Annotated in this window: 51 protein-coding genes, 1 tRNA gene and 1 riboswitch (1 of these 53 running past the window's edge); of the genes, 40 read left to right on the top strand and 12 right to left on the bottom strand. The window is 43.0% G+C overall.

Features of this window, described 5'->3' with window-relative positions; genetic code table 11:
- Positions 1 to 293: 293 nt before the first annotated feature.
- The 5 genes from DHU66_RS09315 to DHU66_RS09335 all read left to right on the top strand — a co-directional run bounded on the left by DHU66_RS09315 (position 294) and on the right by DHU66_RS09335 (position 5863).
- Positions 294 to 968: a YesL family protein gene (locus tag DHU66_RS09315; RefSeq protein ID WP_108775690.1), complete on the top strand. Its 675-nt coding sequence runs from the start codon at positions 294 to 296 to the stop codon at positions 966 to 968.
- A 41-nt stretch (positions 969 to 1009) separates the two neighbouring features.
- Positions 1010 to 2680 carry a type 2 periplasmic-binding domain-containing protein gene (locus tag DHU66_RS09320; protein WP_167836353.1) on the top strand — a complete coding sequence of 557 codons (1671 nt, stop codon included), beginning with the start codon at positions 1010 to 1012 and terminating at the stop codon, positions 2678 to 2680.
- A gap of 69 nt (positions 2681 to 2749) precedes the next feature.
- Complete coding sequence (locus DHU66_RS09325; protein ID WP_108775692.1) at positions 2750 to 3691, top strand: ABC transporter permease; 942 nt, start codon at positions 2750 to 2752, stop codon at positions 3689 to 3691.
- Positions 3692 to 3702: 11 nt separating this feature from the next.
- Positions 3703 to 4584: a carbohydrate ABC transporter permease gene (locus DHU66_RS09330; RefSeq protein ID WP_108775693.1), complete on the top strand. Its 882-nt coding sequence runs from the start codon at positions 3703 to 3705 to the stop codon at positions 4582 to 4584.
- Between the two features lie 76 nt (positions 4585 to 4660).
- Positions 4661 to 5863 carry an ABC transporter ATP-binding protein gene (locus DHU66_RS09335; protein WP_108775694.1) on the top strand — a complete coding sequence of 401 codons (1203 nt, stop codon included), beginning with the start codon at positions 4661 to 4663 and terminating at the stop codon, positions 5861 to 5863.
- 491 nt (positions 5864 to 6354) lie between these two features.
- On the opposite strand, the gene DHU66_RS09340 is transcribed toward DHU66_RS09335, so the two are convergent.
- Complete coding sequence (locus DHU66_RS09340) at positions 6355 to 7848, bottom strand: ISL3 family transposase (RefSeq protein WP_245309502.1); 1494 nt, start codon at positions 7846 to 7848, stop codon at positions 6355 to 6357.
- Positions 7849 to 8369: 521 nt separating this feature from the next.
- Here DHU66_RS09340 and DHU66_RS09345 point away from each other — a divergent pair.
- Together DHU66_RS09345 and DHU66_RS12705 are read left to right on the top strand one after the other, a co-directional pair.
- A complete protein-coding gene (locus DHU66_RS09345) occupies positions 8370 to 8951 on the top strand; it encodes a recombinase family protein (protein WP_108775695.1) in 582 nt (193 codons plus the stop codon).
- 204 nt (positions 8952 to 9155) lie between these two features.
- Positions 9156 to 9449, top strand: coding sequence for a helix-turn-helix domain-containing protein (locus tag DHU66_RS12705; RefSeq protein ID WP_425349076.1), 294 nt, complete (start codon positions 9156 to 9158; stop codon positions 9447 to 9449).
- 76 nt (positions 9450 to 9525) lie between these two features.
- On the opposite strand, the gene istB is transcribed toward DHU66_RS12705, so the two are convergent.
- Together istB and istA are read right to left on the bottom strand one after the other, a co-directional pair.
- On the bottom strand, positions 9526 to 10257 hold the full coding sequence (gene istB / locus DHU66_RS09355; RefSeq protein WP_108775697.1) for an IS21-like element helper ATPase IstB: 732 nt from the start codon (positions 10255 to 10257) through the stop codon (positions 9526 to 9528).
- On the bottom strand, positions 10257 to 11792 hold the full coding sequence (istA, locus tag DHU66_RS09360) for an IS21 family transposase (protein WP_108775698.1): 1536 nt from the start codon (positions 11790 to 11792) through the stop codon (positions 10257 to 10259). The genes istB and istA overlap by 1 nt, the downstream gene beginning before the upstream one ends.
- 123 nt (positions 11793 to 11915) lie before the next feature.
- Between istA and DHU66_RS09365 the strand changes: the two genes are divergently transcribed.
- The 9 genes from DHU66_RS09365 (at position 11916) to DHU66_RS09405 (ending at position 20346) form a co-directional block, all read left to right on the top strand.
- Positions 11916 to 12191 (top strand): hypothetical protein, encoded by a 276-nt coding sequence (locus DHU66_RS09365; RefSeq protein WP_108775699.1) that lies wholly within the window; start codon positions 11916 to 11918, stop codon positions 12189 to 12191.
- A 473-nt stretch (positions 12192 to 12664) separates the two neighbouring features.
- Entirely contained in the window at positions 12665 to 13753 is a 1089-nt protein-coding gene (locus DHU66_RS09370; protein ID WP_108775700.1) for an acyltransferase family protein, read from the top strand.
- Positions 13743 to 14174 (top strand): helix-turn-helix domain-containing protein, encoded by a 432-nt coding sequence (locus DHU66_RS09375; protein WP_074731462.1) that lies wholly within the window; start codon positions 13743 to 13745, stop codon positions 14172 to 14174. The genes DHU66_RS09370 and DHU66_RS09375 overlap by 11 nt, the downstream gene beginning before the upstream one ends.
- A gap of 54 nt (positions 14175 to 14228) precedes the next feature.
- Positions 14229 to 14486 carry a DNA/RNA nuclease SfsA gene (locus DHU66_RS12710; RefSeq protein ID WP_108775701.1) on the top strand — a complete coding sequence of 86 codons (258 nt, stop codon included), beginning with the start codon at positions 14229 to 14231 and terminating at the stop codon, positions 14484 to 14486.
- 159 nt (positions 14487 to 14645) lie between these two features.
- Positions 14646 to 16046 carry a DUF5677 domain-containing protein gene (locus DHU66_RS09385; RefSeq protein ID WP_209451801.1) on the top strand — a complete coding sequence of 467 codons (1401 nt, stop codon included), beginning with the start codon at positions 14646 to 14648 and terminating at the stop codon, positions 16044 to 16046.
- Positions 16021 to 17148 (top strand): hypothetical protein, encoded by a 1128-nt coding sequence (locus DHU66_RS09390; RefSeq protein WP_108775703.1) that lies wholly within the window; start codon positions 16021 to 16023, stop codon positions 17146 to 17148. Before DHU66_RS09385 ends, DHU66_RS09390 begins: the two co-directional genes overlap by 26 nt.
- 201 nt (positions 17149 to 17349) lie before the next feature.
- The gene (locus tag DHU66_RS09395) at positions 17350 to 18312 is read left to right on the top strand and encodes a recombinase family protein (protein ID WP_108775704.1); all 963 of its coding nucleotides are present in this window, start codon (positions 17350 to 17352) and stop codon (positions 18310 to 18312) included.
- Positions 18313 to 18451: 139 nt separating this feature from the next.
- Positions 18452 to 19591: a hypothetical protein gene (locus DHU66_RS09400; RefSeq protein WP_108775705.1), complete on the top strand. Its 1140-nt coding sequence runs from the start codon at positions 18452 to 18454 to the stop codon at positions 19589 to 19591.
- A gap of 551 nt (positions 19592 to 20142) precedes the next feature.
- On the top strand, positions 20143 to 20346 hold the full coding sequence (locus DHU66_RS09405) for a SymE family type I addiction module toxin (RefSeq protein ID WP_108775706.1): 204 nt from the start codon (positions 20143 to 20145) through the stop codon (positions 20344 to 20346).
- Between the two features lie 59 nt (positions 20347 to 20405).
- Here the strand turns inward: DHU66_RS09405 and DHU66_RS09410 are convergent, their stop codons facing one another.
- Positions 20406 to 21122 (bottom strand): ArsR family transcriptional regulator, encoded by a 717-nt coding sequence (locus tag DHU66_RS09410; protein ID WP_108775707.1) that lies wholly within the window; start codon positions 21120 to 21122, stop codon positions 20406 to 20408.
- A 278-nt stretch (positions 21123 to 21400) separates the two neighbouring features.
- On the bottom strand, positions 21401 to 21592 hold the full coding sequence (locus tag DHU66_RS12070) for a hypothetical protein (protein WP_135358353.1): 192 nt from the start codon (positions 21590 to 21592) through the stop codon (positions 21401 to 21403).
- Between the two features lie 157 nt (positions 21593 to 21749).
- Here DHU66_RS12070 and DHU66_RS09415 point away from each other — a divergent pair, with 157 nt between their 5' ends.
- The 7 genes from DHU66_RS09415 (at position 21750) to DHU66_RS09450 (ending at position 31843) form a co-directional block, all read left to right on the top strand.
- Positions 21750 to 22334 (top strand): hypothetical protein, encoded by a 585-nt coding sequence (locus tag DHU66_RS09415; protein ID WP_108775708.1) that lies wholly within the window; start codon positions 21750 to 21752, stop codon positions 22332 to 22334.
- Positions 22335 to 22351: 17 nt separating this feature from the next.
- Positions 22352 to 25546 carry a type I restriction endonuclease subunit R gene (locus tag DHU66_RS09420; RefSeq protein WP_108775709.1) on the top strand — a complete coding sequence of 1065 codons (3195 nt, stop codon included), beginning with the start codon at positions 22352 to 22354 and terminating at the stop codon, positions 25544 to 25546.
- Between the two features lie 4 nt (positions 25547 to 25550).
- Complete coding sequence (locus DHU66_RS12375; RefSeq protein WP_209451802.1) at positions 25551 to 26738, top strand: restriction endonuclease subunit S; 1188 nt, start codon at positions 25551 to 25553, stop codon at positions 26736 to 26738.
- A gap of 18 nt (positions 26739 to 26756) precedes the next feature.
- Entirely contained in the window at positions 26757 to 27989 is a 1233-nt protein-coding gene (locus tag DHU66_RS12380) for a restriction endonuclease subunit S (RefSeq protein ID WP_209451803.1), read from the top strand.
- Positions 27990 to 28004: 15 nt separating this feature from the next.
- Positions 28005 to 29639, top strand: coding sequence for a type I restriction-modification system subunit M (locus DHU66_RS09440; RefSeq protein ID WP_108775710.1), 1635 nt, complete (start codon positions 28005 to 28007; stop codon positions 29637 to 29639).
- Between the two features lie 65 nt (positions 29640 to 29704).
- Complete coding sequence (locus DHU66_RS09445) at positions 29705 to 31456, top strand: GmrSD restriction endonuclease domain-containing protein (protein ID WP_209451804.1); 1752 nt, start codon at positions 29705 to 29707, stop codon at positions 31454 to 31456.
- A gap of 156 nt (positions 31457 to 31612) precedes the next feature.
- Positions 31613 to 31843, top strand: a complete 231-nt coding sequence (locus tag DHU66_RS09450) for a hypothetical protein (RefSeq protein ID WP_108775712.1) — start codon at positions 31613 to 31615, stop codon at positions 31841 to 31843.
- A gap of 151 nt (positions 31844 to 31994) precedes the next feature.
- Here DHU66_RS09450 and DHU66_RS09455 read toward each other — a convergent pair whose 3' ends face one another.
- Positions 31995 to 32612: a TFIIB-type zinc ribbon-containing protein gene (locus DHU66_RS09455; RefSeq protein WP_135358354.1), complete on the bottom strand. Its 618-nt coding sequence runs from the start codon at positions 32610 to 32612 to the stop codon at positions 31995 to 31997.
- A gap of 8 nt (positions 32613 to 32620) precedes the next feature.
- Positions 32621 to 33127 carry a zinc ribbon domain-containing protein gene (locus DHU66_RS09460; RefSeq protein WP_108775714.1) on the bottom strand — a complete coding sequence of 169 codons (507 nt, stop codon included), beginning with the start codon at positions 33125 to 33127 and terminating at the stop codon, positions 32621 to 32623.
- A 121-nt stretch (positions 33128 to 33248) separates the two neighbouring features.
- On the opposite strand from DHU66_RS09460, the gene DHU66_RS09465 reads away from it, so the two are divergent.
- The 6 genes from DHU66_RS09465 (at position 33249) to DHU66_RS09495 (ending at position 43462) form a co-directional block, all read left to right on the top strand.
- Positions 33249 to 33809, top strand: a complete 561-nt coding sequence (locus DHU66_RS09465; protein WP_108775715.1) for an LURP-one-related/scramblase family protein — start codon at positions 33249 to 33251, stop codon at positions 33807 to 33809.
- A gap of 669 nt (positions 33810 to 34478) precedes the next feature.
- Complete coding sequence (locus tag DHU66_RS09470; protein ID WP_108775716.1) at positions 34479 to 34838, top strand: helix-turn-helix domain-containing protein; 360 nt, start codon at positions 34479 to 34481, stop codon at positions 34836 to 34838.
- Positions 34839 to 35570: 732 nt separating this feature from the next.
- A complete protein-coding gene (locus DHU66_RS09480) occupies positions 35571 to 37322 on the top strand; it encodes a recombinase family protein (RefSeq protein ID WP_108775717.1) in 1752 nt (583 codons plus the stop codon).
- 26 nt (positions 37323 to 37348) lie between these two features.
- Entirely contained in the window at positions 37349 to 39439 is a 2091-nt protein-coding gene (locus tag DHU66_RS09485) for an Ig-like domain-containing protein (protein ID WP_167836354.1), read from the top strand.
- Positions 39436 to 43263, top strand: a complete 3828-nt coding sequence (locus DHU66_RS09490) for a type VII secretion EssC family protein (RefSeq protein ID WP_108775719.1) — start codon at positions 39436 to 39438, stop codon at positions 43261 to 43263. Before DHU66_RS09485 ends, DHU66_RS09490 begins: the two co-directional genes overlap by 4 nt.
- A 19-nt stretch (positions 43264 to 43282) precedes the next feature.
- Positions 43283 to 43462, top strand: coding sequence for a hypothetical protein (locus DHU66_RS09495; RefSeq protein ID WP_135358356.1), 180 nt, complete (start codon positions 43283 to 43285; stop codon positions 43460 to 43462).
- Here the strand turns inward: DHU66_RS09495 and DHU66_RS09500 are convergent.
- Genes DHU66_RS09500 through DHU66_RS09515 form a run of 4 tightly spaced genes read right to left on the bottom strand, consistent with a single transcriptional unit; the run spans position 43459 to position 46731 of the window.
- A complete protein-coding gene (locus tag DHU66_RS09500; RefSeq protein ID WP_167836355.1) occupies positions 43459 to 44289 on the bottom strand; it encodes a radical SAM/SPASM domain-containing protein in 831 nt (276 codons plus the stop codon). The two genes, DHU66_RS09495 and DHU66_RS09500, sit on opposite strands and share 4 nt — an antisense overlap.
- Positions 44290 to 44346: 57 nt before the next feature.
- The gene (locus DHU66_RS09505) at positions 44347 to 45084 is read right to left on the bottom strand and encodes an amino acid ABC transporter ATP-binding protein (RefSeq protein WP_108775722.1); all 738 of its coding nucleotides are present in this window, start codon (positions 45082 to 45084) and stop codon (positions 44347 to 44349) included.
- Positions 45081 to 45860 (bottom strand): amino acid ABC transporter permease, encoded by a 780-nt coding sequence (locus DHU66_RS09510; RefSeq protein WP_108775723.1) that lies wholly within the window; start codon positions 45858 to 45860, stop codon positions 45081 to 45083. Before DHU66_RS09510 ends, DHU66_RS09505 begins: the two co-directional genes overlap by 4 nt.
- Positions 45861 to 45879: 19 nt before the next feature.
- Positions 45880 to 46731: a transporter substrate-binding domain-containing protein gene (locus tag DHU66_RS09515; RefSeq protein ID WP_108775724.1), complete on the bottom strand. Its 852-nt coding sequence runs from the start codon at positions 46729 to 46731 to the stop codon at positions 45880 to 45882.
- 59 nt (positions 46732 to 46790) lie between these two features.
- Positions 46791 to 46955: riboswitch (Lysine riboswitch) on the bottom strand.
- Between the two features lie 75 nt (positions 46956 to 47030).
- On the opposite strand from DHU66_RS09515, the gene truB reads away from it, so the two are divergent.
- The 10 genes from truB (at position 47031) to DHU66_RS09565 (ending at position 55179) form a co-directional block, all read left to right on the top strand.
- Positions 47031 to 47936, top strand: coding sequence for a tRNA pseudouridine(55) synthase TruB (gene truB / locus DHU66_RS09520; protein ID WP_108775725.1), 906 nt, complete (start codon positions 47031 to 47033; stop codon positions 47934 to 47936).
- A gap of 50 nt (positions 47937 to 47986) precedes the next feature.
- Positions 47987 to 48859 carry a bifunctional riboflavin kinase/FAD synthetase gene (locus tag DHU66_RS09525; protein ID WP_167836356.1) on the top strand — a complete coding sequence of 291 codons (873 nt, stop codon included), beginning with the start codon at positions 47987 to 47989 and terminating at the stop codon, positions 48857 to 48859.
- Positions 48852 to 50174 carry an RsmB/NOP family class I SAM-dependent RNA methyltransferase gene (locus tag DHU66_RS09530; RefSeq protein ID WP_108775727.1) on the top strand — a complete coding sequence of 441 codons (1323 nt, stop codon included), beginning with the start codon at positions 48852 to 48854 and terminating at the stop codon, positions 50172 to 50174. The genes DHU66_RS09525 and DHU66_RS09530 overlap by 8 nt, the downstream gene beginning before the upstream one ends.
- Before the next feature lie 7 nt (positions 50175 to 50181).
- Entirely contained in the window at positions 50182 to 51552 is a 1371-nt protein-coding gene (locus tag DHU66_RS09535; RefSeq protein WP_108775728.1) for a nucleotidyltransferase family protein, read from the top strand.
- Positions 51553 to 51602: 50 nt separating this feature from the next.
- On the top strand, positions 51603 to 51929 hold the full coding sequence (locus tag DHU66_RS09540) for an Asp23/Gls24 family envelope stress response protein (RefSeq protein ID WP_108775729.1): 327 nt from the start codon (positions 51603 to 51605) through the stop codon (positions 51927 to 51929).
- 181 nt (positions 51930 to 52110) lie between these two features.
- Positions 52111 to 52659 (top strand): translation initiation factor IF-3, encoded by a 549-nt coding sequence (gene infC / locus DHU66_RS09545; RefSeq protein ID WP_245309505.1) that lies wholly within the window; start codon positions 52111 to 52113, stop codon positions 52657 to 52659.
- Positions 52660 to 52677: 18 nt separating this feature from the next.
- Positions 52678 to 52899 carry a bL35 family ribosomal protein gene (locus DHU66_RS09550; protein WP_108775731.1) on the top strand — a complete coding sequence of 74 codons (222 nt, stop codon included), beginning with the start codon at positions 52678 to 52680 and terminating at the stop codon, positions 52897 to 52899.
- Positions 52900 to 52916: 17 nt separating this feature from the next.
- On the top strand, positions 52917 to 53273 hold the full coding sequence (gene rplT / locus DHU66_RS09555) for a 50S ribosomal protein L20 (RefSeq protein WP_108775732.1): 357 nt from the start codon (positions 52917 to 52919) through the stop codon (positions 53271 to 53273).
- A gap of 63 nt (positions 53274 to 53336) precedes the next feature.
- Positions 53337 to 53411 (top strand) — tRNA-Glu (locus DHU66_RS09560).
- A 280-nt stretch (positions 53412 to 53691) separates the two neighbouring features.
- On the top strand, positions 53692 to 55179 hold the full coding sequence (locus DHU66_RS09565) for an IS1182 family transposase (protein ID WP_108775921.1): 1488 nt from the start codon (positions 53692 to 53694) through the stop codon (positions 55177 to 55179).
- Between the two features lie 140 nt (positions 55180 to 55319).
- On the opposite strand, the gene gltX is transcribed toward DHU66_RS09565, so the two are convergent.
- Complete coding sequence (gene gltX / locus DHU66_RS09570; RefSeq protein WP_108775733.1) at positions 55320 to 56798, bottom strand: glutamate--tRNA ligase; 1479 nt, start codon at positions 56796 to 56798, stop codon at positions 55320 to 55322.
- Positions 56799 to 56988: 190 nt separating this feature from the next.
- Between gltX and DHU66_RS09575 the strand changes: the two genes are divergently transcribed.
- On the top strand, positions 56989 to 57671 hold the 5' portion of the coding sequence (locus DHU66_RS09575; protein ID WP_135358357.1) for a tetratricopeptide repeat protein. Its footprint extends 271 nt past the window's final position; 683 of the gene's 954 nt are visible here — the first part of the coding sequence; its start codon is at positions 56989 to 56991; its stop codon lies off the right edge, out of view.

Below are 57671 nucleotides of genomic sequence, written 5' to 3' on the forward strand. Positions count from 1 at the left end.
AGAAGCTTGTGGCACTTCCAATTGAAAATCTCAGTATGAATCGTGAAATAGATATTGTTTATCCAAATGGTTTTGAACATATGGATATTCTAAAAAAAATTTCTGCAATTTATCATGAACAATGAAATGGCTTAATTTACAGCAATTATGAACTTGTTATTTGAACAGTGTCAAAAATAGCAGTTGCATTTCCATAATGAAAGCGCTTAAATAGGCCTAGTAGGATTAGACATTGAGTTATCTCTCTCAGAAATATAAAGAAACTTAGACATAAATACACGGGGGGGAAGAAAATGAGCAAAATGAATCAGAAAGATGACAGTCCTGTTTTCAGCAAGCTGCAGTTAATCGCAAATCTGATGATTTTAAATGTGCTGTGGCTGCTCTGCTCACTTCCGATTGTGACAATAGGCGCCAGTACGGCAGCATTGAATTATACATGCATTAAAATGCGTAGAGACGAAGGGGAGAGCATTGTCAGAATGTTCTTTCACAGCTTCAAGACAAATATTCGTCCTGCTCTGATTCTGGGGACCGGCTTTCTGGCCGTATTGATTATTCTGACTGCCGGTTTCATCCAGACCCTTGGTGCCATCAATGCCGGAAAAACAGTATCTGTCGTATTTGCAGTATTAATTGTTGTGCTGTTATTCTGCTGGCTGGTCTACTTCACATATGTATTCATGACCTTAAGCAGATTTGACAACACGATCTTCCGTACATTAACCAACAGCATGTACTTTGCTCTACATAACTTCATCTCAACATTGAAAATACTCGGCATAGAATCATTCGGATTAATCATTATTCCTCTGTTTCTGTGGCGCTTCATACCAGCATTATTTGTCATCGTTCTGATGATAGGCGTACCAGTTACAGCCTACATCATTTCCAAAGAATTCAATGACGTGATATTTGCTGAATATATCCCGGAGCCTTTCGATCAGGCAGTACCATCACAAATGTGATGATCCATATGCAATGCTTTAATCATTTAGGAGGAAAGTTTATGAAAGGCATTATCAAAAAGACGCTGGCAGTTGCTCTGCCGGCCGCCATGCTCATGTGCGGCTGCAGCAGCGGCAGCACATCCGCTTCATCCGGATCCTCATCAACGGAAACGACAAAAGTTGAAATCCCGAAATCCGATGTCGTAAAAGGTGAAACCGATCAGGAGACCTATCCGATCAGCGATGAAAAGATCACGCTGACAATGTGGTATCCGATGGCCGGATCCATGGGCAACCTCGCCGACTTCAACGATGGTGAATTCTGGCAGTGGCTGGAAGACAAGACCAACATTCACATTGAATTCATTGTTCCGCCGGCTGGATCCGAAGCTGAATCATTCAATCTCCTGTTCACATCTGACAATCTGCCTGACATTATTTACAACCAGGTAGACCAGCAGTCCTACCGTGACGGTATGGATGCCTGCATTGATGACGGCTACGTTGTCGATATGTCACAGTACCTTGATATCGCACCTAACTACGTCAGCTGGCTCAACAGTATTGACGGCGTCGATAAGAACGTATTCACCGACTCCGGCAAGATGTATGGCATGTGGGGATTCTGGGACAATATGGAAAACGGCTATGCTGACCAGGGCCTCTCCATCCGCAAGGACTTCCTTGATAAAGTAGGCATGGATGTTCCTAAAACATATGATGATTGGGAAAAGGTTCTGACCGCATTCAAAGATCAGCTTGGCATTGAAGCACCGCTCTATACTTCCAAGTATGGTATCGATAATGGTGAATTCATGGCCGGCTATGGCGTAGCTCCATACTTCTACCAGCATGATGGCCAAATCAAGTACGGACCAATGGAAGACGGCTATAAAGATTATCTGACCATGATGCATGACTGGTATGAAAAGGGACTGCTTGATCCTGACTTCTCTACCAGACAGTCCAGTGGCATTACAGCTGATAGCGATATGATTTTGAACGACAAGGTCGGCGCACTGGTAGACTATGGCACACGTATGACGGATGCCTATATTTCCAGAGGTGCAACAAATCCTGATTTCTGGGCAGTCGCAGCTCCACAGCCGAAGAAGAGTGCTGATTCTGCAGATCCTGCATGGCGCATGGTTTCCGGCAACTACATGAATATGCTGAATGTCTGCACATTGGTCAATGCCAAGAGCGAACATATCAAGGAAGCCATCAAGTGGCTGGATACATTCTATGCAAAGGATGTTTATCTGAATGCAAACTATGGTATCGACAGTGAAGAGGGTGTTGTCTGGAATGCTGATCCTAAAGATGGTCACCGCATCGGCAACTATGACTTCCGTTACCACAACCCGGATGGACTTGATTCTGCAACAGTTGCTGTGAAGTACTGGGCAAAGAATCCTAACATCCGTGTAGAAGCAGCTCAGATTGAGCAGATGCCTAAGGAAAGATCTGCTGCATATCCGATCTGGTCCAAGTATGAACCAACCGATTTCATTCCGACAACCTGCACAATGACGGCTGATGAGAATACAGAATATTCCAATCTGTATGTTGAAATTGAATCGTATGTTCAGGAAAACAATGTCAAGTTCATCAATGGTGAGCGATCCCTCGATGAATATGATGATTACAGAAATACTCTGAAAGACATGGGTATTGACCGCTGCATTGAGCTCCGTCAGGCAGCATTAGACCGTTATAACGCTAGATAAATTCGCTTCATCCTAGGAGCAGTGAGGTGATCTCTCTGCTCCTTCCATTTTTATATAAGGGTTTCCATTATGACAAAAGATATAACTAAAACAAAAAAGAAAAGTTTTGGCCAGAGACTGAAGAAAGATTTCAAGGATCACTGGGAACTGTATCTGATGGCTCTGCCAGTCGTTATTTATTTCCTTTTATTCAACTATCTGCCAATGGCCGGAATTGTCATGGCCTTTCAGAAGTACAGCATGCGCAAGGGCATTTTTGGAAGTGGGTGGGTCGGCCTGCAGAACTTCCAGCGCTTCTTCTCTTCTCCTAACTTCTGGAGATTACTGAGAAACACTCTTCTGATCAGCTTCTACGGCCTTCTGTTCTCATTCCCGCTGCCGATTGTATTTGCATTATGCCTGAATGAAGTCAGAAATGCCAAGTTCAAGAAGTTTGTCCAGACAGTATCCTATCTTCCATACTTCATTTCTGTCGTCGTTGTCGTTTCCATTCTCTTTGATTTTGGTAAATCAAATGGCTTGTTTACAATCATTGCTGAAAAATTCGGATGGACTGGCGACGCAGTCATTTCTTCACCAAAGTGGTTCCGTACATTGTATATCGGATCAAACCTCTGGCAGCATCTTGGCTATAATTCCATTATTTTCATTTCAGCTCTTGCGGCCATTGATCCTACCTTATACGAAGCAGCCCGCATTGACGGTGCCAACCGCTGGCAGCAGACGCTTCATGTGACCCTGCCGGGCATTTCTTCAACAATTGTCGTATTACTGATACTGCGTCTTGGTCAGATCATGGGAGTGGGCTATGAAAAGATCATCCTGATGTATGGTCCATCCACCTATGAAACAGGTGATGTTATTGCAAGTTACGTTTATCGTATGGGTCTTCTGAATTCAGACTATTCATACTCCACGGCAGTCAACCTGTTCAATTCTGTCATCAATCTGATCGTGCTTACAGTTGCCAACTTGATCAGCCGCAAGGTCAATGAGACCAGCATCTGGTAAAGGAGGCTGTTATGAATAAGCGCACTAAAGGTGAAAAAATATTTTCCATATTCAATACCATTATTCTGTCATTACTATGTGTGATATTCCTGCTGCCGATCTGGCATGTTGCCATGGGATCCATCAGCGATCCGCTTCAGGTTGCTGCTCACAGCGGACTGTTTCTGAAACCATTGGGAACACCAACTCTTGGCGGATACAAGCTGGTCATGCAGAATTCAAACATTCTGCGCTCCTATGGAAATACCATCCTCTATGTTGTTGTTTCGACATTTATCGGATTGGTTCTGAATATTCTGGCTGCCTATATTATGTCCAGAAAGAATCTGATGTTCGGCAAGGCATTCTCCAAGATGGTTGTATTCACCATGATCTTCAACGGAGGACTTGTTCCAACCTTCATCGTCATGAATAAGCTCGGCCTTTACAATACACGCTGGGCAGTCATTCTTCCTGGTGCCTTAACGGCATTCAATATCATTATCATGCGTACATCCTTTATGGATATACCAGAAGAAATGATTGAGTCAGCCCGCATTGACGGGGCAGATGATGCCAAGATTCTGACCAGAATTATTCTGCCGGTCAGTAAGGAAATCGTTGCAGTTATCGTATTGTTCTATGCTGTTCAGCATTGGAATGAATGGTTCAACGCATCGATTTACCTGCAGGACAGAAGCTTATGGCCGCTGCAGCTTGTACTTCGTGAAATCGTTCTTCAGTCAACTGAAAACAGTATTGTTGCTGATGCAAGTGGTGAAGATGTCATGATCTACCGACCGCTCATCAAATATGCAACAATTATGATTTCCATCATTCCTATGATGATTCTGTATCCATTTGTACAGAAATACTTCGTAACCGGTGTCATGGTCGGCTCTGTAAAAGGTTAATTTAGTTAAATAAAGCCAGTAGACCATTTCATGGTCTCATAATCCGCAGACATGCGGGGCAAAAGGAGAAAATAATATGGCTTCAGTAGAATTAAAACATATCACCAAGGTTTATCCAAATACGGAAAAGACCAGTAAGAGAAAACGCAGAAAAGAAGAAAAAGAAGAGAAAAAGCATAATCTGAAAGTCACCGAAGAAGGTGTGCTTGCTGTTGATGACTTCAATCTTTCCATTCAGGATAAGGAATTCATTGTTCTGGTAGGACCTTCCGGATGTGGCAAATCCACAACCCTGCGCATGGTCGCAGGACTTGAGGAAATCACAAGAGGTGATCTCTATATCGATAAAAAACGCATGAATGATGTTGCGCCGAAGGACAGAGATATTGCGATGGTATTCCAGTCCTATGCCCTCTATCCGCATATGACGGTCAGAGGAAACATGGAATTCCCGCTGAAATTAAGAAAGGTACCGAAAGATGAAATCAACCGCAAGGTAAATGAAGCAGCGGAAATACTGGGCATCACAGAATACCTTGACCGCAAGCCGAAGGCACTGTCAGGCGGGCAGAGACAGAGAGTTGCCATCGGACGGGCAATTGTCAGAAATCCGAAAGTTCTCTTGATGGATGAGCCATTATCCAATCTTGACGCGAAGCTGAGAAACCAGATGCGTGCAGAGATCATCAAATTAAGACAGAAGATCAATACGACCTTCATTTATGTTACGCATGACCAGACGGAAGCAATGACACTGGGTGACCGTATTGTTGTCATGAAAGACGGCGTCATCCAGCAGGTAGGAACACCACAAGAAGTTTACAGCCATCCGTTAAATATTTTCGTGGCCGGCTTTATTGGTGTACCACAGATGAACTTCTATGATGCAAGGCTTATCAAAGACGGAGACAAATACTCCGTACAGGTTGAAAATGCCATGATTGAACTTTCCAAAGACAAAGAGGAAAGATTAGCAAGCGAGCATGTTGAATCACAGAATGTTACCGTTGGTGTGCGTCCGGAACATATTGAACTCAAAGGCGATCCGGATAAGATGATCAAGGCAACCGTTGATGTCAGTGAGATGATGGGATCTCAGATTCATCTTCATGTCAATGCCATGGGCAAGGATGGCATCATCATCGTAGATACGATGGGCCTGAATGAAAGACAATTCTCCATCGGTGAGGAAATTGATTTCACTTTCCCGGGCGAAGTAGCTCATGTATTTGGAAAAGACGGAAGAAACCTCGAGTTTCCTGCCGCAACAAATAACTGAAGGCTGAGGAATACTTATGATGGTTCTTCTGACCATACTGCTTGCCGCTTTGATCGCAGCTAAAATCATTTGTGCAGTCTGGTATCAGAAGAATGAAAAGGAAGTGAATCATTCTGAATGAGGCAGACGCAGGATGCTGTATATCAACAGCATCTTTTTCTTTTGTATTATAAGAATTTCAATTCGGGTTTTTGAATATGTGAAATCAACAGAAAAGATCACAAGCATATCAAGGCATAATAAAAGAGTCATAAATATAGTGATGGAATGAATATTATTGTTTTTTGAAATGATAGGAATCTTTGCGATACATATTGCTTAGGCAGAAAGGGCAGAGATGATGATCTTCATAATGATCTGGATCGTCATCCAAATAACGATATAAGTCCAAATCTTCTTGAGTGACTTCCTTTCTAAAGAAAAGCGCCCATCTCTGGACGCTTGATTATTTTGGTTCAGTCCTAATTCCTGTTGATAGATGTACCCAGAGGTCATGAGAATTTCCTGCTGGCATCAATGATCTTCAGGAAGAAATATTCATCATCTGGATAGCCGTATCCTTTGCGTCTCAATGTTTTTATCATCTGGTTGGTTCCTTCAACTTTGCCGGATGAGATATGGACTCTTGCATGAGAGATAATTCCTTTCATGTGTTCCTCAAGCAGCTTGGCAAACCATATGAAATGCTTGTTCTCTGTTGCTTTGCAGGTGCGTATGATCCGGTTAATATGAATCTTCATGCCTCTTTCGCTATTTGCTCTGTATGCTTTATCAAGCTGTTCCTTTACCAGATCCATGGTGAAGAACAGCTTGTTTTCATCCAATAGCTTCTTGTATTCTTCTTCAATGCCTGCTTTCTGCTTCACCTCCGGCTTCTTGAACAGATCGCTTCCACGGGCAATGGTTTTGCCCGCTTTGGCATCTTTTTCCTTCTGCTTTCTTGTTTCAGCACTTGTCATCAGAACATACTTAGAGCCTTTGAGAGCTTTGGCAGCTTCTGTATTGCCTTCTTCTATCAGGCGCTTCTGTTCCTCTTTACGGACTTCTGATACCACCTTGTCATTGAAGTTTTTGATCAGATGGAAATGGTCATAGACAATATCCAGCCATTCACAGCGATCTTTAAAGGCTTCTTCAAAGTCACTGTTCATATCACAGGCCACTGCCTTCACGTTCTTCATCCAGTCGATGCCGACCCAGTCAATAAAGTCATATACAGTCTGTTTCTTCTTGCCATAGGCAAGGTACAGCACATGTCCGCTCTTCAGGTCCATGATCAGCGTAGCGTATTTATGGCCTTTATGAAGAAGAAATTCATCAATGCCAAGATACTCCAGGCATTCTGCAGGCTTCTTCAGTTCCTTGCCTTCACCATTAACGGTATACAGTTCCTGAAGGCGCTTCTTATCGATCTCCTTGACTGTATTCTTGCTTAAACCGGTAATGATGGATATTTCCTTCATTGTCAGTCCAAAGCGAAGCAGATCGCGTGTATAGTTCTCAAGAGCAGCTGTAATCAGATGTCCCTGAGCCTTGAAATCTAATGGTTCTGTATAAGTACTGACCGGACAGTTCTTATTCTGGCAGAGTGCTCTCTGCTTGGATACAACAATATGAGTATAGATACCTCCCATAGGAATGTGTTTCAAGTCAACCTCAGTTGTGCCGTTATACACCGTTTCCTGGCCACAGCAACTGCAGTAGATCGGCTGTCCGTTCAGACGATTCAGCTTTCCCTTAAAGAAGTATTCAGTGACACTGCGCCTGGCAGTTCTGGATGATGTGCCCACAGAGATCTCTTTAACGGCCGTTTCCGGCATACCAACCTGGGTAAAGGATGGCAGACCTGATGAGAATGTTAAAATGCCACTCTGGAGTTGCACATCAGAAATTGAATCAATCAGATCATGTGCATCAGAGCGCAGATCGTCTGATCTTGTATCAATTAATTCTCCCTGAATAAGCGGCTGTGTGTTAACATTCATATGGATCTCCTATCTTGTATGTTTGGGTACACACAATTATACGAGATCCATTTTTATATTCGTACTATATCTCCATCCCACATGGCGTCATATCAACAGGTTTTGGGATTGAGCCAAAAAAATTCGCAGTTATCGGGCGTGGTTGGGGTAGGGTGCGGATATAGGGGACATGCCCCCCATATAGGAGACAAAGAAAAAGAACAGCTGCCAACCACATGGGAACTTAATCCAAGCATGGGACAGTTGTTCTTTCTAACTTTCTAACTTAGATATAGCAGAATCATGGTGAAAGCCAAGCACTCATAAGATTGCTTTTCTTGTGGTCAGGTGATCAGACCTTAAACAGTGATGAGCATTGCAGCCGTTTCACATGAGCATGTCGTCTTAATGTGTATCACTAGGGTATACTCAATTGATTCATACAAAGTTGTGTTTCACAATATGGTTTAATATAATTCATATGATACATATATGTTTCATGTAATATTTATACTCTATTGAAATATACGGGGGTCTCTGAAATGAAGATAGGATATTGCCGATGCAGTACCATTGATCAAAACACGGCAAGACAAGAGAAGATATTGAAGGATTTAGGCTGCGAAAAGATCTATACAGATATGGTTTCTGGCAAAAGCAGAGATCGGCCAGGCTTACAGGAAATGTTAAGCTTCATTCGTGAAGGTGACATCCTTTATGTTGAATCAATTTCACGTCTTGCAAGATCGACGCATGACCTTCTGGATATCATTGATGAGTTGCAACAGAAAAAGGTATCTTTTGTGTCAGAGAAGGAAAGGATTGATACTAATACTCCACAGGGGCAGTTTATGCTAACTGTTTTTGCTGCAATGGCAGAACTGGAGCGGTCTCAAATCCGACAGCGCCAAGCTGAGGGAATTGCGATTGCCAAAAAGGAAGGAAAATATAAAGGTAGGCAACCAAAAGCTATCGATTATATTCTTTTAGAAGAATTGTATGAGAAATGGAAGAGAGGCGAAATCACTCAGAAATATATGTGTTCAAAGCTAAATGTAAGCAGAGCAACATTGTTCAGAATCATTAAGAAAAGGTATCGCTCTTCTATCAGCTCTTTCAAGTGATGTGTTCCTAAGTTGAACATATGCTCTTAAAGCTCTATGAGCTGATTTTTAAAAGCCCTCCATTAACTTGTGTGTTCGAGGATCATCCCGCATACTTGTTATTGGCCTTGAATTTACAATCTAAACGCAACAGATAAGAAAGGCAGCTCAGAGTGTCTTGATACAATGAAGTTTGTAAAGATGACATTGAGAAAAGAGACTATTATGTACTGCCATCATCATCTTACACTGGAAGAACGTGAACAGATCATGAAATATTTAGTTCTCAGGAAAACTGTCACAGAAATAGCGACAGAGCTTCACCGGTCCAAATCAACGATCTCACGGGAAATAAAGCGAAACAGCAGTGATTCGGAATACCGCCCATCAGTGGCTGAATATTCCGGTCATCCTAGGGCCAGTGTTCCGGATCTTCAAGGCCGTTTGTCCGGAGTGTCAAGGCCGGGCAAAAATTACCAGTCAATTTCGGCACCGAAGTCCTGCGTTCCGGAGTTGTAAGGCCACCCTCATGCATGTGAAACCCGGCTTGTTTTATTCCAAGTCGGGTTTCGCCGTCTATCCGGGTTGGTGAATGTCAGTCATTTCTGGTTCGCATTGACTTGTCTCCAAGGATCATGATCCGCTCTGCGCATGCTGTGAGTCGGTCCATGATTGCTTCGGCAACTGCGCCACTTCCGAGACGTTCTCTCCAGCCGTCCTCTGTGTACTGAGAGCCGACAATCGTTGCACTATGCCGGTATCTTCCTTCAAGGACTTCAAGGATCTGTTCACATTGTCCTTCTTTGACAGGATAGAGGAGCCAGTCGTCAATGATTAGAAGGTCTCTGGAGTGGTATTTCTTCAGTAGCTTTTCATATTCTCCTTCCATCTTTGCACGCTCAATTTCATTGAACAGTTCCGGCATTCGAATATACAGAACTTTATAGTTCTGCTGACAGGCTCTGTTTCCTAACGCTGCCAAAATATAAGTCTTGCCTGCGCCGGTGGCACCAGTTACCAGAATGTTTTTGGGTTTATGAATATACTGGTTCGTTGCCAGAGCCGTGATTTGATTGCGGTTAAGATTACGGTCCTGGTAATATTTAATACCTTCGATTACCGCATTTGAATCAGGAAAATGTGCTTCCTTTATCCTTCTGCTCAGTCGCCGGTTATCTCTGGAATCCATCTCTGCATCCACAAGGAAAGATAAGCGTTCATCGAACGTCATATCCATGATACCGGGCACTGAATCCTGTGTTTCATAGGCAGCAGCCATAGTCTTCAGATGAAGCTTTCTGAGTTTATCAAGAGTTGACTGGTCCATTAGTGTTTGCCTCCGTAGTACTCGTTTCCACGGACAATGGCATGAGATTCCGGATGCACAGCTTCCTGGTCAGGCTCGCCTTGATAGTGCTCAAGGATTAACTTAATATCCTTGTAGCGGGGAACAGTGATAACAGATAAGGCCTTGGCACAGGTCTTTTCTAACCGCTCAGGGGTGTATTTGTCTGCGAATTTCAGGATGGACATGCAGGCGTTATATCCCTGTTCTTCAACTTTGTAGGATTTCAGAAGCTGATCGATTACCTCGTATACAGATGGGCCGATAGATTCTGCCCACTTGCGGAAGCGGTCTCCGCTCCAGTCCAGAGCCTTTTTGTGGTTTGCGGGCATGTGCTCCGGATTTGTTGAATACTGGCCAGGATGACCGTATAAACGTGGATGAGAAGCGATTCTGGAATCGTCCAAATAGATATCGACCTTATATTTCGAAATGCGTGCGCGTACCTTCTGATGAATATAACGGAACGGAACGCTGTAGTACATACGATCAACGGCGATGTGATAATTCAGCTGAACAGTGGCAGTTTTCCATATCCCATACTCATACGGCTCACGTGGCAGGCTGTGAAGAAGGGGCTTCTCAATTGTCATGAATTCTTCAAGCCGAGAACCTTCCCGTTTTTCGAACTTATCCGCATTGAATTGGTTCAGATATTCCCGGCATAATTTGCCTGCTTCGGAGAAGCTTCCGGGTTTCTGCTTATATAATCGTGCAATGATCTTTGAAGTGAGTTTACCTACCGTTCCTTCCACGGATGCCTTGGCTTTCGGAGTCCTCACCGGCGCAGCCAGGATGGCGGTGTCATAGTAATCTGCCATTTCCCGGTAGCTGGGGTTTTCAACCCAGTCGCCCATTTCCGGGTGAGAAAGAATACCAGTCTTGAGATTGTCACAAAAGAGGATAGGAGTAACACCGCGGAAGAACTCATACATATTCACATGAGCCCCGATCCAGTTCTCCAACTTCATATCCGGAAGGATCTCCGCATAAGCGTACTGACTATAAGGAAGAACCGCAACGAACATATACCCGTAAGTAACTTCCCCGGTATCCGGATCTGTGATAGGTACTTTCGTCCCCGCCCAGTCAACTTCGATCCGCTCTCCTGGCTTATGCTGTTTATGCATAGTGGCATTATTGACCGTGGCTTCCCGCGCAAACAATTCACAGAACTGAGAGTACTGATAGGGAATTCCTCCTGTCGCCTGCACCTCTTTGACGTAGTCTTCCCAGAGGACCTTCTTAGTCATGCCGGGAATACGATCATAGTCCTTGAGCATTTCGTTAAAGTCCGGCTTTACCTGAATAGACTCCTGTTTCTTCCTTGGAAAAAGCGTTTGGTGAATCTCGTCTTCACTCTTGTCTTTCACCTCCTCCCATTGCAATTTCAGTGAAGACGACGCTTGTCGGACAGCAGCCACAGAATCCCTGCCAACGTGAAGCTGGCTGGCGATCTGTCTGCCCGATAGTCCTGTGGTTGATAGAAGCCGCAGGATCTCCTTGTACTTTGACATAAAAAACCTCCTTTCGTACAAGTGAGGCAATCAGCCTCATCGTCATTATAGAAAGAAGGTTTCTTAAGGAATCCTGACAAATCTGCGTGGCCTTAGAGGTCCGGAATCACATCAAATCAGTCTTTGAAAAAGTGGCCTTGGTTTCACCGGAAACCCGGCTTCGCCACATCGGTATATTCAAGTGGCACAGGTAAATTATGTGCAAAGGCTAAAGAGAAGGCACTCAACGTTGCTCTCAACAAGATCACAGGCCGCTGGGATGATACAAAGCTTGCTGATCTGTTTGATCAGAGGGATCCGGATGACCTGAAGCTCACCGGTTTCGATGATGATGAGCTGTCTGATCTGTTTGACAGCAGCAAGCACATCGAGACCGTCTGTCTACTAACACATTCTTGAAGAAAAAGGGCTGAAAAAGCCTGATTTACTGGGGTTTCTGTCACCGGGAGCAGAGCGTGCTCGGTGTGATGGAAGCCCTCTTTTTATGTCTGAGGGAACTGGTCAGGAGCAGTGGCGTGGCTACGATTTTACTATTTCAGAAAACGAGTAAACGATTTTACTATTTGGGGTTGGTCGAGACTATGAGTTTATTGATGAAAAGAAAGAAAGCGGCGGCAGCGGAGTGATGCGTTCAATGCCATGTTGAACGGCATCAAGAATATCTGCGGAAATATATTGACGGATATCAAGTGAAGCTGGTCAGTGCTACAAGCTAAGGGAGGTTGTGGGAGGTGAGCTTTGTGCTGAAGAAATTTTAGATTTCGCAACCAGCTTTAACATTTCAGAGGTATAAATGTTCGGTTTGATTGGTAGACATGGGTATACCTTGCAATTAAAATAATGTTAAAATAAATTGCAAAAGTGAGAAATACATGAGGAAATACTACTTAGACAATATCAGATGGGTAACTGTAGTTTTGGTTGTCATTTATCATGTGATTTACATGTATAATGGCGAAGGCATTCTCGGAGGAGCTGGAAAGATTACTTCTCTTGATATGCAGTATTATGACATTTTCCTATATGCGGTCTATCCATGGTTTATGCTTCTGTTATTCCTTGTATCGGGAATATGCTCCAGATATTATCTGGACAGTCACACCGCAAAGGAATTTGCGAAAAACAGGACAAGGAAGCTGCTTATTCCCTCTACCGTAGGACTATTTGCGTTTCAGTTCATCCAGGGATATGTCAGCATGTCAATAAGCAACGCTTTTGATTCCATGCACGAAGTGCCTGCCGTGATCAAGTATTTCATTATGGTGTTAAGCGGAACGGGAGTTCTGTGGTACATACAGCTGCTTTGGCTATTTTCGATGGTTCTTCTTCTCGTCATAAAAATAGATAAGGACAGGCTGTGGAAATTGGGTGGAAAGGCTAACTTCATAGCGATACTTTTGATGGCTCTTGTAATATGGGGAGCAGCGCAGATTCTTAACACGCCGATTGTTGTGGTTTATCGGTTTGGATATTACGGAGCTGCTTTCTTGCTTGGCTACTTTGTGTTTTCACATGATGAGGTAATTGCGACACTGAAAAAATATTTTGTATTGCTGCTTGTTCTTGGTGTAGGTGTTGGAACAGCCTTCTGCATCATGTACTTTGGTGACAACTATGCGGAAGCCCCTATCAACAGATCGATCCTGTTTACAGTTTTCGGATGGTTTGCAAGCATGGCGATTCTTAGCGGTGCAGCAAAGTATGCTGATAAGCAAAACGCTTTTACGATATGGATGAGTAAAAACAATTTTGGGTTATATGTATTTCATTACCTTGGGATATCAACAGCAGCCCTGCTTCTTGGAAAACCAGGTAATCTTCCGACAACTATGATTTATATTATCAGCTTGATTGCAGGCTTTGTGGTGGCATATGCCTTGAATGCCGTAATCTCCAGAATACCATTCTTCAGATGGGCGGTGCTCGGAATAAAGAAAGAGAGAAAAAACGATGTTTCATGACAATCTGATAACACTTAGAAAAATGAAAAATATGACGCAGGAAGATATAGCTGATATAGTTGGCGTTTCCCGGCAGTCTGTAGCAAAGTGGGAAACCGGAGAAACTGTTCCTGATTTGGACAAGTGTAAAAAACTTGCGGAAATATTTGAAGTGTCGCTTGATGATCTGGCCAATTATAAATCGGAGGATAGCATGGGGATGCCGCTTCCACCAAAAGGAAAACATCTCTTCGGAATGGTAACTGTAGGTGATAAAGGGCAGATTGTGATTCCTGCTAAAGCAAGAAAGATATTTGAGATTTCACCTGGAGATCAGTTGGTGGTACTTGGCGATGAAAGACAAGGACTTGCTATCATGAAATCAGAAAGCATCTTAGCCTTTGCCGATGCAGTCAGGAACGGAACGGTAGTACAGGAATAGATAACGAGGCAATGGATATGTTCCTGACCGCGTTTATGTGAACAGGCGCAGGGAATGATTATCTATTTCGTTGACTCGTGCCAGCCGTTTTCATCAACTGACAGGATGGTAAAACACCTTAACGAGCTTGCTGGATCACTTAAGGATCATGAGAAGGCTGTTTTTCTGCAGGTTTTCCAGTATCGTATAAAAGAAAAGATGGAACGTCTGAGGTCAATGCACTATGAGGAGGTGTCACAAACCTTCAGGAATGCTGCGAAGGCAGGCGTTGAATTTTGGGAGTTCAGCTGGATTTCAGACCGGAGGGGGTAGCGGCATTTCTTTGAGGCGCTTCCGCTATTTTTTAGGACAATAAATGTAAAAATCGGTAGCAGTCAAGATGAAAGGTAAAAGGCAATGAGACATAGCAAATTATCTGAGCATACCTTTAAAAAGGGGAAATTTATAGCTCCAATAAATACATTGCCATTGATGCATGAACTTGAAGACGAGAAGTCATGGACCTATGGTCGTATGCCAGAGTATCTTTGGATTGGCTTAATTTTGAAATATTACGGACGAGATGAAGGACTGAAAAAGTCTTATGGAATAATTTCTACATTACATAAATTGGCTCCCGATCTATATACCGCACGATTGTCTCAGATACTAAAACTTAACATAGATATTCAAAAGAGATTTTTTGATTACATCATTGACATCGGGGCTAAAGAAGCACTTGTACCATTAACTATTTTCCTTACGGCAAGCAAGGCACCTATTTTTGCTGAGTGTTTTTACTGTTCCGATCAGAGCGTTGAGGATAGGTGCGAATCGCTAATTCAAACAATGCGTGACATAATGGATCATCAATCCGATGAATCAACTGATATTAGGTTTGTGGCCCTCTATTTCAATTTGCTTTCGGGAAAAGTGCATCTTCTAAAAGAGCAGGTGGATTTGTTGGCTGTTTATCCAACATCTCAACACACTGATGAAATAATGCGAATGGCTCGTCCCTTGGTACGTTCTCTTGAGATGATGATTTTGACTTTTGAGAAAGTTGACTCTATATATTTAAAGGAATTTTGGAGGTGTGTAAGCGAAATGACAGATTGCAGTGTATTTGCTATTGAATTTCCAGAGGAAAAAAGAAATATTACTGCATATATGGAAAAACTGTATGAAGTTTTTGCGTATCTTTCAGAATTATTTATAACAACTAATCCGCTTGACGAAAAAATGAGTGTTTTACTTGGCATTGCTACATATTCGTATAAGCGGCTAAAAGAAATTTATGAGCATCAATTGTTTAATTCTATCTCTGGTAGAAGTTGTGTACGTGTCCTGATAGAAGACTATATTATGATGAAATATCTCGTTAAAAACGAAACGTCTCACGATAATATATGGCGTGATTACCAGCTGTACGGCATTGGCTTGTATAAGTTGGTTTTAGAAAGGCATAGAGAAAGTGACGTTTCAGACGAATCGCACTTTGATGAAAAATTTGTCGAAGCGTTAGTTAATGAATTCAAAGGTGAAGAATTCATTGATATGGACACCAAATACTTCGATAAGCAAAACATAAGGATCAAGGCAGAAAGTGTTGATGAAAAAAATCTTTATGGCCTATATTATGACTACGATTCTTCTTTTGAACATGGATTGTGGGGAGCCATTCGTGAATCTTCCCTGTTGAAATGTAACAATCCGGCGCACAAATATCATTGTGTCCCGGATATTGATGATAAAACAAGGTTGAAAACAGTTTTACCAGATTGTGTTATGGTTATGAACAAAACCATATCTTTTTTGAACGAGCTTTATGGTATCCCAGAACAGTTGTTAAATGAGGTAGTAAATTTTGAAATCGAACCTATTATTGAATAAAATTCAATTGATCCAATCTGAATATAAGACACTACTCGCAGCTTTGCTGCCGAAATTAAAAAGCCACCATGCTCCGGAAGCGTTAGATGAAATCAATCTGTTTTGGCTTCGTCATATTGAGGAAGTACAACTATATCTAAAGTCTTGGTTTCCGGGTAAAAACAGTTATGTATTTACGGCCGCAACCTATATGGATTTTGATGATAATGAGCATTTACCCTTTTTGATAATTGGAGAAAAGCATGTTCTTGATGATCCATTGATCAGATATTCAACAATGCAAACCAAAATGCCAGAAGGAAAAAATGCAGAATTTCTGTATAAGCAAATTGGAGTGACGGCGGAAGATAATCTGAAGCTGTTAGAAAATGTTCGTGAAGAAATTCTCATATTGCCATTGAGGCTTCTTAACCAGTCAAATGACCATAATTCACTCTATAAGGCTGGTGAACAAGCATTCATAAGTCTTTTTAATGGAATCAATAGTCTAAATGACTATTTTGTAAAGTGTAACAGCATCGAAGATATTGTTCGCTTTGCTCGTGAAGACATTGGAAGATTGATAATGTTTTCCGAAGATGATGATTCCACACTTCCGTTGGAAGAGCGATTTAGAATAGCATCATCACAGACACAATACATGATTGATGCGAATAAATCAGACTCGTATAATTTCTTTATACTTGTATTTGGATGTATACAACAAGCGATAGATGTTATTGTGTCATGCGTAGAATATGGGTGTATTCCATATATTAGATATCCTGTTTCGCTTCATTATATTTCTTTGCTGTCGGAAAGTATGTCAGATATAGAGCAAATAACATTACTTCGATTCAAAATGAGTGTGGCTTTTGCTGTTCATCATCTTTGTGATAAGGATAGGCTTGGAGAGGTTTGCTTAGAAGAGTTTTTAAAAAAGAACCGGATGTATAACTTTAATGAAAAGCTGATCAGCACTCTAACCGTACATAATATTAATGAGAGCAATTTCTTAGGACATTCAATTGGCCAATTGGTAATTGATGAGTTGGAAAAATTCTATGACTTTCTGAGTAAAGAAGATAGTGTTGTTTTGGCAGAAAATCAGCCGAGCAATTAACAACTGCCCGGCTGATCGTGTACCCTATATTTTGTTATTCTTCCATAACCTCTAACATCATCTTGGCACCCAGCTTAAAGCTAATATCCAGCTGTTTTTCTGTATCAATTGATGATTTGTTGTTAGAGCCGGGCGGAATGGGCCATTTTACGCAGGGAGAAAACGGCCAATTTCAGTCGAAAGAAAAGGGCCAATACTGAAGTGAACCCCCTAAGTTGGACAACAACCAGAGAATACCTTGCCGGTGGGACAACGACCAGCATTGCAGCGGGCTTAGAACGAGATGGAATTCTCAACGGTGCCAAGAACAAGAAATGGCATGGAACCAATATTGAGCAGATCCTGAAGAATGAGAAATACATGGGTGATGCTCTACTGCAGGAAACATATACTGTTGATCTTCTCGAGAAGAAAAGAGCAGCAAATCATGGCGAAGTTCCACAATACTATGTCAAAGATAGCCATGAGGCGATCATACCAGAACAGACCTTCCTGGAAGTTCAGGCGGAAATTGCGAGACGCGCAGCAATGAGAAAGGAAACAAACGGAAAATGCTGCTATACATACAAGAATGCACTGAAGAATGTTCTGGTTTGCGGAAGCTGCGGCAGTCCATACCGGAGGCTTACCTGGAAAGCACATGGCCAGCTGCTTTACAGATGGAAATGCAGAACAAGAGTGCAAAATGGGTTGAAGGCTTGTGATGGGCCGATCCTTCATGAGGATGATCTTCAGAATGCTGTGGTGCAGGCCATCAAACAGACCATCTGCAATCCGGATGAAGAATATGAAAAACTACAAAATGATATCCTTACTGAAATAAGTGATGGAAATTCCAAGGAGCTCAAAGAGATTGATGCTGAATTGACGGAGCTTCAGCAGCAGGTGGTTAAGAAGGTAAACAACAACGATGAATTCAACAATCTGGTTGAACGAATTCAGGAGTTGAGAGATCGCAAAGCTCAGCTGACTCAGCAGCAAGCATTGAATGATGGCAACCTGGACCGCATCAAAAAGCTCCGGGAGAAGTTGAAATTAGAAAAAGATAATACACTGGCTTATGATGACCTGCTGGTGCGTGACTTCATTGAGAAGATTGAGGTGTTTCCAGATAAGCTGATCTTTACGATGAAAGCCGGGATGAAAACTGAAGTGGAGATCTGAAGAAAATTGCGACTATTCTGCGGGGAACGGTCTCTTTTTCTTGTGGTAGCAGGTTATTGATAATGATAGAATTTATCTAATTAATCAGTTGCGCAAGCAGCTAATATCAGTTCCTGATAATAGGGGAGAAAAGAAACTTATGAATGAGATTGAAAAGGCTGACGCTGATGTTGAATTAGTGGATATAACTGAAGATGAGATTCCTAAGAATTACTACAAAGTTTCTGTCAATGATTTATCATCACTCGGATTAGCAGGCGATTCATTACAAAAGTTTATTCAAACCGGAGTTAAGCCGGGTGGTGAAGGAATCTATAAAGTTACATTTCCAGAAGGTTTTGACGGATCATTATCTCATTTTAAGAATGAAGATGCTTATCTGGGATCAGGAATAAAAGATGGAAAAATGGCACAAGCGCGTTTACGTCAGGTGACATTTGATCCAATGGAAACTTTTATGGCTTTTGCCTTAATGAATATTCAACATAAGCTAAATGAAATATCCGAAGTGCAACACGAGATACTTGATTTTCTCTATGCGGAAAAAGAATCGGAACTGTCAGGCGATTTGAAACTTCTGGATCAGGTGCTAGATGACTATAAATATAATTGGAACGATGACGAGTCTGTTAAGCATGATCTGATGCAAGTCGCTGCGGTAAAAAAAGATGCATTATCAAGTGTTGATTTATATAAGTCACAAATAAATGAAATAAAAAATGCTCCCATCCTGCCTCATCCAATGATTGCTGCAAATAAACAAATTGTAAAAATGCAGAGATTTATGCAGAATTACCATTCTGCAATTTACATACACGCATACTCAATTTATATAGAAGATCTTTTACTAAAGAAATTTGATGCTGCAAATATTTCTAATGTTAGAGATCGCATAGAAAATGAAGCAGAAGATTACAGAGAGTTTATTCAGGAATGCTTCGACTGGATTGACAAGTATCTTTCCTCATCGATCGACTATGCTATCGGCCCGGCTTATAGAGGATTTGACAAAGTATATGAGAGTGTTCTCAAGCGCATCCCATCTCAATTTGATTTTGATAAATTATTTGCAGGAGATCATGACAGATTTCTTTCCGTTGACGAGCGATTAAAAAAATCTGAGCACGATAAAAATAGTGGCGTTAATGTATTTGCTGACGCCTTGAGTGAAATAGATTACGTAAAACAAAATCAGCTGCAAATGTATATTAAGGGAAACAATATGTATATTCCTTACGAGCTGGTAGAAAACACTCATACTGATGACAAAGATGATTGATGGAGGTTGACATATGCTTGGAATGATAACGACTGCAATTCTTGTTTTTATCATATGGGCTATAGTGAAATTCATTAAAAGCAAGCTTAATTTATAAGCCCAGCAAAGGATATTTTCCCGCAGACAGTGGTACCCATAGATTTGTTTCCTTGAACTACCAAGATGCAAAAAGTGAGCAGTTAAGAGGTCTCGGGGCACGTTGAGACAGTGGTTCTGCTCACCAGGCAGTAATACAGAAGTATCGGATTTTGGCTTAAATAAAGGCTTTTTTGAGATCCCCATTTTTCTCATCATTGAGAAAAATAGAGGTCTTTTTTGATTGCGAAGGAATTGCGGTCGGTACTGTAATGGCAGAACTGCGATTTCGGGCAAAAACAGGGTCGCAGAATAGCTAAACTGCGATTTTTCCGGGTTGTGACAACTTAACTGCGACTATGACAAAAAAGGGTATTTTCACCAGAAACATCATCCGGTATACTCAAATTATCAAAACTCCTCCGTGGGATCATCATTGCTTCAGACTAATTATTATATGAAGGAGGAGAGTTGAAATGTCAGAAACACGCAAAGTGAAAGTTTATTCGGCATTATCGGTACGTGGTAAAAAAGACTACTGGTATAACAACAGATATGTCTATGTCCCGCAGATCCGACTACAGGGTGATTGGTTGAAGCAATATGGCTTTAATGAAAACACTCCGCTCAATGTCCAGTGTGATGATGGAAAACTGACAATCACAGTGAGACAGGACTAAAGAAAGAGCAGTAGATGGGTAATGATCCCAGTCTGCTGCTCACTTTGTGTTTATGAGAATTATTCTTCTCCTTCATACTTTTTGATGATTTCATTAATCCGGTCAACTGATCTGCTGACAGTGGACTGCGACATACCGAGCTCTTCAGCAATTTCGGTTACCGTATCCATCCAGATAAAGTAACGAACGAAGATGTCAACGTGTCGAGTTGTCTTCTGGACAGCCTTCGGATGGAGCTTGTTGTACTGAATATTAACAAAATCCATCCGATGAAGCTCATCTTTGATATCTTCTTGCTCAATATAGCCCATGGCTTCTCTTTCAGTGTCATTTGATCCAGGCGAGTCGAAGTCGATGATTTCGCCGTCGTCATCTGTTGTGCAGAGATCGGAAAAGTTGCTTGTGTCTTTTGCACGCCGCTCATTATATGAAATCTCTTTCTTTATGGCCTTGATATTCTGCTCTGACTTTCCTGATTCTTCGATAAAGAAGAAGCTGAGAATGGTTGTACCGCTGAACTTGTGCTTCATCACAAATCTTGGATCAAGATGCAGCTGCTTGATGGATTCTTTTGAATACAGCGGATAAGGGGTGAAGGAGAAACCTTCAGGTGCTGAATTCAGGTCTACTTTACCGTTCTTCTTGAAGTTGAATTTATAATCATCATTTGCTGTTGCTAAGAAACCGTTGTCGTTAAGCTGTGCATTAATTTTGTCTTTCATGTTGTCCTCCAGTGCGGTGCTCCGGACTGAAGGAGTGGCAATGAAAAAGAGCATGACTGACCAGATCAGAACGGAATTAACCGCTTTGAAATCGGCCAGCCATGCTCGTTGACTGGACACTTGTTTTATTCAGTTGTGAACCATCAATTTATTCGAGCCATCGCTGTGCACCGGGATGAATGGGTTGATGATTGAGTAGTTTTACGCCGTGCTCAGGGCAAATTTGTAGAAACAAAAAGACGGCCGGACACACCTCAAGAGAGATGTGATGCCGGCCGTCTAGCAGCTCTGAATGGCTATATAATGATTACGGTAGATGATGAACCGTTGTTTTAATATTTGTGTGAAACGGCGATAACTGTTCCATTGGAAGAGTTGAACATAAATTTTGTTTCTAAACGAGTATGAGGGTTTCGAATTGTGATGCAATGATGCTCGGGATACCAGATCCCTTCAAGTTTTCCGCGTCGAATGCCGTCGGGTGATGCTGATCTAAGTTCTACAGATTTTTCAATATTTTCCATCTTCACCTCCGTGTAATTTAATCGAAATACTTTTATGAACATAATTTCATTTTATATAGTTAAGCAGTTCTGTCGATGGCTTGAAACTGTAATTTAATCAAAATACATAAATGTTTGAAAAAGTTTATGCTAAAATGGTCTTGACGGAGGAGTAAATATGCTGATATCAGAACTCTGCGAGAGCATAAGGGCTGGGGGGCAAACCGCAAGATTAGCCACGGCCGATGAAGGTGATGCTCCAGGGTACTATGTATATAATATGGATCATTTAGAATCTGACTTATTTCAGTCTGATGAACCAGAAGACCTAACAAAAATAAATCGTATATGTACTCCAGATGAAGTGCTGACGACAAATACCGGTGACTTGATTTATTGCTTGATGAATCAAACTGCAGTGATTGTGCAAGAAAAACATAGTGGGTTCCTTCTAACCCCCAACTACATAAAATTGACCACAAGCTGGATGATCAATAAAAAATATCTGCTGTTCGTTTTGAATTGCAGTGAGGACATAAAGAATCAAATCGGTAAAGGCAGCGGAGTTTCCGTTGCAAAAAGAACATCTATGAAGTCTTTGCTTGATGTGCAGATTGATCATCTGCCGGATTTAAAAATGCAGGAAACAATCGGCAATACATATTATCAACAACTGCATGTTTCATATTTGAGGGAGAAATCAAAGCAATTAAAGGAACAGTTTGTTATTGGGGCCTTAAGAAAAGCTGCTGGCATTAACTGACAAAGAAGGTAAACATAATGGCAAAAACGAGTGAAAGTACGAAAAAGGAAGCGGAATTTGAGCAAGACTTAATCAATTCTCTATGCTCTGGAAAGACCGGACCAACTGCATATGGCGGCTACCGCAAAAAACTCTGGACATATCGTGACGATCTGAAAACAACAGCAGATTTATGGCAGAACTTTGCTGATATTCTTTATCGGAACAATCAGGACAAGTTGGATCATCCACTTAGCATCACAGAGTTTGATCAGGTTAAGAAGATCATCAATGGGCTAACTACCCCATTCAAAGCGGGACAATTTCTATATGGCTACAATGGTGTATCCCAGGTGGAAGTTGATCTGGATGATGGCAGGCATGTGTTTCTTACCGTTTTTGACCAGAGTCAGGTTGGAGCAGGAAATACAGTTTATGAAGTTGCAAATCAGATCGAACGCCCTGCAATAATTCCTGGTAAGAAAGACAGACGCTTTGATGTAACGCTTTTAATCAATGGCTTACCAATTGTGCAGATTGAACTTAAGGCCGAGAAAATTGATGTAAATGATGCTCTGAACCAAATGCATAACTATATGGATGAGCTGCAGTATACGGATATTTATTCAACGATACAGATCCTTGTGGCTATGACACCATATGACTGCAAATACATGGCCAATACAACATCTGATAGATTTAATAAGGACTTTGCCTTCAGATGGCAGCGCCGTAGTGATAACGGCAATGTTTATAAATGGCAGGAGTTTGCAGACCTGTTCCTTTCAATCCCGGCGGCACACCGGATGTCCACTACCTATATGATTCTGGATGGAACCAGAAACGAGGAAGGGCTGAAGGTTATGCGGCCGTATCAGGTTTACGCAACTGAGGCTGTCATTGAATCCATCAAACAAAAGGTCTCCCTAGATATGGGAGTTGAGAAGCTCGGCTATATTTGGCATACGACTGGATCAGGAAAGACCATCACCAGCTTTAAAACAGCATGGCTTGCAACCAGACTTCCGGGTGTAGACAAGGTGGTCTTTGTTGTTGATCGTAAACAGTTAACCCGTCAGACATTTGAAAAGTATCGGGCTTATGATCCGGAGTACGTAAATGATGATGATGTCGGCAAGATCTCTGATGTACATAACACAACAGAATTAGCTAATAGACTGAAATCAAAGAGAAACGACATAGTGGTGACCACAACCCAGAAGCTTTACAATCTTGTGAAGCGTAAGACATTCAAGTCACCTGAGAAGAACATAATATTTATCGTTGATGAGGCACACCGTTCTACGAATAGTGATAAGTTTGCTGAAATTCAGAATGCATTTAAGCGCTCTGGATGGATCGGGTACACGGGAACACCGACCTTTGATACAGAAGACGGCGGCAGACCAACTAAGGATGTTTTTGGTGAGCCATTACATGAATATACAATTCGTGAGGCAATAGAAGACAGTAATGTTTTAGGCTTTAAGGTCGACTTTGAAGATACCATTCCTGAAACAGTTCTGTATGATGAGATCCTCCCGAAAATGTATAAGGATCAGCATCCCGACTGGACAGAAGAACAGATCTCATATGCAATTGGTCATCTGACTCCAGATCAAGTCGAGAATGATAAACTTTCGCATGTTTACGATAATTATCAGCCGCATGTTGAAGCAGTCGTTAAAGACATATTTTCAAAATGGAAGAACCGCTCCAATGATGGCGAATACAATGCTCTCTTAACTACACACGTATCTGTTGGTTCAAGTATCAAGATGGCCTTGATGTACTATGACGAAATTCAGAAGGTTAACCATGAACATGAGAAAACAGGGGAGACTGTGCTCAAGACGGCCATCCTTGTAACAGAGGACGATACAAATAGCGATGATATGATGAGTAACAACAAGGGACTGGAAGAGGCCGTCACTGATTACTCACAGTTGTTTGGTACGCATTTTGATATGAGAAATTACAACGGTTATAAAGAAGATGTAGTTTCTCGTCTTGATAAGAGTGCGGATGATGGCAATTATCTGGATCTGTGTATTGTGGTCAATCAGCTGCTGACCGGTTTTGACGCACCTGGTTTAAATACAATTTATGTAGATAGAGTTCTTCACGGGGCTGGTCTGATTCAGGCATACTCTCGTACTAACCGTATTGAAAATATGCAGGATAAACCATGGGGACAGGTTGTTAATTACCGTTGGCCGAAGCAGAGTGAGAATGAAATGAATCTGGCACTGACCAAGTATTCTAATAAGGAAAATGCTCATATCACTTATGGCGATCAAGGAAAATTAATCGATGATAACATTCTGGCTAAGCCTTTCAAAGAAGTACTGAATGAAACAAAATTGCTTGCATCAGAGCTTCGTGTATTGACGAAGAATTTTGATCATATTCCGACAGATGATGAAGATAGAAATATCATGCTGGAGAAGCTGCAGAAATATAATTCGAATCTTTCAAAGCTGAAACAGTACCCGTTAAAGGAAAATGAAGATGGCACAGTGGAAGGATATGATTATGAGCATCCGGAGAAGCTCATCCATGATATTGGTTTGACCGAGGATGAGAGCAAGATTCTTTCAACTTCCCTTACAAATGAACTGAAGAGGGTAATTGGTAAAAAGCAGAACATACCGCCGTCTGACGTTGATCTGACAGTTGTCCATCTCAAAGAAGTGCACGTTGATTATAAATACCTGACTGAGCTCATCGAAAAGCTGATGAAAGAAGTTCACAACGATGAGATGAAGAAGGCACAAGAGACCAGAGATAAGATTCGTGAATTTGCGTCCAGTCTGGAGAATCCAGAATTTGCAAAGGCAGTTAGGCAGGCAGCTGATGCTATTTACGAAAAGCTGTATCCTTCTAACAATGCTCTAGTAGTGATTAATAACAATAATGGTACAGATGTAAATAAGGTGATTCAGGAAGCACAGACAGCGTCCGTTCATAAGATGGTTCTTGATTTCCGTAATAAGTGGGGAATCACAGATGTTATTTCCAGTGATGATTTCTTGCGGCTGATTGCAAATCATGATTATGGAGAGCAGGATCTTGATGAAGCAGGGAAGATGAATGACATCATTTATCGGGGGTCGCTTGTTTATCAGGAAATGTCTACTGATGATGAAGTAAAGGCACTCAGACGTTTAAAGTATAGAAATGCTCTGCGTCAGGCAATTTATGATTTTGCAAATGAATATGTAATGGAGTAATGGCATGAGTGAAGGCAAAGAAAAAAGAAAAATTCCGAAAGTTAGATTTCCTAGCTTCACTGATGATTGGGAACAGCGTAAGTTCTCTGAAATAGCGCAGAGAGAGTCCACTGCTAAGAAATCATCGACAGATTTTCCGAGCGTAGAATATGAAGACGTTGTATCAGAGGTTGGCATTTTAAATAAGGATGTCAGGCTCAAAGAAACTCAAAAAACAGGTATCGGTTTTGACGGAAGTCAGGTTCTATATGGAAAGCTCCGTCCCTATCTACACAACTGGTTAAGCCCCGATTTTTGTGGCGTTGCAGTAGGTGATTGGTGGGTTTTGAAGCCTGTTAATGTTGATAAGAGTTTCCTTTTTCGGCTGATTCAAACAGAAAAATTTGATGACATTGCAAACCAGTCATCGGGGTCAAAAATGCCTCGCGCGGATTGGAATCTTTTATCAAATACTGAGTTTATGGTACCAGCAGAAATAGAGGAAGAGAGGAAAATTGGTCAGTATTTCTCTGAACTCGACCACCTTATTACCCTTCATCAGCGTAAGTTGGATGATCTGAAAGAGCTGAAAAAAGGTATGCGACAAAGGCTTTTTCCAAAGGATGGCAAGAATATTCCTGATCTCAGGTTTCCTGGCTTTAATGGTGCATGGGAAAGACATACGCTCAATGATGTTGCTAAATACCGAAATGGTAAAGCTCATGAAAATGATATAGATGCCGCAGGAGCTTATGTCGTTGTGAATTCTAAGTTTGTATCTACAAATGGTGCTGTTCAAAAATTTTCGAATAAACAAATAGAACCATTATTTAAAAATGAAATTGCATTCGTTTTAAGTGATGTTCCTAATGGAAGAGCAATAGCAAGAACATTTCTAGTGGATAAAGATAATACTTATACACTCAATCAGCGTATAGCTGGAATTACACCATTGAAAAATGCAGATCCATATTTCTTGTATATTCTGATGAACCGCAATCCGTATTTTTTGAAATTTGATGATGGTGTTAAACAGACAAATTTGTCAGTAAAAGATGTGATGCAGTTTGTATCATTTTATCCTACTTATGAAGAACAAAAGATCATTGGTAAATATTTTGAAAATTTAGATAATCTTTTATTACTTCAGCAAAAGAAAATTAATGACTTGCTGGAGCTGAAAAAGGGGCTATTACAGCAAATGTTTGTTTAATCGGAAAGGCGAGAAATAATGTCAAAAGTTGAAATAAAAAATCATCGCATTCCGAATATCAGGTTTCCTGATTACCACGACGAATGGAAATCATATGCGATGAAGGAACTCTATATTCAAAGAAATGAGCAGGGAAATAGTTTGCTTCCTATTCTGTCAGTTTCAATTCATACGGGTGTTTCTGACGGTGAGCTAGATCCTGATTCGTTGGGAAAGCAAGTTAGGCGAAGTGAAGACAAGTCAAAATACAAGCACGTATATTCAGGTGACCTAATTTTCAATATGATGCGAGCATGGCAAGGCGCCATTGGCGTTGCTAAAAACGAGGGGATGGTAAGTCCAGCGTATATATCAGCGATTCCAAATGATGAAGTGTATCCGCCATTTATGAATTATCTCTTTCAGCGGAAAGACATGATAGATCAAATAAATAATTTGTCATATGGAGTGACAGACTTCAGAAAGAGGCTTTATTGGGACTCTTTTGAGAAGGTAAAGTGTATGCTGCCATCCATAAATGAACAAAAGGATATTACTGATTTCTTTGAAAAACTTGATCACAGTATTTCAATAAATGAGAAAGACATAGAAGACTGGAAGGTACTGAAAAAATGCTTATTACAGAGAATGTTTCCTAAAGAAGAAAAAACGGTACCTGAAATCCGATTCCCTGGCTTCACTGATGATTGGGAACAGCGTAAGTGTGGAGATGTTTTGACAGAACGAAACATTCAGCATCCTCAAAGCAATGAATATCCTTTGGTGTCATTTACTGTTGAAAACGGTGTAACACCCAAGACAGACAGATATGAGAGGGAACAGTTAGTAACAGGCGATAAAGCAGCAAAAAAGTATAAAGAGACTCGCCTTAATGATATTGTTTATAATCCAGCAAATTTGAAGTTTGGAGCTATAGCGCGTAATAAGTATGGAAATGCTGTTTTTAGCCCGATTTACGTTACTTATGAAGTTGATGAGCAAATCGCACTTCCAGCCTTTGTTGAAATGTTTGTGACTAGAGAAAGCTTTATTCAAAATGCACTTCAGTATCAGCAAGGCACTGTTTATGAAAGAATGTCTGTCAACACAGATGACTTTGCAAACTTGGAAATAATGTTGCCATCGAAAGAAGAACAGTATCAAATTGGTGAATTGTTTGCTTCTCTTGACAACACAATTACTCTTCATCAACGTAAGTTGAATGACCTGAAAGAATTGAAAAAAGGATTACTGCAACAGATGTTTATATAACGAAAAGGAGACATTATGAAAATAAACGAAATAGAAAATAATTTGTGGAGCATGGCTAATAACCTGCGCGGAAACATGGATGCTTCAGAATATAAGAATTATATTCTAGGTTTTATGTTCTACCGGTTTCTTTCTGAAAAGGAAGAAAAATATCTGGTTGATCAGAAACTTGTACAGCCAGTTGGAGATGAGTCTATTGCGGAAGCTTTCAAAACAGCAATCATTGAAGAAGGCGGCGGTGACTCTGAAGAAAAAATGGAAGAGGGCTGGAGTGATTTTGAAGAAGATCTTCTTTCAGGTCTTGGCTATGCCATCAAGCCTCAATATTTATGGGCAACAATTATCAAGGGCGTAAATGATAAAACCATTGAGCCGAGTACTTATCAGGATGCCATCACGAGCTTTGACCAGATTGCAAAGAAGAATACCAAGGCAGAATCCGACTTCCGCGGAATCTTTAATGAGATGAATCTTGGTGCAGATCGCCTCGGCCCGACAACTGTTGAGCGCGCTAAATCACTGAGCAGAATTGTTGATTTGGTAGACAAGACACAATATGTCGGTGACAGCGGAGAAGATATCCTCGGTGAAATCTATGAATATCTCATCGGACAGTTTGCTGCAAATGCTGGAAAGAAAGGCGGTGAATTCTATACACCACATAAAGTTTCAGAACTCATTGCTAGAATTGTTACCGATGGAAAAGAAGAAGACGGGAGTGAATTTTCTGTTTTCGATCCTGCATGCGGATCTGGATCCTTGCTGCTGACAGTCGGATCTCGACTTAATAAAGATAACAAGGTTGGTGCTGTTCAGTATTATGGCCAGGAATTAAATACCGGAACATATAACATTGGTCGAATGAACCTTCTGATGCATAACGTTATTTATCAGGATATGCATCTTCATAATGCAGATACCCTTGGAAGAGACTGGCCGGATGGGCCAGATGCGGCGGGTGTTGATCATCCTAGAATGTTTGATGCAGTCGTTGAAAATCCACCATACTCTGCAAAATGGTCCGCTGACGAAAGTTATACCAAGGATCCAAGGTATAAGGATTTCAACGGTGCTCTTGCTCCAAAGTCAAAAGCGGACTATGCCTTCTTGCTGGATGGCCTCTACCATCTGAATAAGAAGACTGGTGTAATGGGAATCGTACTCCCACACGGTGTTCTGTTCAGAGGTGGCACTGAAGGGGAGATTCGCAAGACACTGATTGATAAAAACAATATTGATACCATCATTGGATTACCGGCAAACTTGTTCTATGGAACCAGCATTCCGACGATCATCATGATTCTCAAGAAGGATCTGAAGAATGATAGAAACATTCTGTTCATTGATGCAAGTCAAGGATTCGAGAAGGTTAAGAACAAGAATGAACTGCGTGACCAAGACATTGATAAGATTGTAGAGACATATCGTGCTAGAAAAGATGTGGATAAGTACGCACATCTGGCAACCTATGATGAAATTGAATCGAATGACTTTAATCTGAATATTCCTCGCTATGTGGATATTACAGAAAAGGAACCGCCTGTAGATCTGGATGCTGTCCTCGCAAAGATTAAACAGGATGATATAGAAATAGATGCAGCCAGCAAGAGGATCGACGAACAGTTACGAATTCTGAAAGTTATCAAATAATCCATCACAGACTGATTTAAAAAGGTATTTGCATGAAAACCAATGACAGAGATTTAGTGGAATTAATGAAAGAAGTAGATAGTGGAGCAGCACAACTCCCTGATTTTCAAAGAGGCTGGGTATGGGATGATGGACGAATAAAAGCATTGATTCTCAGTGTGATCCATAATTTTCCTGTTGGAGCAGCAATGTTTCTGGAATATGGAAATGAAAGTGTTCATTTTAAACATAAGCCGATTGAAGGTTCACCAGCTGATCCAAGTAAGGATCCTGAAGAACTGATTCTTGATGGTCAGCAGCGTTTGACTTCTCTTTACAATGCTCTTTACAGCAGAAAGCCAGTTCATACCAGAACGGATAAGGGAAAGCCGATAGAAAGATATTATTACTTGGATATCGAGAAAGCCTTAGATCCGAAGGCAGATGATGATGAAGTTGTGCATTCCATTCCTGAAACAAGACAGCTTACTTCAGATTTTGGCCGGCATGTCGATCTTGATCTTTCTACCAGAGATCTTGAGTTCCAACATAAAATGTTCCCGCTGAATATTATTCTTGATACATCAGAACAACAGAAATGGCAGAACGAATATTACAAGTATTATCACTATGATGGATCAGTCATTGAGCAATTTACGAATCTGTTCTCAAAGGTCATTAATCCAACCCAACAGTATAAGATGCCCGTCATCAGTCTGGATAAAGATACACCGAAAGAAGCAGTTTGCCAGGTATTTGAAAATGTGAATACCGGAGGAGTTTCACTTACCGTTTTTGAATTGGTAACTGCAATTTTTGCCATGGACGATTTCCAACTTCGGAAGGATTGGGAAGAGCGTAAAGAGACCTGGTTCAATGATGATCTGCTTTCCATTGTTACATCTACGGATTTCCTTACTGCCTTAACGCTTTATTCATCATTCAAGGCAGGAGGCACTGTCAGCTGTAAGAAGAAAGATGTTCTTGCACTGACGTTGGATTCCTATAAGAAATATGCTGATGACTTGTGCCAGGGATTCTCAATTGCCGGAAAGCTTCTGAAAGAAGAGAGAATCTTTTCAAGCCGTGATCTTCCATATAGCACACAGTTAATCCCGCTTGCTGCTATCTGCACAGCATTGATGGATGGAAATAAGATCAATACGGCAACGGTGAAGAATAAGGTTAAACAGTGGTATTGGTGCGGCGTATTCGGAGAACTTTATGGATCCGCAAATGAAACCAGATATGCCAACGATATCGTGCAGGTGATGAAGTGGATCAATGAAGATGGGGATCTGCCAAAGACAGTGACAGATTTTTACTTCAATCCAATGCGTCTGCTCAGCCTGCAGTCCAGACAGTCCGCAGCATATAAGGGCGTGATGGCTTTGATTCTGAAGAACCATGCTAAGGATTTTATCTCTGGCGCAGAAATGGATTTCTCTACTTATTCTTATTCGGATGAGAAGATTGATATCCATCATATCTTCCCGAAGGATTACTGCGTTGCACAGCATTATGACAAGCTGAAGTGGAACAGCGTTGTAAACAAGACACCAATCTCTGCCAGTAGTAATCGTGAGATCGGTGGCGTTGCACCATCTATTTATCTGACCAAGCTGGAGAAGAAGGGATCTGTATCACCGGCTGATCTGGATAGCTATGTTGAAACACACTGGATTGATCATAATCTTTTGAGAAATGATGACTTCCAAGATTTCATCATTGAACGTGCAAAGAAACTTCTGACAGCCATTGAAAAGGCGACTGGAAGAACAATCTCTGGCAAGGATTCTGACGAAGTACAGCAGGCATTCGGCGCTTCATTAATTTGAACAGAAAGCCGGCGACATCAACTAATCAAATGTAGCAGGGGAACGCAAAATCATTATTTCTTTGAAATTCAGAATAGGACAGGGCATTCTGCTTTCATTCAAATGTGCTTAAATTCAAAGAATCTGCCAGCAGATCAGAAGGCTCTCTGCGACAGAATGATTGAGATTTCTAAATCAAAGACGGCAGTGAATGGCTGGACCTGGAGAACGATCTTTAGATCTGACACAGTAGAATTTGATCCTTCTCTTTCTGAAGAGGACGTGTTTAATAAGCTTGATGGAGCATTGCAGGATGTATTACAAAAGCAAGATACATTCCTGAAAAAAATGAAGCTTTCGGATAACTTGCTTAATCAATTAAAATCGATTCAAGAAAAAGACAAATAAAAGCAAAACAGCAGCAGGCTCATCACCCGCTGCTGAGCTTGATGACATGGAAGAAGGATTCGTAACGGATATGATTATTGAATCTGGTAATGATTTCTGTGAGGATGATTATTGTGAGCTGGCAACACAGGATGATTTTGATAGCTTCTGATTATTTTTTATAATATGTTATCTTTATAACGGCATCCTTATCAAAATTATCGTATTTTCTAGCAGAATGTCCGTTTATAGTAACATCTAACACTTTTCCGTCATATATATGATCAGAATATATTTTATCCACTTCAGAAACAGGCACTTCAACAAAATTAGTAAATCCTTGAATCCTTAAATCGGCTTCTAAATCCAAATAATTTTCACTCGATGTCATATTATTCGTTGGTTCTGTCAGAGTGATTTGACCAGGTTTTCGAGTGATATCGCTCTTTATATGTCTGATGCCAGAGCCAATATCAGCAATAATAAGAACAACGATTATAATTGCAACAAAAATACCATAGGCAATCCCAACTGTTTTCATGTCTCGTTTTTCTTTTCGCTCACTTATCGCTTGATCAACGTATTTTCTTCTCGTTTCTTCTTGGCTTCTTTTAGTGCTTTCTTGTTCCTGCTTGGTATGCTCTTTTTCGATAAGGAGATCATCAATGTTGTCAACATCAATCATCAACTTAGCTCCGCAATATTGACAGTAAAGTTGAAGATTATCTAGATCAACAGTTAGGTCTGCACCACAATTAGGACACTTTGTTTTTATAAGACGCATAAACATAATCCTCCTTAAGCGTTTGTTTTAGTATATAGTAAAGCCGCTAAAGTGAAAAAAATGAATCCAATGAGAAATGTAGTTCTATATACTAACTTTCTGTGCTTAACTTTAATTAGCCCAAAGCCAATAACTAATGTTAATACATTGTTGAAAGCCCCAAAGGTTTCTAAAACAATAATTGTGATAGGATATTTTGCTTTTATTGAAAGAAGCACAAACAGAAAAGCGAATATGGTCAAAATTTTATATTTCTTCGATTTCCTTTTGAAATGTTGAATTGTAATTTGATCTTCTCTATTTTCTATTTCTTCATCGGTTATTGGATTGTTAAAAAGATATTCATTTTCAGACTCAATTAAATTATCGATATCAACTTTATTATCTAATTCATCTTCTTCTTTATCTATCGATGAATTTGTTTCATTATAAATTTTATCTAAATTAACTATTTCTTGTCCGCAAAACGGGCAAAATTTAGCATCAGAACTAATTTTTCTTCCACAATGAGGACAATACATAACAGAATTATATCTTAAACGAATATAATATTGTATAGTATTGTAATCAATGAGACGATGAAAATTTATCGGATAATCTTAGAACTGAGAATATGAATTGATAAATAGGGGATGAGGAAATATGGGACTTGTTGGCGATTATGTAAAAAAGCAAATGGCACTGAAAATTGCTAATAGCGCACTTAAAACAGCAAGTAATGCTGAGGATCTAAATCATAAAAAGAAAAAAATAGATGATAATGAAAATAAACTTACAATGAAAGGCTGGGAAGGATCATACGAATTTTATAAGAACGCCTTTGAACGGTCTTTTTATTCAAATGGAAGCAAAAAAAAGAGCAAACTATATGACTCTCATAATCGGTATCTTGGGATAGTTATTATTGATAAGCCATTCCTATCAAAATCTATGACTGCTGATATTACTATCGGTGAGGAAACTATTGGAATGTCATATGATAATGACGAAAGAAGAATTTCATTTGATAATAAAAAATATTCTTTGTCTCAGGATAAAAGAGGGTTTAATTTTGAAATATATGAAAATAAGAGATTGATTGGCTCAGTGAACCGCGGTTTTGTTTCTTCTAATGATGTGATTCATTTCATTGAAGACAATAATTCAGTTTTGGTTGCATTAGTTGCCATGGCAATTGATATGATCAATGAATTATCCAGATAATAAATATGTTCAAAAAGAAAATCAATGGATCAATCAAGAACAATATGAAGACATTCTGCGGCAATAAGCAGGCTTAGGGTTTATGATGCAATAAAGAACAGGCATAACAGAGCATCTGTCAGAAATGGCAGGTGCCTTTTTGTTGTGTGCTGACAGCACACATAGACAAGGAGGTGGAGAACCATGGCAGATCGAATCAAGGGAATCACGATTGAACTGGATGGAGATACGACGTAAGCGCTCGATAATCCGTACCTTCTTATTATCATGCTTTGTGGCTTATCTATGATAAATTGCTTGACCGTAATAAGAGACTACTAATGATTAATAGCGGATTTCTGCAATCACTTCATCTATTTCGTCAAGACTTAAAGGTGTGGTTGATTTATTATCCCGGTTCTCTTCATCCTTCTGTTTATCTTCCTGTTTATCTTCCATAATGCTCACCTTCCCACAGTAGTGCTTTGATTGTCTAACAGCATCTTATGGTAATAAGAAACAAAGAAAATGAAATTCTTGTATTTTTATGGTGTCTCGTTCATCCCTTAAATATTAGGATTTTTTGATAAACGTGTACTGGCAGACCACTATATGGGCTACCAACACATTCCGCTGAGGACTTCATTTTCTTATAGTTGAATTATCAGAAGATAAAGGAGGTTGAAGAAGATGAAGCAAAACTCAGACTCTTTGCTGTTTGATGCTGATGATGCATACATTGGTCGCCGGATCAAGGATGCAAGAGAAGAGTTTGGCTTGACGCAGGAGAAACTGGGAGATGTCGTTGGAGTAGAGGCTAACTATATCAATAGGCTTGAGAATGGGAAAAAGCATGCGTCCGATCAATTGCTTCGGAGGATTGGGAAGGTCACATGTAAACCAATGAGTTTTTTCTATGGAGATGCTCCATTGCTCAAAGATTTCTCAGAAAGAGAAAAGAGGATTGTGCTGATGTTTCGCAGCGGGTCTTTATATGAGAAAGATTTGATAGAGGCTATCATGAATGATGTACTCAGTATTTCCCATTAGCTGATATTACTCATCTCAGATTTCTTGTTTAACGTTCGATGCTATGAAAGATTGTGAATTTTTCAATTGAATTGATCTAAATCAAAGGAATCTACTTAAGACTATAGTTACCAGGATATCCTAGATAGATCTTTGAAAACTTAATAAAACACATCAGATACATCCCTGCACGGGCTATTGCAGCCAGCCAAAGGAACCATACGCGAGGACCTTTATGTGAAGAACTATATCAAAAAGAGAGCGATTAATTTGCCGTTCTAAAATGTCGGATCGTTTCCGGCAAGGCGATGAAACGTGCAGCAATAATGGTACTTCTGTCCAGTCACAGCCCTGGGTAACCGGGATAAAGCAATGAGGGCAGTTCGGAGAGATCCTCGGGAGGGTGAGATGCCCATGGAGCGGTAAACGGTCCGCCATCTGATGAGTAGTTGAAATAAGGTTATTCATGAGATTGTAGAATGAAAGTTTATATAAGGGAGCTGTTGTACTAATGACAGTTCCTTTTTTCTAGTCAATGGAAGAATGAAGGTTTATATGAAAGCAAAAAATGAAAAATTAATTCGTTACTCAATTCAGCTTATTTATCTTGCAAGATTGTTGGAATCTAAGCTGATCAATGATACAGAATTTTCGCTCATAAAGAAACAGCTAATGAGAGATTACAGTATTACATCCGACATCCTTGCTAGAAATGATAGTGTCCCTTAAGGTTTCATTGAAAGGAAGATATTTATGTCAGGAAAAGTTGATATTATTAAGGCCGATCCTTCTAATTCTATTAGAAGAAGTGGAAAGACAATTAATCGAAAAAAGGTAGCAGCATATTGCCGTGTTAGCACTGATCACGAAGATCAGAAAACAAGCTATCGTTCTCAAGTTGAATACTATACGGATTTAATTGAAAAGAATCCAGAATGGACACTGGCTGGTATATATGCGGATGAGGGAATTACTGGTACTCAGGTTACTAAGCGTGAGGAATTTCTGAGAATGATACAAGCGTGTTGTGAGGGAGAGATTGATATGGTAATCACTAAATCAATTTCCCGCTTCGCACGAAATACACTTGATACTCTGAAATATGTGCGAATGCTAAAAACCAAAAATATCGCTGTTTATTTTGAGGATGAGAAAATCAACACCCTATCAATGGATGGGGAACTTTTGCTGGTTGTTCTTAGTTCAGTTGCACAGCAAGAGGTTGAAAATATTTCTGCTAATGTAAGAAAAGGTCTTGCAATGAAGATGTCACGAGGTGAGCTCGTTGGAACCCCAAAAGCATTCGGATATGATTACGATGAAGAAACGAAGCAAATTTCTATTAATCCGGAAGAAGCAGAAATTGTAAAATATATTTTTCAGCGATATGTAGAGGGGGCTGGAAGTAGAGTAATATCGCATGAGCTCGCCGATAAAGGCGTTAAGGCACCATATGGGTCTACAAGATGGTCTGAATCAACAATTCTCAGAATGATTAGAAATGAAAAATATACAGGGGATTTGTTGCAAGGAAAGACATTTACCTTTGACCCAATTACAAAACGTCGCTTACTAAATCAAGGAGAAGCTGATCAGTATTATCTAAAAGATCATCATGAAGCAATTATTTCAAGGGAGTTATTTGACCAGGCACAGTATGTTCTGAAGAGAAGAGCTGAACCGCTGCATAATCCAATGGTAAACCAACGTGATTACCGTACACTCTATTCTAGGAAACATGCTCTAAGTGGAATGATTCGATGTGGCTTTTGTGGAGCTACATTTTCGCGCAGACAATGGCATTCAAATACCAAATACGAAAAAATAATGTGGTCTTGCTCGACTTTGGCAAGATTTGGTAGAGTTTATTGCCCTGAAACAAAACAAATTGAGGAGGCAGCTATAACATCTGCTTTTGTGGAATCATATAAGATTATTACTCAGGATAATCAAGATGTTTTACAAGAATTCCTTGATCGAACTGAGCATGTTCTGAACACCAAACATTCTGACAAGAGTAATGTGGCCTTACAACAGCAAATTTCGAACTTGAAAACAAAAATGAACAAACTGGTTGATTTGCGCTTAGAAAATAATGTTGATAATGACACCTACCTGAAAAAGAAAAAAGAGATTGAATATCGTATAAAGCGTGCTGAAGCACAGTTAACATCAGCAGAGGATGCGAAGATAGAAAGACAAGCTTTAAAAAAACGTATTTCTTCTATGAGGAAAATGCTTAAAGATGGCTGTATCATAAAGGAATTTGATCGTCAAGTATTTGAAAGTATTGTTGATTATGTAATTATCGGCGGTTATGATGATCAAGGAAATGCTGATCCGTTCAAGATCACATTTGTCTATAAAACTGGTATTGAGGACAACAAGGATATTCAGCAATTTAAGCCAAAGAGAATGAACGTGGCAAAAAGATTGCAATCAAAAGTTCAATTTGAGAGTAATGAATTGCCGTCGTCTCTAAGCTCTGACAGTCGCGAGTTATGAATCACTGGAATCTGCCATTGCTTCAAATGCACAGAACATGCAGCAGTAAACTGACCGTTTTGCTTTGTACCGCATTGCTGGCAGCAGGATGCCAGCGTGCAGGGATCAAGACGATGACCATCGGGGAATGGATGCATGAAATTTCACAGCAGGCAGGCCTATCTGCAAGTGCGGAAGAAACACCATATTTTGTAAACGTAACAGTAGATTCAGCCTATTTTGCGCCCATCCAGTCAGCAGCTGATTTCGGCATTCTGCAGACAGAATATGGCATTGATCCTGATGCCGACTTATCCCGGCAGTGGGCTGCCTATACGATGGTGAATCTTCTTGGCGAATCCCTTGCAGATACATCACAGCTGCGGGATGTTTCCGCATCTCCATTTGCGCAGCATTGCGAAACTGCTGTGCAGCTTGGTCTGATGAATGCCGATGCAAAACACCGCTTCTATCCAGATCGGGTCATGTCGCAGCAGGAAGCACTCGCACTGCTGGCGGATGTCGTGCAGAAGATCAATGATCCATCTTTGACCGCAAAGGAAAAGATTGTGACTGCCGCAGATGCACAGGTGGCAAGAATTGATCCGCTTTCTTTTGATGAACAGAGCGGCATCATCCTTTTAGCCCCAACGGACGGTATCGCGCCAGGCAGTATGGTGTCATGGGTGGATGAAGATGGACAGGAATATGTATATGAAGTTCATGATGTCTCCATAGATGGTCCGCAGATGGCACTGCACGCGGCACCGGCAGATCCGGGCTGTTACAGTGATGAGGTACAGCTGGAAGGGGAAGATACCATTGACTTTTCCAAGGCAGAAATACTGGAGGATCCGGATGATGATACAGCATCCATCCAGGATCCTTTTCTTTCTCCGGTATCCATCCATCAACTGCAGCGGCAGAAGACAATCCATGGCTATACCGTTGTATGGTCGGCCACTTCCAGCGGCATTACCGCTTCTGTTTCCAAAGCTCTTGGCCCTGGTGCAGAGGCAAGTGCAAGGCTGCGGCTGAATGGCATTAAGGTCAAATACAAATGGTACAGCCAAAAGGATGATGTCAAGAATGCCTTCTTCCGTCTGTCAGCCCATACAGAAGAATCCCTGCAGGTCAAAGCAGGCAGCTATAAAACGCTATATGGTGACTTCAGTACTCTGAAAGCAGCTGACTTTCCGTCTGCACTTTCCGGCTTTCTGAAGGAAAAGAAAGAAATGGTGGAAACCGAGATTCCGATCTGCACCATTCGGGTTCCTGTCAGCGGCTCCTCCACAGTAACCATCAAGGCAAAGCTCTTTCTGCGGCTTTTTACCAGTGGCAAGGTTCAGCTGACATTAAGCCAGAATCATGTCATGGGCATGGAAGCACGCAATGGTAGCGTCCGCGCCATCCGTGAATTTGATCATGATCAGAATGCTTTGATAAAAGCGGATTCCGGACTGACTGGCAATGTGCGTTTCTCTCTGGATTTCATGAAACAGCAGCTGATGGATATCAGTATGGAAGCAGGGGCAAAGGCACTTGTTTCAGCAACCATGCATCTGTTTGACGAAGAAGGAAAAATGGAAAGTACTACTTCACAATACGATGCGGATGTAACAGAGGAGCTTGCCCAGGGCAATCCAGATGTCCTGGTATGCACGGATATCAATGCCTACTGGCTTCTGAAACTGCATCTGAATTCATCCTCTTCACTGCTTGGCAGACTTGGCTTCGGCAAAGATCTGTCGATTCTGGATGGAGAGAATGCATCCATATTCCCTCATGGCAGAAAGCATATGGAAAACTGGCAGTTTGTTGATCGATGCTCACGCACCAGCCGCAAAGAAGTAATTCAGAAAGACAGTATTGCCGTCAGAGAACGGATCCAGCTGGCTTCTTATGCCAGAGCCGTCGGTGTTGGTGAAACGGTACCAATTGAGATTACAGGCCTGCCAAAGGGATATGCAAAGAAAGATCTTGTTTATTCATGTGCAGATTCCGCAATTGCAGCAGTTTCCAAGGATGGCATCATTACCGGGATACAGCCTGGCAGCACAGAAGTGACAGTATCCACCAGTGATGGCAAATACAAGGTACAGCTTTCTGTGCTTGTGCCATCTTCATCCGCACTATGATCATCCTGCAGGAAGAAAACGGCCGTCTTTCTGCGATGCACAGTGAAGGACGCAGCCATCCTCTGCAGTTGTTTGGCAGATGGGTTCTGCTCTGGCAGCTGCAGGATGAAGAAGCCATGCGCCTGCCTGCAGATATCAATGAAGTCATACACGAAAAGCTTCTGCACAGAAGACATCTGGTCTTTCAGTACAAAGAACAGACATCCTCGCTTTCTCTGTATGAGGGAAATGGATATGGCAGCTATGTCAAATATGCCCTGGATAACAGCATTGTGACGATTGGCTCAGCCGTGGAAAATGATGTTTATCTGCAGGATGAGCATCTTCTTCCTTCGCAGTTTCAGATTCATCTGCTCACACGCAGGATTTATGCTGCGGATGGCACGCAGAAGGCATTTCTCAATGGCAGACAGATGGAAAGAGAAGAATCTTTTACAGACGGGATGGTGATGCAGATTCTGAATCTAAGGATCATCCTGTCTGCCTCTTTCCTGATGATCAATCAGGGGCCGAATATTTTCTGTTCCCTGGATGCTTACCATCCGGATTGTCACGTGCATATGATCCGTGATCTGCAGCCGCTGCATTTTGTACGCAGTGTGTTTCCAGATACCGGAATGATGTGTGAAGGGATCGAAGCACCAAGGAAACAGGAGATTGCAGCAGAAGAGGGAAGGCCTTTGTTTTTGATGATGGGACCGCCGCTGATGATGGCAGTTGGTGCGTTCACCATGGGCAGTCTGAGTGCTTGGAACAGTTATCTTGACGGACGTTCCTGGCAGCAGGTTCTGCCAATGATATTGCTGCCAGGACTGATGGCAGTCAGCACACTGCTGTTTACACCATTAAACCGGCTGTATGAGATCAGAAAACGGAAAAAACAGCTCAAAAGATGTGAAGAAGCGTATCAAAGCAGCTGCCTCACCATGATTGCACAATGGGAAGACCAGGCGCAGAAATATCAGGACATGTGTGATGCTCTGTGGCCATCTCCCTGCTATCTGCATAAAGATATTGATCAGCTGCGCCATCTTTCGTGCCTTGATCCGCTGGATCAAAGATTCTGGCTTGTGCACTGCGGTATGAGAGAGAATCACGTCCAGTGCTCTGAAGCTGCCATCCAAACTGCACTGCGGCAGAGGATTCCGAATATTCCTTTTGTTTTTTCAATAGACGAAGGAATGACACATATCCAAGATGAAAGTCCGGAAAAGACAATTCAGAACAGTATTCTGCTGCAGCTGCTGTGCCGCCACAGTCCCAAAGATCTTTCCCTGATCTTTGTTCTTCAACATCCCGATGATTTTCCATCTGCCATGATGATTCCACATGCCCGTTACAATGGCAGACGGATGATCATGTCATTGGAAACCTATGAAAGCAAAGGCATTCAGATTGAAGACAACAGAACTGCTTTGCTCATATGCTTTGCACAATGCGAAGTGTCCATGCAGGGAAAGCGCATGCTTGTCTTTTCAAATGTATTTCAGCCTGAGGCAGACCGTGTGCTACAGTATGATAACTGCCGCGGCCAGCTGATTGAGCGTTGTCATCAGCAGGTGATTCCATTTGTATCACCAGCCTGGAATGGGCTTGATCTGCTGAGAATGAGCAGTGCCATGGCATGGGGAAACCTGACAGACAATCTTCAGGAGAAAAAGACATTTCTGGAAATTCATGGCATGCAGGAAGTACGTGAAGCAGACATCGTTGCACGCTGGCAGAACAATCACGCTTCACGAAATCTGAAAGCTGTGATCGGATCAAAAGGACAGCGGCGCATTATTCTGGATCTGCATGAACACCAGGATGGGCCGCATGGCCTCATTGCCGGAACAACCGGGTCCGGCAAGAGTGAACTGATCCTGACAATGTTATTGTCGCTGGCCGTAACCTATTCCCCGCAGGATGTGCAGATAGGCATCATCGATTTTAAAGGAAATACGATCGCACAGGCACTGACGATGCCGGATGGCAGGCTGATTCCGCATGTGGCAGGTGTTCTTTCCAATCTCGAAGCACATCATGCCCAAAGAGCCATTGTCTCGCTGCAGAATGAATGCCTGAACAGGCAGAAACTGTTTGTTAGACTGCATGAGAAAACAGGTGAAAATATCAATGACCTGGATGCCTACCGCATGGCATGGAAACCGGAAACAAACCTGCCGTATCTTGGCCATCTGGTTGTGGTCATTGATGAGTTTGCCCAGCTTAAACAGGAGATGCCGGCTTTTATGGATGACCTGATCGCCATGGCACGAATCGGCAGATCACTTGGTATTCATCTGATTCTGTCAACCCAGAAACCAGCTGGTGTCATCAATGATCAGATCTGGGCAAATACCCGCTTTAAAATCTGTCTGCGTGTCATGGATGAACAGGATTCAAGGGAAATCATCAAAGATCCCTGTGCGATCAGTCTGGGTTTACCTGGCGGCTTCTATCTGAAACGGGATCAGAAGCTTGTCAAGGGTCAGGCAGGCTATGTCAACGGCCCATGTGCCAATACAAAAGATGGGATCCAGCAGCTTTCCATCTTTGGCAATGCAGTGGCAGAAAGCCGGCACCATCCAATTGTCTCCGAGCGTATGCTGGTCCTGAGTGCGCTTGCAAAAGCAAAGAAAGAAACCGGGATGCAGGCAGAGCAGCTTTGGCTGGATGAGCCTGGAAAACTGACAGCCCGTGATATTAAAGGCAGACATGTCATTGGGATCCTGGATGATTACTGGCACCGTGTCCACCGTCCGTATCTGCGTCAGGAAATGATGGCAGTCTTCAGCGAACAGGCGAAAAGTACAGATGCCTTCTTCGAACTGCTTGTTTACAAATGCTGTCTGGATGCAGGCACAGAAGAAATCTATGTCATTGCCGGCAAGCAGGATACAGGCCGCTATGACAAGTGCAGACGCCTTTCTGGCGTAATTGACTGCCAGGATGAAGACCGCCTGCTTCTTCTGCACCATCATCTGGAACAAAACAAGACAAAGGCAGTTCTGTTGATCAAAGATTACCGCATGTTAGCTGCCGGCAGTATCAAAACACAGGAACTGCTGCACCGCTGGATCCAGCACCATGCCCAGATGCATCTGTCACTATGCATCTTTGCATCGAATGCATCCATCGTGCAGTATCAGGATCTGCTTTGCTTTTCACAAAGAATTGTACTTGGCTGTTCCAGCCGCCAGGAAGCAGCCACAATCTTTGAAATGCCGGTTGGTGAACTGCCGGCAAAAGAAGGCAGGGCGTGGGTGATCGACGAGGATCACCTGCTGCAGATCAGCTGGCCGCAGGTGGACGAACACCTGCATTCAGATCGAAACGCACCATGGCTTCTGCCATCCATGCCTGCGCATATCAAACCGTCACTCTGTCATGAAAAGGGAATTGCCATTGGCATTTCCTGCAAAGACTATCAATGGAAACTTTCACCAGAAGATAAACTTTTGATCGTAACAGCACTGTCACCAGACAATGCACAGAATTTTCTGCGTGCACTGCAGCAGCAGAAACTGCCAGTGGCCTTTGGCTATAAGCAGTTAGGCGGCATGATCCATGGCATTGTTTTTGTGACGCTGCCTGAGATTGTCAGATGTGTGCCGGACATGTACACCATCCTGTTTGTCGGTCCTGGTCTGAAACATCAGTACACACTGCATGCAAAGATTGAAGAGGATCTGCGCAAAGAGGAAGGCATGCTGTTTCGCAATGGAAGCTATGAAAAAATCCGCCTGATTGAAGCGGATGATGAAGAACAAAAGGAGGAAGCCGATGCCACAGCAGATTACCGTGTTTCTCTTTGTTGCAATCATGCAGAAATGGTATGAATGCAGGGTGAACCGTTCCATGAATTTTCAGAGTGTATTTACGGCTTTGATTGAGATGAATGCCAGGGAAGATGGCTGGCAGTTTGCACAGAGCAGACCGCTTGCCGTTTATGAATATGCCAGCGGCCGAGAATGTGATACAGATATATCGCTGTCAGCCTGCGGGGTAATGGACGGCATGTCATTTCTGCTTTTCTAATCAAAGCGGTGATGAAAGGAACAATGCTGGCAATATGACTCAGTCAGCATATTGCGCCGGATCCCGTTCACCATATTCACATAGCGCTTTGAAGCAAGCAGCGCATCAAGAGAAGCATCATGCAGATTGCCAAAAGCAATATTGCCATCATAGTCAAGACAGCAGGGAACAAGCGTGCCATCAGCCAGAACGCCAATCTGATCCACTGCACCATGACAGCGGCCCTTTATACTGCTTTCAGCGTTCTGCTGTCCCGGCCAGGTAAATGCATTGTCAAAATCAACGTACACATGCGGCATGATCTGATAGTTCGCATTGCGCACAGATGGCACAAAGGAATAGTGATCCTGCAGATACTGCAGGATCTTTTGGGCATTGTCATGATGCAGTGCATCATCCCGCCAGAACCGGATTTCAACAGTTGGATGGCCCTCAGTACTTGCCTGATTCATGACTCTTCGTATCTGCTGGATCAGATCTGACGGATCTGTATTCTGATACGGTACCGACTGCAGGGATATGGACAGTTTGCGCAGTGAAGAATGCGATAAAAGATCCGGATGCATGTACAGCAGACTGCCATTGGTCACAACCTGCACCTTCATTGCATGATCATCACAGATCGCCATGATCTGATCAAAATCTGGATGCAGCAAAGGCTCACCCTGGACATGCAGGTAAATATAATCGGTATATTTCTTCACCTGCGGAAGAAGGGAGGCAAAAAAGTCAGGTGACATTCTTGCAGGGCGACGGTGATGATGGGCACAGAATGCACAGGATAAATTACATTGATTGGTAATCTCAAGATAGACGCGTTTGATCATGAGCACCATTATAACAGCGGAAACAGACAAAAAAAGAGGCACATGCCTCTTGTTGAATCAGTTGTGGATAAAGCTGCGCAGGAAGTTCTTTGTAATTTCACTGTCAGGATTCTGGAACAGCTTTTCAGGCGTTCCCTGTTCCTCAATAATACCGTTGTTCATGAACACAACCCGGTCAGAAACATCTCTGGCAAAGGACATCTCATGCGTTACCACAATCATCGTGAGTCCTTCCTTGGCAAGATCCTTCATAACATTGAGAACCTCACCAACCATTTCCGGATCCAGAGCACTTGTCGGCTCATCAAAAAGCATCAGCTTGGGATCCTGACACAGAGCACGGGCAATTGCCACACGCTGCTTCTGACCGCCGGAAATCTGTCTGACATCTGCCTTGGCAAAGTCGGCCATGCCAACTTTGTCCAGCAGTGCCATTGCTTTTTCCTCAGCCTCTTTGCGGGATCTGTGCAGCACCTTCATCTGCGGCTTGACACAGTTTTCCAGTACATTCATGTTGTTGAACAGATTGAACTGCTGGAAGCACATGCCGACCTTGGCGCGGTAGGCATTGACATTCTTTGTCTTGAGAATATCATTGCCAAACACTTTGATCACGCCGCTGTCCGGCTTCTCCAGCAGATTGATACAGCGCAACAGGGTAGACTTACCAGAACCGGAACGGCCGATCAGGCAGACAACTTCACCTTCATTGACATTGAAATCAATGCCCTTCAATACTTCCAGACTGCCGAAGCTCTTATGAATATCCTGGATTTCAACTAACGGTTCACTCATTTCAGGGCTCCTTTTTCTGTTGTCTTGCGTCTTGCCAGTTTGATGCTTTCAGGTGAAGTATCACTCATTGGCAGTGTCATTTTGCTGCCTTTGTTCATATGCTTTTCAATTGCATTGAGAATTACGGTCGCAATCAGGTTGAGGATGAGATAGATCATTGCCTCAATGAAGTACGTTTCTGTAAAGTGGAAGGTTGTTCCGGCAATAGACTTCGCCTGGAACATCAGCTCGGTGATGGAGATAATCATCAGGACCGAAGAATCCTTGATGTTGACAATCAGCTCATTGCCAATGGCAGGGAAGGCATTGCGTACTGCCTGGGGAAGCACAACCGAAATCATGGTCTGTGCATTGGACATACCCAGTGATCTTGCTGCTTCTGTTTGACCGGGATCCACGGCCTGAATGCCAGAACGGATGATTTCTGCCATATAGGCACCGGTATTGATCGAAATAACCGTTAATGCTGCCTGCAGTGCTGTCCAGTTGAAGACATGCAGCAGGGCATAATAGAAGAACAGAGCCTGAACCATCATTGGTGTTCCACGGAAGATGGTGATGTAGATGTTGGCCAGAATATCGAAGAATTTTTTGACGAAACGGGCAGGTTTTGGTGTTGTGTAATCCGGTTTCACTGCCCGCAGGCCGCCAACAAGCAGACCAAGAAGATAACCGCATACTGTACCAACGATGGCTACTAACAACGTAGTGCGGATGCCAAGCAGCAGGCTGGACCAGTAAGTCCTCAGAATATCAATGACGTTTTGAATAAACATGAATACTTCCTGCTAACTTTTAGTCCTGGGATGCCGGCTGGTTCTTGACAGCCGTCTCCATCATCTGTTCACGCTCATCATCGGAAATGGTATCCAGAGCACTCTGCAGAGAATCCAGCAGATCCTTGTCATCCTTGCGTACAGCAACAGATACGGACGCATCCTTATCAGCACCCGTAAAGCCCTTGCCATCTTCGAAGGTAATGTATGTCAGATCCGGATTTGCCTCAACAACACCCTTGGCAACCGGCAGCTCAGATGTCACGGCATCCACAGCACCAGACTGCAGTGCCTGAATAGCAGCCGGGAAGGTCTCAGCACCAGGCTGATGCTGAACATTCGGAATCTGATCAATGATTGTATCGTACAGTGTGTTCAGCTGGCCAATGACCTTCTTGCCAGAGAAGTCTTCCAGCGATGTGGCATTGGCAAGATAGGAATCCTTCTCAACAATGATCACTTCAGTAGAAACATAATACGGTGTTGTGAAGGCAACTTCCTGTTCACGCTCCTCAGTATCTGTCATACCAGCGATGATGGCATCAATCTGATTGTTCTGCAGAGACAGAATCAGGTTGTCCCAGTCAAGCTTGACGATCTTGACCTGCTTGTTGGTCTTTTCCGCAAGCTTTTCCGCCATCATGACATCATAGCCATCGCAATAGTCAACACTTGTAATCTGCTGGGAAGTATCGGTCTTCTCAGTGGTTGTCCAGTTATACGGTGCATAGTTGCACTCCATGCCTACGCGGAGTGTATTCGCATCAGCACTTGCAGAAGCAGATGCAGCCGCAGCGGAACCAGAACCGCAGCCGGCCAGCATGACGGCACATAATGCAGAAACAGAAACAGAGCGAATTGCGTTTTTCATTTTTTTCCTCCCGAATAAGAAAACCGTATGCTATTACACACACGGTTTATTTACATCCGGTAAGTAATAGCGCCTCTTCTTGCGAAGGAGTGGCTGAGATGTTTTCCCAGCCCCCACGCTGCATGCCTGCCAGCATACACGTTCGGCGGTGATTGCCTTTCACTCCATTCACAGCCCGCCGGCTCCCGGAGTTACTCATCTGCACCGCAACCTCTATTCAGTTTTCTTGTGTAAAATGTAACACTGTGAAAAAAATTGTCAACTGTCAGTTGTTATCATTTTCAGCCAAATTGGAAATCATGACATATGCACAAATGCACCCGAGGCCGGATGAATACCTGCGGATATGTTATAATGGGCCCGCTATGGATGCTGTACTATTGCTCAACAAACCAGCTGGAATGACCAGCTTTGCGGCAGTCCGCAGATGCCGCAGTCTCCTGCAGGAAAAAAAGGCCGGACATACCGGCACGCTGGACCCCAATGCCACAGGACTCATGATTGTGCTGCTTGGCAGATATACAAAACTTGCACCTTACTGTATATCGAATCATAAACATTACATTGCCTCTTTTTCCTTCGGAAAAGAAACCGATACCCAGGATATCTGGGGAAACGTTCTGCAGGAGGATATACCGCAGCCTGTTTCCGATGCGCAGCTGCAAAGTGCCTGCCTTCCTTTTCTGGGCGACATTCTGCAGGTACCCCCTATGTACTCTGCAATTAAGATCAATGGTCAGAAACTGGTGGATCTGGCCCGCAAAGGACGGGAAGTAGAACGCAAGGCAAGGCCGGTGCATATCAGTTCTCTGGCCGTGACAAAAAAGGGTGACAACCTGTATCAGATGGATGCAGTTGTCTCTTCCGGTACCTATATCCGCACCCTGATTCAGGATTACTGTCATGCACTGGGACAGATCGGGACAATGACATCGCTGCAAAGGATATCCATCGAGAATGTAAATCTGTCACAGGCAGCTGATTTTGACTGTCTGGAAAAAAGTATTGTCTCACCCAGGATGGTCATTGATCCAATGTGGCTCCAGGTGGATGGAAATCCGTATGAAAAAGAAATCCGCTGCGGTAAGCCGCTGGCGCTGGATGTGCCTTCATCCACTATTGTCCTGTGCAGCCATGATGATGTCCTGGCTGCCTATGAAAAAAAAGAAGATGGCTTGTACCACTGTCAAAGGGGGTTGTTCTGATGCGCATTATCCGCGTAAGTCTATCAAATCTGAAGAGAAGCAGGACGCCGATGTGTGCCTGCATCGGTTATTTTGACGGCCTGCACAAAGGCCACCAGAAACTGCTGTCAGAAACAGTTGCCATGGCAAAGCGCCACAATTGTGAAACCGGCATGATCACCTTTGATCCGGATCCCTGGGTCGTCATTAAAGGTATGCAGCACGTCCGCCATATCTCCACGATGCGCCAGCGCATGAACCTGGCTGTCAAGCTGGGCATGGACAATATCATCCTGCTGGAATTCACCCGTGAAATGAGCGAACTGTCTCCACAGGATTTCATTGACAAAGTGCTTGGCTCTTTGAATCTGCAGGGGCTTGTATGCGGCTTTGATTTTCACTTTGCCTACAAGGGCACCGGTGATACCGAATTTCTGAAAGCACATGTCCCATATGAAGTGGAAGTGGTACCGCCGGTAGAGGATGAACATGGCAAGATTTCCTCGACCCGCATTTCACAATGCATCACAGAAGGCAGAATGGAAGAAGCCAAACGCATGCTTGGCTATCCGTTTGCCATAGAAGGCAAAGTTGTCCATGGCCGCCACCGCGGCACCGGCATGGGCTTTCCGACTGCCAACGTGGAATTTGACGATGAATACCTGCTGCCCAAGACCGGTGTCTATGCTGGCATTGCAACGGTTGGCCGCAAATCCTATGAAGCCATGATCAACCTTGGCCGCAATCCTACCTTCAATGATATCGACCATCTTTCACTGGAAGCGTATCTGCTTGATTTTTCCGGAGATCTCTATGACCGGCACATCAGTCTTGCCTTTTTGAAATACATCCGGCCCGAGGTCCGCTTTCAGAATAAAAACAATCTGATCATGCAGCTGGAACAGGACTTAAGGGATATCAGAGATTATTTTGACCATGAATGAAGAATATAGAAAACGCATGCAGTCACTTCTGGGAGAGAAAGACTGCCAGCGCTATTTTGCATTGCTGGATACTGCCCCAAGGAGAGGGTTCCGTGTCAATACACTCAAGATTGACGATGACAGCCTGTTTGCATTAACACATCTTGAAAAAGAAAAGACCCCGTTTGCGAAAAATGGGTATTATCTGCACGGGGAAACCGGCCTTGGTGCTACCCCGGCAGCTGTAGCAGGACTGTTTTATATGCAGGAGCCAAGTGCTTCCGCAGCCGTCACCATTCTGCATCCTGAAAAAGGCATGAAAGTATTGGATCTTTGCGCAGCACCTGGCTCCAAAAGCACCCAGATCGCCGAGATGCTGGACAACACAGGCTTGCTTGTCTCCAATGAAATCAATACCAAAAGAGCCGGCATTCTGCTGGAAAACATCGAGCGCAGCGGCACTGCCAATACCATGGTGCTGAACAGCGATACAAAACATACAGCCAATGCCTTTCCTGCTTTTTTTGATGCTGTGCTCTGTGATGCACCATGCTCTGGGGAAGGGATGATGCGTAAAAACGAAGAAGCGCGCAGACAATGGAGTGAGAAGCTCGTCTATGACTGTGCTTCTTTGCAAAAAGAGATCCTTGACAATGCCTATGCATGTCTGAAACCAGGAGGAAGAATGGTCTACTCGACATGCACCTTTGCACCTGAAGAAAATGAGATGCAGATTTCTGCTTTCCTGCAGCGCCACCCTGATATGCATACAATTCCCATTGATGTACCGTTCGGCCGGCCGGCACTTGCGTGCAGCGGTCATACAGAATATGCACGCCGCATTTATCCAATGGATGGCGGCGAGGGACATTTCATCTGCCTGATGGAAAAACACGATGGTACAGAAATCTCGTCATCCACAGGACTCATCAAATCCGAGCAGCTGCCTGTCTGTGCGGCAAAATTCCTGCAGGAAAATCTGGAGAAGCCATACCCGTATATGCTTTCAGCCAGAGGCAGAATCTATGGCGGTGTCTCACCGTTTTATCAGGCGGATGGATGCCGCCTGATGCGCCATCAGGTTTTCCTTGGTGAAGAACGCAATGGGCGCTTTGAGCCTGCCCATAATCTGTTCACCTCTGCCTGGGGAAGCTTTAAGAACAAAGTGGAACTCAGCGATGATGAGGTATGCCACTACCTGCGCGGAGAGGTTATTCCCCGTGCCATGAACAGGGGATGGTACGCTGTCTGTTTCAAAGGATATGTGCTGGGCGGTGCCCACAGTGACGGCAAAATGCTGAAGAACAAATATCCCAAAGCACTGCGGCTGAGGTGATGCAGACATGGAAATGAAGTTGTTTGATTTTATTGACGATACCATCCGGTATTACAACCTGCACAAAGCAGGCTATGAATATGTCATGGGACAATTGCAGCAGTTCTGCAAGCTGCTGTGCCAGGATGACAAAGATGCCGTTGTCTCTCTGCAGAGCCGCATCAAGGCAGAGGATTCTCTCAAGGAAAAACTCATCCGCAATCAGTTCTATCTGCAGTGCAAAGACGGCGAAGATGCCATTGCCCATCTGTCTGATCTGATCGGCATTACCATACAGTGCCGTTTTATCCGCAATGAAAATGAGATCTATCAGCATCTGTTCCGTCATTTTGATCAGCCGCAAACCGGTTATGCCCACGCAAAAGAGAATGAAAACTGCTGGCTGAATCTGCGCATGCCGCAGCCCCAGTACCAGCGCAATGGCTTTACCATCTATCGTCTGGATGGCTATTATCTGTTTAATGGCACAAAGGTGAACTATGAGCTGCAGATCAAGTCCATGGTGCACAATTTCTGGAGTGATATCGAACATCAGGTTGTTTACAAGAATCCAGATTTTGTTGTATATGACCGCTTCAATAAATCCATGCTTGGCGCCATCCGGGATAATCTGGATGTTGTCGACAGACAGCTGGAAATCATGTACAACGAGATTTCGGATGAATCAAGCCGCAAGCAGATCGGCATGGATGAGAAGGGCTTCAAGGTCTTTACTGCCCAGAGCATCAACGAACTGGTCAACCGGAAAATGATTGAGTCCGTCGGCTTCACAACGGATTTTAAAAAGTGCAGTGCCATTCTTGCGCAGTACATCTATATCCGCGACTTTGTCAACGGCACGCACAACCGTGAGATGATGGTGGACTATCTGGAACACCTCAATTACCTGGCACAGTCAGAAATTGACTTCAAACAGGAAATCTTCCTGGAAAAACCGTATGTCAGCGAAGATGTTTTCTGCAGTAAACTCGGCACATTCTGGCAGTCTGTGATCAATACCGATTTCCAGTGGCATATCTTCTTTGCCATGCTGTTTTCCATTCAGCCCGGCAATAACTTTGAGGATATGGATGATTTTGTCCATGTGATTGAAAGGCTGCTTGTACAGCCGGGCTGGTTTGCATCGACGTTCACTAACTATCGAGACAGAGAAAGACAGCAGACCCATGATGTGCTTCTTTCTGTACTTGCGGAAGGACTGATCAGCTGCGGTAAGGTAGACATTGTGCATGAGGACAATCTGCACAAAGTCATGGAAATCTTCCGGAAGTTTGTGAGCTTCTGTGAAGAGAAATATCCGGATTATCAAAGCTTTGCGACCAGTGAGAAAGCAGTGCGGACAACACTTTTGCATCAGATCGGCATTATTTTCCAATAGGTGCCTGCTGGGAAGATGCTATAATAAACAACAGAAAAAGGAGCAGTAATATGGCGCAGGATTATGTAATTCTTGACAAGAAAAATGAGAATGGAATGATTGCCATCAATAAATCGGTCTTTGAGTCGATTGCTGAGATCAGCATTGGTGATATTGAAAACGCTGTGGCAGTAAAGGAGACACGTTTCTCCAAGCCTGTATCTGTCAGAATTGATAAGGGTGAGCTGCTGGTCACGGCGGATATTAAGGTGAAGTATGGTGCCAATGTGAATGCCACGGCAGAACTGCTGCAGAATAAGATCTATGAGAATATTCTGTTTATGACCGGGTATAAGGCATCAGATGTCACTGTGAATGTCACAGGATTCGAGATTTAACTTGACAAAGAGGCAGTTAACAGGTTTAATAGACAGGTAATCTGAAAGACGGAAAGAAGAAGCACCGCTTCTCACCCGAGTATCCCATGGGATCTGGGTAGAAATGCCGAAGAAACGATTTAGGAATCCAAGGCAGGTGCGTGTATCCGTACCTGTTTTTCAGTTATATGAGGAGGTTTGCTTGGCAAAGTACAGAAGAAGTAACAGTAACGGTAAAAAAGGACCGGAAGACCTGGTTAACGAAGCAATTCGTTTCCGGGAAGTTCTCGTCATTGGACCGGATGGTGAACAGCTCGGCACAATGACGCGTCGCGAGGCACTCGATAAAGCATATGACATGAATCTGGATCTTCTTTGTGTTGCACCGAATGCCAAAGTCCCGGTCTGCAAGATCCTCGACTATGGCAAGTATCACTTTGAAGCACAGAAGAAAGCCAGAGAAGCGAAGAAGAATCAGCATGTTACGGAAGTGAAGGCACTGCGTGTCTCACCGGTAATTGACCAGCATGATTTTGATACCAAGCTGGAACGTTCCAGGGCCTGGATCGAAGATGGACAGAAAGTCCGTATCGATATGAAGTTCAGAGGAAGAATGATTACCCGTCAGGAAGTCGGCCGTGAAATTATGCATAAGTTCATGGACGGTATTTCTGATATTGCAAACGTTGAGAAAGCCCCCAGCATGGAAGGCAACACAATGTCTGTTGTGTTTGCACCAAAGAAGAAATAAGGAAAAGGAGAAGTCACTATGAAAGCAAAAGCAAGAAAGCCCAAGAAGATCAGAATGAAGACAAAGAAGACCTTCGCAAAGCGTTCTAAGATTACCGGCAGCGGCAAGCTCGCTACAAGCCACAACTACATTTCGCATTTTGCAGCTAACAAGACTCACAAGCAGAAGATGCATCTGAGAAAGCGTACAACTGCAAATAAGACAGATTTCAAGCGTGACAAGCAGCTGCTGCAGGGTTAATTGGAGGATAGGTAAAGATGAGAGTTAAAGGATCAACACCTACACGTAATAGACGTAAGAAGGTTTTAAAGCTTGCCAAGGGTTATTTTGGCAGCAAGCATCTGCTCTACAGAACAGCCAATGAGCAGGTCATGCGTTCCCAGCGTTATGCATTTGCTGGCAGAAAGCAGACGAAGAGAGACATGCGCAAGCTCTGGATTGCCAGAATCAACGCAGCTGTCCGTCCTTATGATCTGTCCTACAGCAAGTTCATGCATGGTCTGAAGCTGGCCAACATCAACATCAACAGAAAGATGCTGTCCGAGATCGCCATTCATGATGAGAAGGGATTCAAGGATCTGGTTGACGCATCCAAAAATGCGCTGAACGCATAAAAAAAAGATTGCTTTCAATTTCTGTCTGTAGTAATATAGGCAGGCACGAGGGAAACCTCGTATGGCGAGTTGGTGAAGCGGCTTAACACACCGCCCTCTCAAGGCGGCATTTCACGGGTCCGAATCCCGTACTCGTCACTGAATAGATTCCGCAAGGAATCTTTTTTTGTATTCTCTGTTATTATGCATAAGCAAAAAAACCGGCTTTTCAGAGGGTGCTGAAAAAGTGCGGTTATCAAATAGCCGATTATGCATCACTCATTAACCTATGAGCTGCTTGGACACAGACATTCAATCCAAAATGATAAGCGCGTAATCCTAATCAATGATTATGCGCTTTTTCTTCACATTTTGGTTGAAATACATGCATGCATGGTATACAATGTGTCTATACTCCGGAGGTGTCTTTATGCTCAGAATGATTGATATGCCCCAGTTGGATCTTGGCTCTTATAACGAGCTCTATGATATTCTGATCCCTGGAGATAACTTCTGGCGTCAGATGAACGAAACGATTGACTTCTCTTTTGTTGCTAAAGAAGTTCAGAACAACTACAGCGACTGTATGGGCAGAACTGCAGCTGATCCGGTACTGCTGTTCAAATATCTGCTTCTTAAGACCGCACGCAAACTCAGTGATCGTGATCTGATTGAAAGAGTCCGATATGACATGGAAATGAAATACTTTCTGGGCTACAGGCCTGAAGAAACTGAATTCATTGATCCGAGCCTGCTTACCAAATTTCGCAGAACCAGACTCAAGGATACCGATCTGCTGAATGTGCTGATTGGCAAGACTGTTGAAATCGGGAAGAAGAAAGGAATTATTCACGATCACGAAAAGATCATCGTTGATTCCACTCATACCAATGCACTCTACCAGCATATTTCTCCGCGTGAGGAACTGATCAGGCGGGCAAAGGAACTGAGAAAGTCTGTATATGCAGCGGATGAAACCATGAAGGACAGAATGCCGAAGAAGCGGGAAAGCAGCGGTCTTCTGGAGGATGAAATCGAATACTGCAAGGAACTGCTGGATCTGATCGCTTCAGATGAGCGGCTTCAGAAGATACCGGATATCCAGGAACGTCTCAATTACCTGAAAGAAGGAGTTGAAGACACGAGAGAACAGCTGGAATTTTCCAGAGATCCGGATGCGAAAGTGGGACATAAGACTGCAGACACTTCCTTCTTCGGGTATAAGACGCATATTGCCATGACCACGGACAGAGTCATTGTGAGTGCAGCAGTGACAACCGGAGAGAAACATGACGGAAAGCAGGCGGCAGATCTGATTGAGAAAGCAGAAAACGCAGGAGTAACCGTAGACGCTCTGATTGGTGATGGCGCATATTCCGAGAAAGACAATATTGAATACACCTCAGAAAAAGGAATTAAGCTGGCATCAAAGCTGAGTGAGAATGTTCTGCATGGAAGCCGGGAGAAAGAGTTTGAGTTCAACAAGGATGCCGGGATGTATGTATGCCCGGCAGGACATATGGCAGTCAGAAAAAGCAAAGGCGGTCAGGAGAAAGCAGCGAATGGTTCTGATACAAAAGTAGTTACCTATTTCTTCGATGTAGAGAAATGCAGAAACTGTCCTTTGCGAAACGGCTGTTACAAGGAAGGTGCGAAGTCTAAAATCTACTCGGTAAAGATCAAATCAGATACGCATATTGCTCAGATGGATTACATGAAATCAGATGAATTCAGAGAACTATATGCTGAGCGATACAAGATCGAGGCTAAGAATGCGGAACTGAAGCAGACCCTCGATTATGGAAATGCCCATGCGTGCGGAATGAGCGGAATGACGATACAGGCAGCAGTATCGATTTTTCTTGTGAACCTGAAGAGGATAAAAACACTGGAAACCAGCGTTAAGGGAGCACCAGATAAGGAATAATCCTTTATGACCGCACGATATTCCATTGAAAAGAAGAAAATCCCGGCCAGTATCAAAACCGGTCAGGATTTTCATCCAAAATTCCGTTTACAACCCCACTTTGTCAGCAGCCTCGCTTTTCAGCCAGTTTTACTAACTCATTAAGCCTGTTCAGCCGTTTCCTTTTCCAACTGTGCAATGGAAAGATCCAGACGGCGCAGCGTTTCTTTCTTACCAAGAATCTCGGCAATTTCAATCGCACCGCCAGGAGTAAACTGTTTGCCTGAAATGGCAAGACGCAGCGGGAACAGCACCTGTCCATTCTTCAGACCCATCTGCTTTGGCAATGCAAGCAGTACTTCGTGCAGATGATCCTGTGTCCAGTCTTTCTCATCAATCTTCTCCAGAGCCTCTTTTGCGGCTTTCAGAGAAGTCAGAGATACCGGCAGTGTTGTCTTCATCTTCTTGTTCACATACAGATCTGTACTGAAGGAAGGGAAGACATCAAAGAAATCGACCATCTCCGGAATCTCAGTCAGTGTGTTGGCACGCTGCTGCAGAATTGCCGCAATTTTCTTACCGTCAAAGTTACCCTTGACACCCTGTTCAATATACGGCTTGACCAGCTTGTAATAGCTGTCCAGATCCATATTGCGCAGCCACATGCCATTGATCCACTTCAGCTTTTCCGGATCAAAGATGGCGCCAACCTTACCAATACGCTTCACATTGAATGCTTTGGCAAGCTCATCCAGTGTGAAGATTTCACGGTCATCCTCTGGCGACCAGCCAAGCAGGGCAATATAGTTCAGAATTGCCTCAGGCAGATATCCCTTGGCAACCAGATCCTGGAAGGACGCATCACCATTACGCTTGGAAAGCTTATGATGCTCATCCTTCATAACCGGCGGGCAGTGAATATAGCGGGGAATATCCCAGCCGAAGGCATTGTAAATCAGATTGTACTTCGGCGTCGAAGACAGATACTCCATACCTCTGACAACATCTGTAATACCCATCAGATGGTCATCGACAACGTTGGCAAAATTATAGGTAGGGAAGCCATCACTCTTGATCAGAATCTGCTCATCCAGTGTCTCATTGTCAACTGTGATGCGGCCGAACACTTCATCATCAAAGGATGTTGTGCCTGTTTCCGGAATGGTCTGACGAATGGTGAAAGGCTCACCAGCCGCAATCCGCTTCTCTGCTTCTTCAACGGTCAGCTTCTTGCACGGATCATCATACTTGAAGGACTCACCGCGTGCTTCCTGCAGCTCTCTCTGGGCATTGATCATGTCCTCATCACAGAAACAATAATGTGCACCGCCCAGGCGGATCAGTTCCTTTGCATACTTCATGTACAGACCGCTCTTGACACGCTCAGACTGTACATACGGACCAACCGGACCGCCGACATCCGGTCCCTCATCATGATCCAGATGGCACTGCTTCAATGTCTCATAAATAATATCCGTTGCGCCTTCCACAAGTCTGCCCTGATCCGTATCCTCAATACGCAGAATGAAGACACCATTCGGATCCTTGCGTGCAACAAGATATGCATAAAGCGCAGTCCGCAGGTTGCCAATGTGCATGTACCCGGTAGGGGACGGCGCAAATCTCGTTCTAACTGTCATTTTTATACTCCTTTACCAACACGTATTTTACCGCAAACAGGCATAGATACAATCACAAAGACACTGCGTAGCTTGCGTGTTCCTGACAAACTTGTTAGAATCCTGATATCAGTACAGCGTTGGATTCATTATGTAATTTCCAAAATGCATATCATAATTAAGAGGCATATCAATGCCGGAAAGGATATCTATGAGCAGAGACACAGAAAAGATCATGAAAGAACTCTTCGGGTATATTGAGAAAAACGGCGGTGCTGAAACGGATGAGGATTTCAGGCGCATGGCAGATCAGTTCATCATGAATTACAACGCATCCATTCACGTTCAGCCAGGCTTGAATGAAGATACAGCCCAAACAAGTGATGACTGGATGGAGCTTGCGGAAGAGACGGATGATAAAGATGATGCGATCCGGTATGCGCGCAATGCGCTTTCACTGGATCCGGACAATCTGGATGCCGAAACAATGATTGCATTCAATACAGATCACGAAGATGTTCTCGATAATCTTCTTGCCATGCGTAAAGTCTGTGATCATGGCGAAAAGCTGATGAAACAGCATGGCTATCTGGACAAGGATGCAGGTGAGTTCTGGATGGTTCTGGAAACACGTCCTTATATCCGTGCTTTGAATATGCGGATGGAGCTGGAAATCTCCTGCGGTATGTATAAGCTGGCAGAGGCAACCGGTGAAGAAATCATCAGGCTCAATAACAATGACAATACCGGTGTACGTCTGGCCCTGATGAGTTTGTATGCCACAACATTGGATCAAAAACCGGCAGAAGAACTGATTGGAAAATTCAGTGAGTATGGTCCCGACAGCGGGATGCTGTTAGCACTGTCAGCTCTGTATTTCCGCCTTGGCAATTT

It is taken from the genome of Lactimicrobium massiliense (genome assembly GCF_900343155.1).
GTDB classification, from domain to species: Bacteria; Bacillota_I; Bacilli_A; order Erysipelotrichales; family Erysipelotrichaceae; genus Bulleidia; species Bulleidia massiliensis.

Bases quoted from the DNA above. Each gene is read 5' to 3' on its own strand.
- DHU66_RS09490 (WP_108775719.1), top strand. From the start codon at position 39,436: ATGATCATCCTGCAGGAAGAAAACGGCCGTCTTTCTGCGATGCACAGT.
- DHU66_RS09415 (WP_108775708.1), top strand. From the start codon at position 21,750: ATGCTGATATCAGAACTCTGCGAGAGCATAAGGGCTGGGGGGCAAACC.
- rplT (WP_108775732.1), top strand. From the start codon at position 52,917: ATGAGAGTTAAAGGATCAACACCTACACGTAATAGACGTAAGAAGGTT.
- DHU66_RS09340 (WP_245309502.1), bottom strand. From the start codon at position 7,848: ATGAATGTTAACACACAGCCGCTTATTCAGGGAGAATTAATTGATACA.
- DHU66_RS09325 (WP_108775692.1), top strand. From the start codon at position 2,750: ATGACAAAAGATATAACTAAAACAAAAAAGAAAAGTTTTGGCCAGAGA.
- DHU66_RS09525 (WP_167836356.1), top strand. From the start codon at position 47,987: ATGTGTGCCTGCATCGGTTATTTTGACGGCCTGCACAAAGGCCACCAG.
- DHU66_RS09400 (WP_108775705.1), top strand. From the start codon at position 18,452: ATGAATGAGATTGAAAAGGCTGACGCTGATGTTGAATTAGTGGATATA.
- DHU66_RS09465 (WP_108775715.1), top strand. From the start codon at position 33,249: ATGGGACTTGTTGGCGATTATGTAAAAAAGCAAATGGCACTGAAAATT.
- DHU66_RS09315 (WP_108775690.1), top strand. From the start codon at position 294: ATGAGCAAAATGAATCAGAAAGATGACAGTCCTGTTTTCAGCAAGCTG.
- DHU66_RS12070 (WP_135358353.1), bottom strand. From the start codon at position 21,592: ATGGAAAATATTGAAAAATCTGTAGAACTTAGATCAGCATCACCCGAC.
- DHU66_RS09455 (WP_135358354.1), bottom strand. From the start codon at position 32,612: ATGTTTATGCGTCTTATAAAAACAAAGTGTCCTAATTGTGGTGCAGAC.
- DHU66_RS09345 (WP_108775695.1), top strand. From the start codon at position 8,370: ATGAAGATAGGATATTGCCGATGCAGTACCATTGATCAAAACACGGCA.
- DHU66_RS09480 (WP_108775717.1), top strand. From the start codon at position 35,571: ATGTCAGGAAAAGTTGATATTATTAAGGCCGATCCTTCTAATTCTATT.
- DHU66_RS09505 (WP_108775722.1), bottom strand. From the start codon at position 45,084: ATGAGTGAACCGTTAGTTGAAATCCAGGATATTCATAAGAGCTTCGGC.
- DHU66_RS09535 (WP_108775728.1), top strand. From the start codon at position 50,182: ATGGAAATGAAGTTGTTTGATTTTATTGACGATACCATCCGGTATTAC.
- DHU66_RS09500 (WP_167836355.1), bottom strand. From the start codon at position 44,289: ATGATCAAACGCGTCTATCTTGAGATTACCAATCAATGTAATTTATCC.
- DHU66_RS09460 (WP_108775714.1), bottom strand. From the start codon at position 33,127: ATGTATTGTCCTCATTGTGGAAGAAAAATTAGTTCTGATGCTAAATTT.
- DHU66_RS09550 (WP_108775731.1), top strand. From the start codon at position 52,678: ATGAAAGCAAAAGCAAGAAAGCCCAAGAAGATCAGAATGAAGACAAAG.
- DHU66_RS09375 (WP_074731462.1), top strand. From the start codon at position 13,743: ATGTTTCATGACAATCTGATAACACTTAGAAAAATGAAAAATATGACG.
- DHU66_RS09445 (WP_209451804.1), top strand. From the start codon at position 29,705: ATGAAAGAAGTAGATAGTGGAGCAGCACAACTCCCTGATTTTCAAAGA.
- DHU66_RS09450 (WP_108775712.1), top strand. From the start codon at position 31,613: ATGATTGAGATTTCTAAATCAAAGACGGCAGTGAATGGCTGGACCTGG.
- truB (WP_108775725.1), top strand. From the start codon at position 47,031: ATGACATATGCACAAATGCACCCGAGGCCGGATGAATACCTGCGGATA.
- DHU66_RS09370 (WP_108775700.1), top strand. From the start codon at position 12,665: ATGAGGAAATACTACTTAGACAATATCAGATGGGTAACTGTAGTTTTG.
- DHU66_RS12710 (WP_108775701.1), top strand. From the start codon at position 14,229: ATGATTATCTATTTCGTTGACTCGTGCCAGCCGTTTTCATCAACTGAC.
- DHU66_RS09515 (WP_108775724.1), bottom strand. From the start codon at position 46,731: ATGAAAAACGCAATTCGCTCTGTTTCTGTTTCTGCATTATGTGCCGTC.
- DHU66_RS09410 (WP_108775707.1), bottom strand. From the start codon at position 21,122: ATGCTCTTTTTCATTGCCACTCCTTCAGTCCGGAGCACCGCACTGGAG.
- DHU66_RS12380 (WP_209451803.1), top strand. From the start codon at position 26,757: ATGTCAAAAGTTGAAATAAAAAATCATCGCATTCCGAATATCAGGTTT.
- DHU66_RS09330 (WP_108775693.1), top strand. From the start codon at position 3,703: ATGAATAAGCGCACTAAAGGTGAAAAAATATTTTCCATATTCAATACC.
- DHU66_RS09540 (WP_108775729.1), top strand. From the start codon at position 51,603: ATGGCGCAGGATTATGTAATTCTTGACAAGAAAAATGAGAATGGAATG.
- DHU66_RS09420 (WP_108775709.1), top strand. From the start codon at position 22,352: ATGGCAAAAACGAGTGAAAGTACGAAAAAGGAAGCGGAATTTGAGCAA.
- DHU66_RS09335 (WP_108775694.1), top strand. From the start codon at position 4,661: ATGGCTTCAGTAGAATTAAAACATATCACCAAGGTTTATCCAAATACG.
- DHU66_RS09485 (WP_167836354.1), top strand. From the start codon at position 37,349: ATGCACAGAACATGCAGCAGTAAACTGACCGTTTTGCTTTGTACCGCA.
- DHU66_RS09510 (WP_108775723.1), bottom strand. From the start codon at position 45,860: ATGTTTATTCAAAACGTCATTGATATTCTGAGGACTTACTGGTCCAGC.
- DHU66_RS09495 (WP_135358356.1), top strand. From the start codon at position 43,283: ATGAATTTTCAGAGTGTATTTACGGCTTTGATTGAGATGAATGCCAGG.
- DHU66_RS09440 (WP_108775710.1), top strand. From the start codon at position 28,005: ATGAAAATAAACGAAATAGAAAATAATTTGTGGAGCATGGCTAATAAC.
- istA (WP_108775698.1), bottom strand. From the start codon at position 11,792: ATGTCAAAGTACAAGGAGATCCTGCGGCTTCTATCAACCACAGGACTA.
- DHU66_RS09385 (WP_209451801.1), top strand. From the start codon at position 14,646: ATGCATGAACTTGAAGACGAGAAGTCATGGACCTATGGTCGTATGCCA.
- DHU66_RS09320 (WP_167836353.1), top strand. From the start codon at position 1,010: ATGAAAGGCATTATCAAAAAGACGCTGGCAGTTGCTCTGCCGGCCGCC.
- DHU66_RS09530 (WP_108775727.1), top strand. From the start codon at position 48,852: ATGAATGAAGAATATAGAAAACGCATGCAGTCACTTCTGGGAGAGAAA.
- DHU66_RS12705 (WP_425349076.1), top strand. From the start codon at position 9,156: ATGTACTGCCATCATCATCTTACACTGGAAGAACGTGAACAGATCATG.
- gltX (WP_108775733.1), bottom strand. From the start codon at position 56,798: ATGACAGTTAGAACGAGATTTGCGCCGTCCCCTACCGGGTACATGCAC.
- DHU66_RS09405 (WP_108775706.1), top strand. From the start codon at position 20,143: ATGTCAGAAACACGCAAAGTGAAAGTTTATTCGGCATTATCGGTACGT.
- istB (WP_108775697.1), bottom strand. From the start codon at position 10,257: ATGGACCAGTCAACTCTTGATAAACTCAGAAAGCTTCATCTGAAGACT.
- DHU66_RS12375 (WP_209451802.1), top strand. From the start codon at position 25,551: ATGAGTGAAGGCAAAGAAAAAAGAAAAATTCCGAAAGTTAGATTTCCT.
- DHU66_RS09565 (WP_108775921.1), top strand. From the start codon at position 53,692: ATGATTGATATGCCCCAGTTGGATCTTGGCTCTTATAACGAGCTCTAT.
- DHU66_RS09470 (WP_108775716.1), top strand. From the start codon at position 34,479: ATGAAGCAAAACTCAGACTCTTTGCTGTTTGATGCTGATGATGCATAC.